Source organism: Glutamicibacter sp. BW80 (genome assembly GCF_002332385.1).
In the GTDB taxonomy this organism is placed as follows: domain Bacteria; phylum Actinomycetota; class Actinomycetes; order Actinomycetales; family Micrococcaceae; genus Glutamicibacter.
Map to the genome: position 1 here is coordinate 57,672 of NZ_NRGV01000030.1, position 56,110 is coordinate 113,781.

56 protein-coding genes (2 of these 56 only partly in view) are annotated in these 56,110 nt (G+C 64.7%); 9 read left to right on the forward strand and 47 right to left on the reverse strand.

Annotation, left to right across the window (positions count from 1 at the left end; genetic code table 11):
* From carB to CIK76_RS06975, 20 genes are all read right to left on the reverse strand, one after another.
* Positions 1-88: the 5' end (the start) of a carbamoyl-phosphate synthase large subunit gene (gene carB / locus CIK76_RS06880; protein ID WP_096284776.1), read on the reverse strand. Its footprint begins 3,191 nt before the window's first position; 88 of the gene's 3,279 nt are visible here — the first part of the coding sequence; its start codon is at positions 86-88; its stop codon lies off the left edge, out of view.
* Positions 88-1,257, reverse strand: coding sequence for a glutamine-hydrolyzing carbamoyl-phosphate synthase small subunit (gene carA / locus CIK76_RS06885; protein WP_096284778.1), 1,170 nt, complete (start codon positions 1,255-1,257; stop codon positions 88-90). Before carA ends, carB begins: the two co-directional genes overlap by 1 nt.
* A complete protein-coding gene (locus CIK76_RS06890; RefSeq protein WP_096284780.1) occupies positions 1,258-1,767 on the reverse strand; it encodes a hypothetical protein in 510 nt (169 codons plus the stop codon). It lies immediately after the preceding gene.
* Positions 1,760-3,064, reverse strand: coding sequence for a dihydroorotase (locus tag CIK76_RS06895; RefSeq protein ID WP_096284782.1), 1,305 nt, complete (start codon positions 3,062-3,064; stop codon positions 1,760-1,762). Before CIK76_RS06895 ends, CIK76_RS06890 begins: the two co-directional genes overlap by 8 nt.
* A 10-nt stretch (positions 3,065-3,074) precedes the next feature.
* Positions 3,075-4,037 (reverse strand): aspartate carbamoyltransferase catalytic subunit, encoded by a 963-nt coding sequence (locus tag CIK76_RS06900; RefSeq protein ID WP_096284784.1) that lies wholly within the window; start codon positions 4,035-4,037, stop codon positions 3,075-3,077.
* Positions 4,034-4,603, reverse strand: a complete 570-nt coding sequence (pyrR, locus tag CIK76_RS06905) for a bifunctional pyr operon transcriptional regulator/uracil phosphoribosyltransferase PyrR (protein ID WP_096284786.1) — start codon at positions 4,601-4,603, stop codon at positions 4,034-4,036. Before pyrR ends, CIK76_RS06900 begins: the two co-directional genes overlap by 4 nt.
* A gap of 402 nt (positions 4,604-5,005) precedes the next feature.
* A complete protein-coding gene (gene nusB, locus CIK76_RS06910; RefSeq protein ID WP_096284788.1) occupies positions 5,006-5,416 on the reverse strand; it encodes a transcription antitermination factor NusB in 411 nt (136 codons plus the stop codon).
* Positions 5,416-5,976, reverse strand: a complete 561-nt coding sequence (gene efp, locus CIK76_RS06915) for an elongation factor P (protein ID WP_096284790.1) — start codon at positions 5,974-5,976, stop codon at positions 5,416-5,418. The genes nusB and efp overlap by 1 nt, the downstream gene beginning before the upstream one ends.
* Before the next feature lie 83 nt (positions 5,977-6,059).
* Entirely contained in the window at positions 6,060-6,590 is a 531-nt protein-coding gene (locus CIK76_RS06920; protein ID WP_096284792.1) for a hypothetical protein, read from the reverse strand.
* Positions 6,591-6,592: 2 nt separating this feature from the next.
* Complete coding sequence (gene aroB, locus CIK76_RS06925; protein WP_096284794.1) at positions 6,593-7,684, reverse strand: 3-dehydroquinate synthase; 1,092 nt, start codon at positions 7,682-7,684, stop codon at positions 6,593-6,595.
* A 62-nt stretch (positions 7,685-7,746) separates the two neighbouring features.
* A complete protein-coding gene (locus CIK76_RS06930) occupies positions 7,747-8,241 on the reverse strand; it encodes a shikimate kinase (RefSeq protein WP_096284796.1) in 495 nt (164 codons plus the stop codon).
* 7 nt (positions 8,242-8,248) lie between these two features.
* Positions 8,249-9,448, reverse strand: a complete 1,200-nt coding sequence (aroC, locus tag CIK76_RS06935) for a chorismate synthase (RefSeq protein ID WP_096284798.1) — start codon at positions 9,446-9,448, stop codon at positions 8,249-8,251.
* A 29-nt stretch (positions 9,449-9,477) separates the two neighbouring features.
* Positions 9,478-10,305, reverse strand: coding sequence for a shikimate dehydrogenase (locus CIK76_RS06940; protein ID WP_096284800.1), 828 nt, complete (start codon positions 10,303-10,305; stop codon positions 9,478-9,480).
* Positions 10,305-11,630 carry an endolytic transglycosylase MltG gene (gene mltG, locus CIK76_RS06945; protein ID WP_096284802.1) on the reverse strand — a complete coding sequence of 442 codons (1,326 nt, stop codon included), beginning with the start codon at positions 11,628-11,630 and terminating at the stop codon, positions 10,305-10,307. Before mltG ends, CIK76_RS06940 begins: the two co-directional genes overlap by 1 nt.
* Positions 11,631-11,662: 32 nt before the next feature.
* Positions 11,663-12,136, reverse strand: a complete 474-nt coding sequence (gene ruvX, locus CIK76_RS06950) for a Holliday junction resolvase RuvX (RefSeq protein ID WP_096284804.1) — start codon at positions 12,134-12,136, stop codon at positions 11,663-11,665.
* The gene (gene alaS / locus CIK76_RS06955; RefSeq protein ID WP_096284806.1) at positions 12,129-14,819 is read right to left on the reverse strand and encodes an alanine--tRNA ligase; all 2,691 of its coding nucleotides are present in this window, start codon (positions 14,817-14,819) and stop codon (positions 12,129-12,131) included. The genes ruvX and alaS overlap by 8 nt, the downstream gene beginning before the upstream one ends.
* A 19-nt stretch (positions 14,820-14,838) precedes the next feature.
* Positions 14,839-15,048 carry a hypothetical protein gene (locus CIK76_RS06960; RefSeq protein ID WP_096257770.1) on the reverse strand — a complete coding sequence of 70 codons (210 nt, stop codon included), beginning with the start codon at positions 15,046-15,048 and terminating at the stop codon, positions 14,839-14,841.
* An 11-nt stretch (positions 15,049-15,059) separates the two neighbouring features.
* A complete protein-coding gene (locus CIK76_RS06965) occupies positions 15,060-15,431 on the reverse strand; it encodes a DUF948 domain-containing protein (RefSeq protein WP_096284808.1) in 372 nt (123 codons plus the stop codon).
* 124 nt (positions 15,432-15,555) lie between these two features.
* Positions 15,556-16,179 (reverse strand): 30S ribosomal protein S4, encoded by a 624-nt coding sequence (rpsD, locus tag CIK76_RS06970; protein ID WP_096284810.1) that lies wholly within the window; start codon positions 16,177-16,179, stop codon positions 15,556-15,558.
* Between the two features lie 190 nt (positions 16,180-16,369).
* Positions 16,370-17,743: a replication-associated recombination protein A gene (locus tag CIK76_RS06975; protein WP_255248383.1), complete on the reverse strand. Its 1,374-nt coding sequence runs from the start codon at positions 17,741-17,743 to the stop codon at positions 16,370-16,372.
* A 45-nt stretch (positions 17,744-17,788) separates the two neighbouring features.
* On the opposite strand from CIK76_RS06975, the gene dtd reads away from it, so the two are divergent.
* A complete protein-coding gene (gene dtd, locus CIK76_RS06980; protein ID WP_096284812.1) occupies positions 17,789-18,226 on the forward strand; it encodes a D-aminoacyl-tRNA deacylase in 438 nt (145 codons plus the stop codon).
* Here dtd and CIK76_RS06985 read toward each other — a convergent pair.
* From CIK76_RS06985 to hisS, 4 genes are all read right to left on the reverse strand, one after another.
* Positions 18,223-18,546: a PadR family transcriptional regulator gene (locus tag CIK76_RS06985; protein WP_096284814.1), complete on the reverse strand. Its 324-nt coding sequence runs from the start codon at positions 18,544-18,546 to the stop codon at positions 18,223-18,225. The genes dtd and CIK76_RS06985 overlap by 4 nt on opposite strands.
* The gene (locus tag CIK76_RS06990; protein ID WP_096284816.1) at positions 18,539-19,657 is read right to left on the reverse strand and encodes a hypothetical protein; all 1,119 of its coding nucleotides are present in this window, start codon (positions 19,655-19,657) and stop codon (positions 18,539-18,541) included. The genes CIK76_RS06985 and CIK76_RS06990 overlap by 8 nt, the downstream gene beginning before the upstream one ends.
* A gap of 172 nt (positions 19,658-19,829) precedes the next feature.
* Entirely contained in the window at positions 19,830-21,626 is a 1,797-nt protein-coding gene (gene aspS, locus CIK76_RS06995; RefSeq protein WP_096284818.1) for an aspartate--tRNA ligase, read from the reverse strand.
* Positions 21,627-21,698: 72 nt separating this feature from the next.
* Positions 21,699-23,024 carry a histidine--tRNA ligase gene (hisS, locus tag CIK76_RS07000; protein ID WP_096284820.1) on the reverse strand — a complete coding sequence of 442 codons (1,326 nt, stop codon included), beginning with the start codon at positions 23,022-23,024 and terminating at the stop codon, positions 21,699-21,701.
* A 143-nt stretch (positions 23,025-23,167) separates the two neighbouring features.
* On the opposite strand from hisS, the gene CIK76_RS07005 reads away from it, so the two are divergent.
* Together CIK76_RS07005 and CIK76_RS07010 are read left to right on the forward strand one after the other, a co-directional pair.
* On the forward strand, positions 23,168-24,526 hold the full coding sequence (locus CIK76_RS07005) for a DUF349 domain-containing protein (RefSeq protein ID WP_096284822.1): 1,359 nt from the start codon (positions 23,168-23,170) through the stop codon (positions 24,524-24,526).
* A 58-nt stretch (positions 24,527-24,584) separates the two neighbouring features.
* Positions 24,585-25,190, forward strand: a complete 606-nt coding sequence (locus tag CIK76_RS07010; RefSeq protein ID WP_141393500.1) for a hypothetical protein — start codon at positions 24,585-24,587, stop codon at positions 25,188-25,190.
* 58 nt (positions 25,191-25,248) lie between these two features.
* Here the strand turns inward: CIK76_RS07010 and CIK76_RS07015 are convergent, their stop codons facing one another.
* The 9 genes from CIK76_RS07015 to pdxT form a co-directional block, all read right to left on the reverse strand.
* The gene (locus CIK76_RS07015) at positions 25,249-27,516 is read right to left on the reverse strand and encodes a bifunctional (p)ppGpp synthetase/guanosine-3',5'-bis(diphosphate) 3'-pyrophosphohydrolase (RefSeq protein ID WP_096285285.1); all 2,268 of its coding nucleotides are present in this window, start codon (positions 27,514-27,516) and stop codon (positions 25,249-25,251) included.
* A 222-nt stretch (positions 27,517-27,738) separates the two neighbouring features.
* Positions 27,739-28,713, reverse strand: a complete 975-nt coding sequence (secF, locus tag CIK76_RS07020) for a protein translocase subunit SecF (RefSeq protein WP_096284826.1) — start codon at positions 28,711-28,713, stop codon at positions 27,739-27,741.
* Positions 28,706-30,403, reverse strand: a complete 1,698-nt coding sequence (gene secD, locus CIK76_RS07025) for a protein translocase subunit SecD (RefSeq protein WP_096284828.1) — start codon at positions 30,401-30,403, stop codon at positions 28,706-28,708. The genes secF and secD overlap by 8 nt, the downstream gene beginning before the upstream one ends.
* 57 nt (positions 30,404-30,460) lie before the next feature.
* A complete protein-coding gene (gene yajC, locus CIK76_RS07030; protein ID WP_096284830.1) occupies positions 30,461-30,868 on the reverse strand; it encodes a preprotein translocase subunit YajC in 408 nt (135 codons plus the stop codon).
* A 140-nt stretch (positions 30,869-31,008) separates the two neighbouring features.
* Positions 31,009-32,058, reverse strand: a complete 1,050-nt coding sequence (gene ruvB / locus CIK76_RS07035; protein WP_096284832.1) for a Holliday junction branch migration DNA helicase RuvB — start codon at positions 32,056-32,058, stop codon at positions 31,009-31,011.
* A 9-nt stretch (positions 32,059-32,067) separates the two neighbouring features.
* The gene (gene ruvA / locus CIK76_RS07040) at positions 32,068-32,685 is read right to left on the reverse strand and encodes a Holliday junction branch migration protein RuvA (RefSeq protein WP_096284834.1); all 618 of its coding nucleotides are present in this window, start codon (positions 32,683-32,685) and stop codon (positions 32,068-32,070) included.
* A gap of 61 nt (positions 32,686-32,746) precedes the next feature.
* Positions 32,747-33,355 (reverse strand): crossover junction endodeoxyribonuclease RuvC, encoded by a 609-nt coding sequence (locus CIK76_RS07045; RefSeq protein ID WP_096284836.1) that lies wholly within the window; start codon positions 33,353-33,355, stop codon positions 32,747-32,749.
* A gap of 8 nt (positions 33,356-33,363) precedes the next feature.
* Complete coding sequence (locus tag CIK76_RS07050) at positions 33,364-34,122, reverse strand: YebC/PmpR family DNA-binding transcriptional regulator (RefSeq protein WP_096284838.1); 759 nt, start codon at positions 34,120-34,122, stop codon at positions 33,364-33,366.
* A gap of 3 nt (positions 34,123-34,125) precedes the next feature.
* Positions 34,126-34,737, reverse strand: coding sequence for a pyridoxal 5'-phosphate synthase glutaminase subunit PdxT (gene pdxT / locus CIK76_RS07055; protein WP_096284840.1), 612 nt, complete (start codon positions 34,735-34,737; stop codon positions 34,126-34,128).
* Positions 34,738-34,948: 211 nt separating this feature from the next.
* Between pdxT and CIK76_RS07060 the strand changes: the two genes are divergently transcribed.
* Positions 34,949-35,779 carry an aldo/keto reductase gene (locus CIK76_RS07060; protein ID WP_096284842.1) on the forward strand — a complete coding sequence of 277 codons (831 nt, stop codon included), beginning with the start codon at positions 34,949-34,951 and terminating at the stop codon, positions 35,777-35,779.
* Between the two features lie 101 nt (positions 35,780-35,880).
* Here CIK76_RS07060 and CIK76_RS07065 read toward each other — a convergent pair whose 3' ends face one another.
* Together CIK76_RS07065 and CIK76_RS07070 are read right to left on the reverse strand one after the other, a co-directional pair.
* Complete coding sequence (locus CIK76_RS07065) at positions 35,881-36,291, reverse strand: hypothetical protein (protein ID WP_096284844.1); 411 nt, start codon at positions 36,289-36,291, stop codon at positions 35,881-35,883.
* Positions 36,292-36,431: 140 nt separating this feature from the next.
* Positions 36,432-37,571, reverse strand: a complete 1,140-nt coding sequence (locus CIK76_RS07070) for a CapA family protein (protein WP_096284846.1) — start codon at positions 37,569-37,571, stop codon at positions 36,432-36,434.
* A 72-nt stretch (positions 37,572-37,643) separates the two neighbouring features.
* On the opposite strand from CIK76_RS07070, the gene CIK76_RS07075 reads away from it, so the two are divergent.
* Together CIK76_RS07075 and CIK76_RS07080 are read left to right on the forward strand one after the other, a co-directional pair.
* Complete coding sequence (locus CIK76_RS07075; protein ID WP_096284848.1) at positions 37,644-39,656, forward strand: M3 family metallopeptidase; 2,013 nt, start codon at positions 37,644-37,646, stop codon at positions 39,654-39,656.
* Positions 39,656-40,420, forward strand: coding sequence for a GNAT family N-acetyltransferase (locus CIK76_RS07080; RefSeq protein WP_096284850.1), 765 nt, complete (start codon positions 39,656-39,658; stop codon positions 40,418-40,420). Before CIK76_RS07075 ends, CIK76_RS07080 begins: the two co-directional genes overlap by 1 nt.
* A 73-nt stretch (positions 40,421-40,493) precedes the next feature.
* Here the strand turns inward: CIK76_RS07080 and CIK76_RS07085 are convergent, their stop codons facing one another.
* Positions 40,494-41,054 carry a dihydrofolate reductase family protein gene (locus CIK76_RS07085; protein WP_096284852.1) on the reverse strand — a complete coding sequence of 187 codons (561 nt, stop codon included), beginning with the start codon at positions 41,052-41,054 and terminating at the stop codon, positions 40,494-40,496.
* 381 nt (positions 41,055-41,435) lie between these two features.
* Between CIK76_RS07085 and CIK76_RS07090 the strand changes: the two genes are divergently transcribed.
* Positions 41,436-41,630, forward strand: coding sequence for a hypothetical protein (locus tag CIK76_RS07090; protein WP_141393501.1), 195 nt, complete (start codon positions 41,436-41,438; stop codon positions 41,628-41,630).
* A gap of 234 nt (positions 41,631-41,864) precedes the next feature.
* Here the strand turns inward: CIK76_RS07090 and pdxS are convergent, their stop codons facing one another.
* The 5 genes from pdxS to CIK76_RS07115 all read right to left on the reverse strand — a co-directional run bounded on the left by pdxS (position 41,865) and on the right by CIK76_RS07115 (position 47,257).
* A complete protein-coding gene (pdxS, locus tag CIK76_RS07095; RefSeq protein WP_096284856.1) occupies positions 41,865-42,773 on the reverse strand; it encodes a pyridoxal 5'-phosphate synthase lyase subunit PdxS in 909 nt (302 codons plus the stop codon).
* Positions 42,774-42,938: 165 nt separating this feature from the next.
* A complete protein-coding gene (locus tag CIK76_RS07100; protein WP_096284858.1) occupies positions 42,939-43,535 on the reverse strand; it encodes a hypothetical protein in 597 nt (198 codons plus the stop codon).
* A gap of 360 nt (positions 43,536-43,895) precedes the next feature.
* Positions 43,896-44,462 (reverse strand): HIT domain-containing protein, encoded by a 567-nt coding sequence (locus CIK76_RS07105; RefSeq protein ID WP_176484120.1) that lies wholly within the window; start codon positions 44,460-44,462, stop codon positions 43,896-43,898.
* Between the two features lie 23 nt (positions 44,463-44,485).
* Complete coding sequence (thrS, locus tag CIK76_RS07110; protein ID WP_096284862.1) at positions 44,486-46,501, reverse strand: threonine--tRNA ligase; 2,016 nt, start codon at positions 46,499-46,501, stop codon at positions 44,486-44,488.
* Between the two features lie 120 nt (positions 46,502-46,621).
* Complete coding sequence (locus tag CIK76_RS07115; protein ID WP_217990353.1) at positions 46,622-47,257, reverse strand: helix-turn-helix domain-containing protein; 636 nt, start codon at positions 47,255-47,257, stop codon at positions 46,622-46,624.
* A 72-nt stretch (positions 47,258-47,329) separates the two neighbouring features.
* On the opposite strand from CIK76_RS07115, the gene CIK76_RS07120 reads away from it, so the two are divergent.
* Positions 47,330-48,832: an MFS transporter gene (locus CIK76_RS07120; RefSeq protein WP_141393502.1), complete on the forward strand. Its 1,503-nt coding sequence runs from the start codon at positions 47,330-47,332 to the stop codon at positions 48,830-48,832.
* 354 nt (positions 48,833-49,186) lie between these two features.
* Here CIK76_RS07120 and CIK76_RS07125 read toward each other — a convergent pair whose 3' ends face one another.
* Both CIK76_RS07125 and CIK76_RS07130 read right to left on the reverse strand, forming a co-directional pair.
* A complete protein-coding gene (locus CIK76_RS07125) occupies positions 49,187-49,414 on the reverse strand; it encodes a hypothetical protein (protein ID WP_096284868.1) in 228 nt (75 codons plus the stop codon).
* A gap of 65 nt (positions 49,415-49,479) precedes the next feature.
* Positions 49,480-50,031 carry a hypothetical protein gene (locus CIK76_RS07130; RefSeq protein WP_096284870.1) on the reverse strand — a complete coding sequence of 184 codons (552 nt, stop codon included), beginning with the start codon at positions 50,029-50,031 and terminating at the stop codon, positions 49,480-49,482.
* 174 nt (positions 50,032-50,205) lie between these two features.
* Between CIK76_RS07130 and CIK76_RS07135 the strand changes: the two genes are divergently transcribed.
* A complete protein-coding gene (locus CIK76_RS07135; protein ID WP_096284872.1) occupies positions 50,206-50,646 on the forward strand; it encodes a VOC family protein in 441 nt (146 codons plus the stop codon).
* 31 nt (positions 50,647-50,677) lie between these two features.
* Here CIK76_RS07135 and CIK76_RS07140 read toward each other — a convergent pair whose 3' ends face one another.
* The 4 genes from CIK76_RS07140 to CIK76_RS07155 all read right to left on the reverse strand — a co-directional run.
* Entirely contained in the window at positions 50,678-51,286 is a 609-nt protein-coding gene (locus tag CIK76_RS07140) for a GrpB family protein (protein WP_096284874.1), read from the reverse strand.
* A gap of 9 nt (positions 51,287-51,295) precedes the next feature.
* Positions 51,296-54,751, reverse strand: a complete 3,456-nt coding sequence (gene dnaE, locus CIK76_RS07145) for a DNA polymerase III subunit alpha (RefSeq protein WP_096284876.1) — start codon at positions 54,749-54,751, stop codon at positions 51,296-51,298.
* A 71-nt stretch (positions 54,752-54,822) separates the two neighbouring features.
* Entirely contained in the window at positions 54,823-55,137 is a 315-nt protein-coding gene (locus CIK76_RS07150; protein WP_096284878.1) for a DUF6504 family protein, read from the reverse strand.
* Between the two features lie 355 nt (positions 55,138-55,492).
* Positions 55,493-56,110, reverse strand: the 3' portion of a protein-coding gene (locus CIK76_RS07155; protein ID WP_176484121.1) for an AraC family transcriptional regulator. 309 nt of this gene lie beyond the right edge of the window; 618 of the gene's 927 nt are visible here — the last part of the coding sequence; its start codon lies off the right edge, out of view; the stop codon is at positions 55,493-55,495.

Here is a 56,110-nt window from a genome sequence, read left to right on the forward strand (position 1 = left end):
CGGAGTAGTCGAATTCGGCCGCCTGGCCGATGACGATCGGACCCGAACCGATGACGAGTACTGAGTTGAGATCGGTGCGCTTAGGCATTACTTGCTGTCCTTATCTGCGGCGGAATTCATCGCGGAAACGAAACGGTCGAATAGGTAGGCGGCATCGTGGGGGCCGGATGCTGCCTCCGGGTGGTACTGCACGGAGAACGCCGGGATGTCCAGGCAGGACAGGCCCTCGACCACGCGGTCGTTCAGCGAGAAGTGCGAGACCTCCACCTGGCCGAAGCGGGCCACCGGTGCGGTGACGGCTCCCTCCAGCGGCGCGTCGACGGCGAAGCCGTGGTTCTGGCTGGTGATCTCCACCCGCCCGGTGGACTTGTCCATCACCGGCTGGTTGATCCCGCGGTGCCCGAAGCGCAGCTTGTAGGTGTCGAAGCCCAGCGCGCGGCCCAGGATCTGGTTGCCGAAGCAGATGCCGAAGTACGGCATGCCGGCATCCAGCACGGAGCGGACCAATTCCACCTGCCGGGTGGCGGTGGCCGGGTCGCCGGGGCCGTTGGAGAAGAACACGCCGGTGGCGCCGGTGGCCTTGATATCCTCCAGGGTTGCATCGTGCGGCAGCACGTGCACGCGCAGTCCGCGCTCGGCCAGGCGGCGCGGGGTCATCGACTTCATGCCCAGGTCCACGGCGGCGACGGTGTGCAGCGGTTCGCCGGTGTAGCCGTGCTCGGCCGGTTCAACGGTGTAGGCCTTGTCCACGGAGACCTCGGCGGAGATGTTCCGTCCGGCCATCGCGGGCTGCGCCTTGACCAGCGCGACGAGCTCCGCCTCGGAGCGGTTGGCCTCCTCGCCGGAGAAGATGCCGGACTTCATGGCGCCCGCGTCGCGCAGGTGGCGGGTCAGCGCCCGGGTGTCCACATTGCGGATGCCCACGATGCCGTAGCCGACCAGGTCCTCGTCCAGGGTGCGCTCGCTGCGCCAGTTGCTAGGACGGCGGGCCGCGTCGCGGACCACATAGCCCGAGGGCCACATGCGCTTGGACTCCGGGTCTTCGCTGTTCACGCCGGTGTTGCCTACGTGCGGGAAGGTCTGGACGACGATCTGGTGCGCGTAGGACGGGTCGGTCAGGGTTTCCTGGTACCCGGTCATACCGGTGGTGAACACTGCTTCGCCGAGGGTCGTGCCCACGGCGCCGTAGCTGCGTCCACGGAAGATGCGGCCATCTTCGAGTACCAACACTGCTGGTAGGTTGCTCAGGGAATTCACTTAGTTTGTCTCCTGCTCGGCCGCGTCGGCTTGGTGCGACGCCAGCAACTGATAAATCTTGGCGGTGTCCTCGTGGTAGCGAGGACGGAATCCGGTGTCGAAGGTGAAATCATCCTTCACCCAGGTGATCACGATCAGCCCGTCTTTTTCGACGAACTTTCCGACCATGCCCGAGGAGCGGGCCACCTTCACGTAGGCGGTCCAGGGAATGTGCACATCGCTGGTGCCCGGGCGCATCAGGTGGATGCCGGCCTCGCCGAGCTCCAGGCTGGCATTGGCCCGGACCCCGAGCTGATGCACGGCGATCCGGTCAAGCCAGTCCTCGAACCGGGTGGTGGCCACGTACATGCCCTCGAAGCTGTGCTCTCGCCGGTCCGCGAACCCGGCGTAGGGTGCCGGGATGCCGGACTGCCGGCGTTTCATATTGCGCCAGCCGATCAGGATCAGCGCACAGAACAGTACGACGATCCCGATGGTGACCAGCGCCGAGGTGAGTTCGCCGCTAGTCATTGGCTACCCGCGGGCTGGCCAGCGCGCCATCGAGCACCGTGGCGTGGCCGTGGTAGAAGGTGGCATGCACCGCTCCGGGCAGCTCCATGCCGGCGAACGGCGAGTTGCGCCCCTTGGTGGCCATGGCGGCCGGGTCGACGATCCAGCGCGCTGCCGGATCGACCAGGGTCAGGTTGGCCGGCTCCCCCACGGCGATGGGCCGGCCCTGATCGCTCAGGCTGCCGATCTCCGCCGGGGTCTGCGAGGTGATCCGGGCGACGTCGGCCCAGGAAAGCAGTCCGGTCTCCACCAAGGTGTGCTGCACGATCGACAGCGCGGTCTCCAGCCCCGTCATGCCCATCGCGGCCGCTCCCCATTCGCAGTCCTTGGCCTCGGAGGGGTGCGGTGCGTGGTCGGTGCCGATCACGTCGATGGTGCCGTCGGCGACGCCGGCGCGCAGCGCCAGCACGTCCTCTTCGCGGCGCAGCGGCGGGTTGACCTTGAACACCGGGTCGAAGGTCTTGACCAACTCATCGGTCAGCAACAGGTGGTGCGGGGTGACCTCGGCGGTGACCTGGATGCCGCGGGCCTTGGCCCAGCGGATGATCTCCACCGAGCCGGCGGTGGAGACGTGGCACACGTGCAGGCGCGCGCCGACATGCTCGGCCAGCAGCACGTCGCGGGCGATGATCGACTCTTCGGCCACCGCCGGCCAGCCGGCCATGCCGAGCACCGCGGAGACCTCTCCCTCGTTCATCTGCGCACCCTCGGTGAGCCGTGGCTCCTGGGCGTGCTGGGCGATCACCCCGTCGAAGGCCTTCACATATTCCAGCGCGCGGCGCATCAGCAGCGGGTCCGAGACGCAGATGCCGTCATCGGAGAACATGCGTACCTTGGCGCGCGAGTCGGCCATCGCGCCGATTTCGCTCAGCTGCGCGCCGCCGAGGCCCACGGTGACCGCACCCACCGGGCGGACGTCCACCCAGCCGGCCTTGCGGCCCAGTTCGTAGACCTGCTCCACGACGCCGGCGGTATCGGCCACCGGGGTGGAGTTGGCCATCGCGTGCACCGCGGTGTAGCCGCCCTTGGCGGCGGCCTTCGACCCGGTCTCCACCGTTTCGGCGTCTTCGCGGCCCGGTTCGCGCAGGTGGGTGTGCGGGTCAACGAGGCCCGGCAGCAGCACCATGCCGGCGGCCTCGATCACGGTGGCGCCCTCGGCCGCGGGGATGGTGCCGATCTCGGCGACCTTGCCGTCACTGATCAGCACGTCGGTGCGTTCGCCACCGAGCACGGAGGCCTGTCGAATCAAATACGTCATAATCAGTTCCTTAGATCAGGTCGCCGGAGAGGAGCATATACAGGCTTGCCATGCGCACCGCCACGCCGTTGGTGACCTGTTCCAGGACCATCGAGCGAGGCGAGTCGGCGGCAGCCGAAGAAATTTCCAGGCCGCGGTTCATCGGGCCCGGGTGCAGGATGAGGGTGTCGTCCCCGTTGGCTTCCAGGGCCTTCAGCCGGGTGTCGTCCAGTCCCCAGTAGCGCGAGTATTCGCGCGGGTTCGGGAAGAAGGCGGCACGCATGCGTTCGCCCTGCACGCGCAGCATCATCACCGCGTCCACCCCGGAGGCGATGACCTCGTCGAGGTTGTAGTTGATGGTGCACGGCCAGGCGCTCGCGCCCACCGGCAGCAGGGTCGGCGGGGCGACCATGGTCACCGAGGCGCCCAGGGTGTTCAGCAGCCAGAGGTTCGAGCGGGCCACGCGGCTATGCAGAATGTCTCCGACGATCGCGACCTTCAGCCCGTCCAGCCCGCGGCCGGCCGGGCTGGTTCCCTCGCGCAGGGCCAGCTGGCGGCGCAGGGTGAAGGCGTCCAGCAGCGCCTGGGTGGGGTGCTCATGGGTGCCGTCTCCGGCGTTTACGATCGGCAGCCCGATCCAGTCGGTGGCCGCCAGCCGCGCCGGCGCCCCGGAGTCCGGGTGGCGGATGACTACCGCGTCCGCGCCGATGGCCAGCAGCGTCTGGGCGGTGTCCTTCAGCGATTCGCCCTTGGAGACGCTCGAGCCCTTGGCAGAGAAGTTGATCACATCCGCGCTCAGCCGCTTGGCGGCGGCCTCGAAGGAGATGCGCGTGCGAGTGGAGTCCTCGAAGAACAGGTTCACCACGGTGCGTCCGCGCAAGGCCGGAAGCTTCTTGACCTCGCGGGTGCCGGTTTCGCGCATTTCCTCGGCGATGTCGAGGATGGCGATGGCTTCGGCGCGGCTTAGATCCGCGGTGGAGAGCAGGTGCTTCATGCGCTGGCCTCGATGATGACTTCGTTGCTTGAATCGACTTCGGCCAGGTGCACGCGCACCTTTTCGCTTTTCGCGGTGGGCAGGTTCTTGCCTACGTGGTCCGCGCGGATGGGAAGTTCGCGGTGACCGCGGTCCACCAGAACCGCCAGCCGCACGATGCGCGGGCGCCCCCAATCGGAGAGCGCATCCAAGGCGGCGCGGATGGTGCGTCCGGAGTAGAGCACGTCGTCCACCAGCACGACGACCTTGCCGTCGATGCCGCCCGCAGGCAGGCGGGTTGGCGCCGGGGTGCGGGTGGTGGTGTGCCGCAGGTCGTCGCGGTACATGGTGATATCCAGCTGTCCGACCAGCGACGCGGGGTCAAGCTGGGTCGGCGCGGAAGCGGCGATGCGCTGTGCGAGGCGTTGGGCCAGCGGATAGCCGCGGCTCGGAATGCCTAATAGCACCAGATCTTCGGTGCCCTTGTTGGCTTCGATGATCTCGAAGGCCACACGGGTCAGTACACGTTCGATATCCTCGCCGGTCAATACCGTGCGAGCCACATCGGCCTGTGAATTTTCATTCATCCTGTGCACCTCTCCCTTCTCCGCCTCACGGGACGGGATTTAAAGGAATATTGCTAGTTCAAATTATCACGATCCGGCCACCATTCCCTAGCGGAAAGCTATGCATGACACTGAATGATCGGTGATCTCTCTCACGGCGCTTTCCGGGCTCGCGCAGCCATCCCCGCTAATGGCAGGAAAGTACCGCAGCGCCCGAGGTTCGAAGGGCTTGAATTGTTGGCTTCGCCACAGCGGATCCTCGGAAATGCCGAAGAAGCAATGTTGAGTTTTTCACGCTGCTCCCCGTCGCGGCGCAGAACCTCCTAGGCCTCGGCAGGTGCTGCCTCCGGGGCCACGCGGGTTAAATACCGCAAGCCGGAACCCAGCAGGTTCCGGCTTGCGGTAGTTCAGGAGAATCGAGGATTAGTCGACCAGGGTGTCCTTGACGCTTTGAATGCGTCCGAGCACGCCGTTGACGAACTCGGGAGACTCGTCGGTGGACAGCTCGCGCACATTCACGACGGCTTCGGCCACGGCAACCGCGTCCGGAACCTCGTCGTTGTACAGCAGCTCCCATACGCCGATGCGCAGCGCCATGCGGTCCACGGCGGGCATCCGCTCGATGGTCCAGCCCTTGACGTAGCTTTCGAGCACCTCGTCGATGCGGTCCAGGTGGGCGGTGACGCCCTCGAGGATCGTCAACGAATACTCGTTGAGCACGATGTCAGAATTTTCGCGGCGCGCGATGGCTACGCTGAGCGCATCGACGTCGCGGGCCTCGGCTTCGAAAAGAAACTCAAGTGCACGACGACGCGCCTTGGCGCGGGCCCTCACTAGGAGACACGTCCCAGGTAATCGCCGGTGCGGGTATCAACCTTCACCTTGGTGTTCTGATCGACGAACAGCGGAACCTGGATTTCCTTGCCGGTTTCCAGGGTTGCCGACTTGGTGCCTGCCGAGGAGCGGTCGCCCTGAAGGCCCGGTTCGGTGTAGGTGATTTCCAGGATGACCGAGGCCGGAAGCTCCAGGTACAGTGGGCTGCCGTCATACATGGCGATGGTCAGTTCCTGATTTTCCAACAGGAAACCGGCCGAGTCGCCCACGGTCTGGCCGGGCACGGTGATCTGGTCGTAGTCTTCCAGGTTCATGAAGACGAAGTCTTCGCCGTCCTGGTAGAGGTACTGGTAGTCGCGGCGGTCAACGTTGGCCAGCTCGATCTTGGTGCCGGCATTGTAGGTCTTGTCCAGAACCTTGCCCGTGAGCACATTGCGCATCTTGGTGCGCACGAATGCGCCACCCTTGCCCGGCTTGACGTGCTGGAAGTCGATGATGGTCCACAGTTGGCCATCGATCTTAATGACCTGACCATTCTTGATGTCAGTTGTATCCGCCACGGGTCCTCAAATCCTCTATTTTCGCCAGCGTGCACTGGCATTATCAAAAATCCATTTATAACTATAGCAAACCGCGAAGAGAGCTAATTTCGCGCGCGTTCCTCGGCAAGTGCCAGGCAGGCGGCCGACGCGTTGACCAGATGCTCCGCCGAACCCATCTGCTGGCGCTGCTCCAGGGCCGCACGGAAGCGGGTAGCCGCGGCCTTGTAGTCCCCCTTTTCGAAGAAGGACATCGCCAGGTGGTGCTGCATCAGCGGCTCGTAGTAGGTGCCGGAGAATTCGTCCACCAGCTTGCGCAGGCGATTGATCGCGCGATCGAAATCACCTTGCAGGCGGGTCAATTCGGTATCCAGCACGCGCAGATGCGCGTTGGTCGGGTCACTGAACCGCGACTCGGCGATCAGGTTGCCGGCCTGGGCCAGTTCCCCGCGGGCCATATGGATGACCACCTGGTCGGTCGGGGTGCCAGAGCGCATCGAACGGTCCGCGGCTTGTTCATCGGTGATGAATGGCCGCAGGTTGCTCGGGTCGATCAATACTCCGTCGATGGAGGTGCCCACGCCTTCGTGGTTCACCGATGCGACGTCGATGGCGTATGCGGTGAATTCGCTCATGCTTACTCTCCGATCTCTTGGTAGGCGGCGAATAACAGCGAGTTATCCGGCACCTCGTAGATGCGCGGCTTGCCGATGGCTTCGAGTACCACGAAGCGCAGCTGGTCGCCGCGGGTTTTCTTATCGCGCTTCATGCCGTCCAGCAGCGCCATCCACTTGTCGTTGCGGTAGCTGGTGGGCAGGCCCAGGGACTTCAGGATGCTGAAGTGGCGATCGGTCACCGCATCGGAGGTGTAGCCCACCGAACGGCCTAGTTCCGCGGCAAAGCACAGCCCGATGGAGACCGCGGCCCCGTGGCGCATTGCATAGCGCTCGGAGAGCTCGATGGCGTGGCCCAGGGTGTGGCCGTAGTTCAAGAATTCGCGCGGACCGGATTCCTTCAGGTCCTTGGAGACCACCTCGACCTTCACCGCGATGGTGCGTTCGATGATTTCGCGCAGTCGCGCGCTGTCCGGGCGGATGGCGTCTTCTGGATCCTCTTCGATCAGCTCCAGAATGCGCTCGTCGGCGATGAACCCGCACTTGACTGCTTCGGCCAGCCCGGTGACCAGTTCGTTCTTCGGCAGCGTTGCCAAAGCGTCGAGATCCGCGAGCACGCCGGCCGGTGGGTGGAAGGCGCCGACCAGGTTCTTGCCCTCGGCGGTGTTGATGCCGGTCTTGCCGCCCACGGCCGCGTCGACCATGCCCAGCAGCGAGGTGGGAATGTGGATGACCTTGACCCCGCGCAGCCAGGTGGCCGCCACGAAGCCCGCCACGTCGGTGACCGCTCCGCCGCCCACGGCAACCACGGCGTCGGTGCGGGTGAAGTCGTTCTTGCCCAGGACTTCCCAGCAGAACCCGGCAACCTGGATGTGCTTGCCCTCTTCGGCATCCGGGATTTCCGCGGTCAGCGAGGTGAAACCGGCCTTTTCCAGATCGTCGCGGACCACGTCGCCGGTGGCGCGCAAGGCCCGCGGGTGGATCACCAGGACCTTCTTAACCGCCGAGCCCAGAAGTTCGGGCAGGTGTCCCAATAGTCCGTTGCCGACCAGAACCGGGTACGACTCCGCGGGGGTGGTTCCGGTGACTTGAAGTGTGGTGGGTGCTAGTGGCATCCGAGAAGATCCTCCTGATGGTGCTGATCTGTAAAGCCTACGCGGGAGCGTACTGGGATTCGCTATCTCGTGCTGTGAATCACATGGCTCTCGATGGCTTCGACAAGCTGGGCAACGCTCAGATTGTCTACCTGTAAGGTCAGATCAGCAAGGGTTTCATAGATATCGTGGCGGGCTTCGTAGAGCCTGGTCCAGGTGGTGAGGCTTTGGTCACCGGCCAGCAGCGGGCGGTTCGTATCCCCGGCCAGCCGGCGTTTGGCCGTGGCGAGGGTCATCGCCAAGTAGATCACGGTCCCGCCGCGCAGCACCGCCTGGTTTTCTTCGCGCAGCACGGCCCCGCCGCCGGTGGCGATCACCCCGGCCCGCAGTTCGGCCAGTGCGGCGACCTCCAGATCACGGAAGTAGGCTTCGTCGTGTTCGGCAAAGATCTGCGGAATCGAACCATGGGCGGCGACGATGTGCGCGTCGGAATCGGCGAAATCGGTGCCCAGCGCCTTGGCCAGCGCCTTGCCCACAGTTGACTTGCCGCTGGCCATCGGCCCAATGAGGTAAATCATCTGCCGGTTAGACTCCGGTCGACCCTAGATTGGCGGGAATGCTGGCCAGGTAGCTTTGGATATTGCGCTTGGTTTCGGTGACCGAGTCTCCGCCGAACTTCTCCAGCAGCGACTGGGCCAGGACCAGCGCGACCATCGCCTCGGCGACAACGCCGGCGGCGGGCACCGCGCACACATCCGAACGCTGGTGGTGGGCGGTGGTTTCCTCGCCGGTGGCCGTGTCGATGGTGGCCAGGGCGCGCGGCACGGTGGCGATCGGTTTCATCGCCGCACGCACGCGCAGCACCTCGCCGATGCTCATGCCGCCCTCGATGCCGCCGGCTCGATTGGTTTCGCGCTTGATTCCGCCCGCGGTGGCCGGCACGATCGCGTCGTGGGCGGCCGAACCGCGTCGGGCGGCGGTGAGGAAGCCGTCGCCGACCTCAACACCCTTGATGGCCTGAATGCCCATCAGCGCGCCGGCCAGCCGGGAGTCCAGCCGGCGGTCCCAATGCACGTAGGAGCCGATGCCCGGAGGCAGGTTGTAGGCCAGCACCTCCACGACGCCGCCCAGGGTCTCCCCCGCCTTGTGCGCGTCATCGACCTCGGCGACCATGGCGGCCGAGGTTTCCCCGTGGAAGCAGCGCAATGGATCCGCGTCCAACGCCGCAACGTCCCCCAGGGTGGGCAGCGGTGCGTCGAGGGGCGCCGCGACGGCGCCGATGGCGGTGGTGTGCGAGACGAGTTCGATGCCCAGATCGGCCAGAAAGGCCTGGGCTACCGAGCCGAGGGCCACGCGGGCCGCGGTTTCGCGGGCGCTGGCGCGCTCGAGCACCGGACGGGCATCGTCGAAACCGTACTTCTGCATGCCGGTGAAGTCCGCGTGCCCCGGACGCGGGCGGGTCAGCGGCGCGTTGCGCGCCATCGAGGCCAGTTCGTCCAGGTCAACCGGGTCCGAGTTCATCACGCGTTCCCATTTGGGCCATTCGGTGTTCCCGATTTCGATGGCTACCGGTCCGCCCTGGGTCTTTCCGTGGCGCACGCCACCGAGGAAGGTGACCTGGTCCTTTTCAAACTTCATGCGCGCGCCTCGGCCGTAGCCCAGGCGCCGCCGAGCCAGTGCATCGCGCACCGCTTCGCTGTCCACCGAGACTCCGGCGGGTAGGCCTTCAAGAATTCCAACTAGTGCCGGGCCGTGTGATTCGCCCGCCGTCAACCAACGCAACATGGATTCTATTTTGCCATGACATGGCCTCATTAACCGCGTCGATGAAGCCCCAGTGAGCGATACATCGCATTTGTGACGTTTTCGCGGGTGTGCGTGTCGAAGTCTGCGGCGCTGAAATAACGGGCTTGCTCCACCGCCTGGTGCACCAGCATATGAAGCCCGGAGATCACCGTGCCGGCCCAGGACTCGGCCAGTTTGCTCGGCCACGGGTCATAGGCGACATCCAGCAGCAGCCCCTGGCCGCGGCCCAGATGCGGCACCCAGCTGTCGGCGGCGCGCGGCGGCAGCGTGCTGATCACCAGGTGGTCAGCGGCGATGCCGCCGGCACCCAGATCCTGCACCTGCACCAGCTGCACGCGCAGGCCCAGCTGGCCGGCCAGTGCGGTGGCCCGCTGCGCACGGGTGGCGTCGCGCACCACCAGCTTGAGTTCCTTGACGCCAAGTTCCGCGGCCGCTTCGATGGCCGCCAAGGCCGTATTGCCGGCGCCCAGCACGGTGCCCCTCGATGCTTGGCGCAGCCGCGCGTCGGCCAGCGCCAGCACGATCCCGTCCACGTCGGTATTCTGCCCATAGAGGGCGCCGTCGGGGCGCACCACGATGGTGTTCAGCGCGCCCAGGCGCGCCACGCGCGGTGAAACCTCATCCATCAGCGGAACGAAGACATCCTTCAACGGCATGGTCACCGAACATCCGGCCCACCCGCCGGCACGCATTTTGGCCGCCTGCTCCGGGGCCTGGGACGGGTCCAGCTCGATGGCCCGATAGTCGATGTCGGCGCCGAGCAGCTCATAGGCCGCTCGATGCAGCACCGGGGATTTGGAATGCTTGATGGGTTGGCCCAAGACGGCGGCGCGCATTACTTGCAGACCTCCGCATTCGCCGCGCACCAGGCGCGGAATTCGTTCTGGTTCACCTGGTGCTCGGCATAGTTCGAGGCGAATTTCGTCTCGCCGCTCTGCGTATTGACCGTCACCCAGTAGTAGAAGCCGTTATCCGCCGGGTTGACCGCCGCATCGATCGCGGAGGTTGCCGGGGAGCCGATCGGGGTCGGCGGCAGCCCGGTGTGCACATAGGTGTTGTACTGGTTGCCTGCGTCCCTTTTCTCGGTCGCGGTGAACTGCAAGGAGTACCGGTCAAGCCCGTAGATCACCGTGGAGTCGGTCTGCAGCAGGCCATGGGTCTCCACGTTGTTCGGGTTCAACCGGTTTTCGATGGCTCCGGCCACCGTGGCATAGTCCTTCGGGGTGGCTTCGGCCTGCAGAATCGAGGCGACCTTCAACGCCCGGTAGCCTTCGCCCAGGTCATTGACTCCGGCATCTTGCAAGGCGGTCTTGGTCGAATCCACCAATTCGGTGAGCACCTTCTCGGCGCTGGTATCCAGGGCAAAACGGTATTCGCCCGGGTGCAGCCAGCCTTCGAGGTTCTTCACCGACTCGGGCAGCCCGAACTTCTCGGGCTGGTTCGCCAGCTCGCCCAATTTCTTCTCGTCGAGCCCGGAGCCCTTGGCGATTTCGGCCAGCGAGGCCTGCAGCCGCAGATTCGCCTTCAACCCGATGTAGAAGACCTTGTCCGGACGATTATCGACCAGCACCTCGGTCGCGTCCGCGGCGGGCATCTGCAGCTTCAGCGGATAGGTTCCGGGGTGAATGACCACATTGTCCGCCTTCGAGTCCTCCAGCGCGTCCATGAACAGCTTGTCGCTGGCCACCACGTCGAGTTCCTCGAGCTTGCGCGAGATCAGCGCCGGACCCCAGCCGTCCTCCACGGTGAATTCGACCGCTTGGCCGCCCGGGCCCGGGTAGTCATCCGGGTTGAACTGCTTGACCAGCGAACGGATGAAATAGAAGGACCCGGCGACCACGACGGCGAAGATCAAGAAGGTTGCGAGCATCACCAGGTTGCGGCGGCGTTTGCTGCGCTTCTTGCGCGCCTTCGCCGCGCCGCTGGCGGGCACCGTGCCGAGCAAGGATTCGGGCGCCGGCTGCGGCTCGGCGTCTGCCATGGCCGGTTCCGGCTCGCGGTGCAGCTCGGCCGCGGCCGAATCTGCACCGCCGTAGAGCTGCTCACCGGTCAGTTCCGGGGTAGTTGGTGTTGCGAGGCCTTGCGGCTCGCCAGCTGCAAAACGCGCGTAAAGCTCGGAAAAGGTTTCACGCTGCCGTTCGCGGCGGGCTTCTTCTCGCATCAATTCTCCCTGTGGATTCTCGCGGCGCGCGGTTACTTCAGCACGATGCGGCTGGCTTGAACGCGCACACCATTACGTCGCATTTCAAGCACCTGTTGCAGGATTTCAATGGCGGCCGCCTGGTCAACGACCTGGCGATGGTCTTGCATGCGGCGCCCCGAGGCGTGCAACGAGCGGTGCGCGCTGACCGTGCTCAACCGTTCGTCAACCAAGAAAATCTCAACCTCGATGCTAGCCGCATTTGCCTCCTCGGCCAAGGCGATCGCGTAGTCACGAGCCATTTTCGTGGATTCCGTGGAATTCCCGGCCAGTGATTTCGGTTCCCCGATGAACACCTCGGAGACCTCACGGTCAACGATCATGCGCAAGAGCAGGCGGCGATCGGAGTTCTTCTTCGCATCGCGGCGCAGGGTCATCACCGGGGTCGCGAGGATTCCCGACGGATCGGAGACGGCGACGCCGACGCGGGCCAGGCCCACGTCGACGCCGAACGCTAGCTTAGCCATTGGCAAGGGCCGCCCGGATCGCCGCGAGCGCGTCGTCGATCTTCGATTCGTCCGCTCCGCCGCCTTGGGCCATATCGTCCTTGCCGCCGCCGCCGCCGCCGAGTACCCCGGTTGCGGTGCGCACCAGCGCGCCTGCCTTGAAGCCGTTGGCGCGCGCCTCGTCGTTGGTCACCGCGAGCACCAGCGGACGGGAGTTCGACACGCCGATCAGCACGATCACCGCGGCCTGCGCGCCGAGCTTGCCGCGCAGGTCAAGGGCCATGGTGCGCAGCGCGTCGGCCGAATCGATCTGTCCGGCGTTGTGCGCCAGCAGCCGGGTGTTCCCGATGCTCTGCACCTGCTCCAGCAGGCTGGCCGACTGGGCGAGCATCGCGGCGCTCTTGAGCTCCGCGATCTGCTTTTCGGCGGCCTTCAGCTTCGCCACCGTGTCGTTCACGCGCTCGGACACCTGGTTGGAGGGCACGCGGAACAGGCCCGACAGCTCGGAAACCAGCGCACGCTCGGCGGCTCCGTGGCGGAACGCCTCCATGCCCACCAGCGCTTCGACGCGGCGGTTGCCCGAACCCACCGATGCCTCGGAGAGCAGGGTCAGCTGCCCGATGCGGGAGGTGGACGGCACGTGGGTGCCACCGCACAGCTCGCGCGACCAGGCCCCGTTCATCTCCACCACGCGCACGGCGTTGCCGTACTTTTCGCCGAAGAGGCTCATCGCGCCCAGCTTCTGCGCCTCGGCCATGGCCATCTCGTTGGTGATCACCTGGTGGTTCGAGGCGATCGCCAGGTTCACCACCTCTTCGACCTCGGTGCGGGCCGCCGCGGAAAGCGCCTCGGCCCAGGAGAAGTCAAAGCGCAGGTATCCGGCCTTGTTGAAGGAACCGGCCTGGGTGGCGGTGTCCCCGAGCAGCTCGCGCAGGGCCGCGTGCACCAGGTGCGTGGCCGAGTGGGCCTGCTCCCCGGAGTGGCGGCGCGCCGCGTCCACCTCGGTGCGCACCAGCGCCTCGGCAGGCAGTTCACCCTCGCGCACGATCACCTTGTGCACGTTCAGCCCCTTGATCGGGGCCTGCACGTCGGTGACCTCCAGGACGAAGCCGTCGCCGGTGATCAGGCCGATGTCGCCGGCCTGGCCGCCGGCCTCGGCGTAGAACGGGGTCTCGTCGAGCACCAGCTCGATTTCCTGGCCCTGTTCGGCGAAGTTCACCACCTGGCCGCCGGAGACGATGCCGCGGATCTTCGATTCGCCCACCAGCGTGTCGTAGCCGGTGAACTCCACCTTGCCCGCCTCGGCGAGCTTGGTGAATACCGACAGGTCCGCGTGCCCGGCCTTCTTGGACTTCGCGTCCTTCTGCGCCCGGGTGCGCTGTTCGGTCATCAGTTCGCGGAAGCGCTTCTCGTCCACCGCCAGGCCCGCCTCGGCGGCGATCTCCAGGGTCAGGTCGATCGGGAAGCCGAAGGTGTCGTGCAGCGCGAAGGCGTCGTCGCCGGTCAGCTCGCGGCCCGCGGTTTTTGCCTGCTTCAGCGCGTCGTCCAGCCGGGTGGTGCCCGAGGCGATGGTGCGGCGGAAGGCGCGCTCCTCGGCGTAGGCGATGCGTCCGATGCGGGCGAAGTCTTCTTCGACGATCGGGTAGACGCCCTTCATCGCGTCACGCGAGACCGGCAGCAGCTCCGGGAGCACCTCGGAGTCCACGCCCATCAGGCGCATGGCGCGCACCGCGCGGCGGATCAGCCGGCGCAGCACGTAGCCGCGGCCCTCGTTGCCGGGGGTGACGCCATCGGAGATGAGCATCAGCGAGGAGCGGATGTGGTCCGCGATCATGCGCAGGCGCACGTCGTTGGCGTGGTTCGGATCTTCCGGGTCCTCGGTGGAGGTGTAGCTGACCGCGGACAGCTCGGCGGCCTTGTCGAGCACCGGCCGCAGCTGGTCGGTCTCGTACATGTTCTCCACGCCCTGCAGGATCATCGCCAGGCGTTCGAGTCCCAGGCCGGTGTCGATATTGCGCTTGGGCAGTTCGCCGGCGACGTCGAAGTCGGTTTTGGAACGCACCGCGGAGAGCCGGTACTGCATGAAGACCAGGTTCCAGATTTCGATGAAACGGGTTTCGTCGACCGCCGGTCCCCCGTCCAGGCCGTACTCGGCGCCGCGGTCGTAGTAGATCTCCGAGCAGGGACCGCCGGGGCCGGGCTGGCCGGTGTTCCAGTAGTTGTCTTCCTTGCCGGTGCCCACCACGCGTTCGCGCGGGATGCCGATCTGCTCTTCCCAGATGCGCCGGGCTTCCTCGTCCTTCTCCGCGCCGTCTTCGTAGACGGTGACCCAGAGGCGCTCGGGATCCAGGCCGTAGCCGCCGTCCGCGAGCGAACCGGTCAGCAGCTCCCAGGCGAAGTGGATCGCTTCCTTCTTGAAGTAATCGCCGAAGGAGAAGTTGCCGCACATCTGGAAGAACGTGCCGTGGCGTACGGTCTTGCCGACCTCTTCGATGTCTCCGGTGCGGATGCACTTCTGCACCGAGGTGGCGCGCGCGTACGGCGCCTCCTCCTGGGCGGTCAGGTAAGGGATGAATGGGACCATGCCGGCCACCGTGAACAACAGCGACGGGTCAGATGAGACCAGCGAGGCGCTGGGTACCGCTGTGTGCCCCTTCGCGACGAAGAAGTCGACCCAGCGGCGTGCAATTTCCTGCGTTTTCATCGTGTTACGGATGATCCCTTCACTTAGCGGTGTCCACGCCCAAGGCGGAACGTAATTCTACTTCGCGGGAGTTCATTCCTTCGCGGAATGCCCCCACTACCTCCGAGATGCGGTCGGCGTACTTGCCGACCTGACGGTTCAGGGCCGCCCCGGAGGATACTTCGGTGTATTTCTTGGTGGCGAGGACTCCGACGCCCACGCCGATAACAACCCACAAAAGCTTTTTCATTCTAGTCTCCCCTAACGGCTGCGGCGGCCCTTGCCGCTGGTGTTCGCATTGATCGCTGCCTGCACACCCGAGGTGAATGCGGCGATCTTGATCAGTGGCTTGCCCACGGTGGCTGCCACCAAGGAGGACAGCGCGGAGACGTTGGCGCTCGCATCGGAGACGTTCGAGGTGATCGCGTCGACCTTCTTGAGCTGGTCGTTGGTCGTGGCGACGGTATTGGCAACTTCGCCAATCAGCGGGGTCGTCCCGTCCGAGAGGTCCTTGATCGAGTTGCGAAGCTCATCAAACACCCTGCCCAACTTGATGATCGGCACCGCCAACAATGCCACCAGAATGGCAAAGACGCCGGCTGCGATGAGCCCTGCAATATCCGAACCCGACATGTGCTTCCTCTTCTGCTTTGGGTGTTTGCTGCCAGTCCAGCTTAGCGAACCGCGAGCTGATATAGGTAGTTAAGCCAATGGCCCGCAACCGAGTCGGTTGCGGGCCATTGAACACGCGCTAGATTTAGCGTGCGTAGTACTCGACCACGAGGTTCTCTTCGCAGGTCACTGGGATCTCTGCACGCTCAGGAGCGCGCAGGTAGGTAGCCTGCAAGGCTTCCAGCTTCACGTCCAGGTAGGCAGGAGCTGCTGGCAGCACCTGTGAGTGCTCACCTGCTGCTGCCATCTGGAATGGAACCATCTTCTCGCTGCGTTCGTGCACGTGGATCAGCTGACCCGGCTGCACCTTGAACGATGGGCGGTCCACGCGCTGGCCGTTAACCAGGATGTGGCGGTGCACAACCAGCTGACGGGCCTGCTGGATGGTGCGGGCGAAGCCTGCACGCAGCACCAGGGCATCCAGGCGGGACTCGAGCAGTGCCAACAGGTTGTCACCGGTCTGGCCGCCGAGGCGCTTGGCTTCCTTGAATGCGTTCAGCATCTGAACTTCGCGGATGCCGTACTGGGCACGCAAACGCTGCTTTTCGCGCAGACGAACCGCGTAATCGCTGTCCTGCTTCTTGCGGGCACGGCCATGCTGGCCGGGACCGTAGGGACGACGCTCCATGTACTTTTCAGCTTTTGGAGTCAGGGCAAGGCCGAGTGCGCGCGAGAGGCGCACGGTACGGCGGGCACGGGCGTTAGCCATATGTGTGTCCTTTTCGTTTTAGCGACGGGATCTACTGGCCTCCGGGACGGAGAGTGTTGGGGCGTCGCGGCCCTCGACCACTGCAACCTTGCCTCCCGAACGATGACTCGCGCGGGTGGCATGGCTTGCCAGCCAAGGATCAAGTCTACACGATGCACCCCGGCCAGCAGGTGAGCTGTAACGAAGCTCGCTAACGTTTCTTCTTGTCCTTGCGCCGAATGATCTCGCGCAGCCGCGCCAGCCGATCGCCCAGCGAGCGTTCGGTCCCGTTGGCGTTGGGGCGGTAGTAGTCGGTGCCGATCAGGTCATCGGGCAGGTACTGCTGGCTGGCGATCGAATGCGGGGCATCGTGGGAGTAGATGTAGCCCACCCCGTGGCCCAGCGCCTTGGCCCCCGGGTAGTGCGCGTCGCGCAGATGGTCCGGGACCAGCGCGCCCTTGCCGGCGGCCACGTCGGCCAGCGCCTCGTTGATCGCGTTGTAGGCGGCGTTGGACTTCGGCGCGGTGGCCAGGTGCACGGTGGCGTGCCCGAGCATGATCCGGGCCTCCGGCATCCCGGTCAGCGCCACCGACTGCGCGGCGGCCACCGCCAGCGGCAGGGCGGCGGGATCGGCCATGCCGATATCCTCCGAGGCGCTGATCATCAGCCGGCGGGCGATGAACCGCGGGTCCTCCCCGGCCGAAAGCATGCGCGCCAGATAGTGCAGGGCCGCATCCACATCCGAGCCGCGGATCGACTTGATGAACGCGGAGATGATGTCGTAGTGCTGGTCCCCGTCCTTGTCGTAGCGCTGCACCGCCTGGTCCATGGCCAGCTGCACATGCTCGTCGCCGATCTCGATCGGCGGCTGCCCCGCGGTTCCGGCGGCATTCCAGGCCACCGCGCCGGCGGCTTCCAGCACGGTGAGCGAACGGCGGGCATCGCCCTGGGCCAGGCGCACGATCGCGTCGCGCTGCTCGGCCGGCAGGATCACCTGCGCATCGAAGCCGCGCTCATCGTCAACCGCCCGCTCCAGCAGCGCGGCCACATCCGCGTCGGTCAGCGGGCGCAGGGTCAGCAGCAGCGAGCGCGAGAGCAGCGGCGAGATCACCGAGAAGGACGGGTTTTCGGTGGTGGCCGCGACGAGCACCACCACCCGGTTCTCCACCCCGGGCAGCAGCGCATCCTGCTGGGCCTTGTTGAAGCGGTGGATCTCGTCGAGGAACAGCACCGTGGTCATCCCGCGCAGGTCGCGGTCGTCCTTGGCCTGGTCGATCACCCGGCGCACATCCTTCACCCCGGCGGTGATCGCCGAGAGCTCGACGAACTTGCGGTCCGTGGCGCGGGCGATCACATGCGCGATGGTGGTCTTGCCGATGCCCGGCGGGCCGTAGAGAATCACGCTGGCCGGGCCGGCCAACCCGGTTTCCGGGTGCTCGGCGAGCTGGCGCAGCGGGGAACCGGGGCCCAGCAGGTGCTGCTGGCCGACCAGCTCATCGAGCGTCTTGGGGCGCATGCGCACCGCCAGCGGCGGGCGCGGGCGCTTGATCGAACCGTCGTCCAGGGCATCCAGCAAATCGTTCACTCCCCCAGCCTACCGATACTCTGGTAGCTGCGAAGAAAGGATCACATGCGCGCAGTATTACAACGAGCCAGCCGGGCCAGCGTCGAAGTCGAGGGTTCGATCGTCGGGCAGCTACCGGGCCCGGGGCTCGTGGTGCTTCTAGGCATCACGCACGAGGATGACGAGGCTACCGCCCGCAAGGTGGCGCAGAAGATCTACGGGCTGCGCATCTTGGAGGATGAGGCAAGCTGCGAATCGCTTGGCGCGCCGCTGCTGGTGGTCAGCCAATTCACGCTCTACGCCGCGGTGCGCAAGGGCCGGCGCCCCTCCTGGTCGGCGGCGGCGCCCGGCGCGCACAGCGAACCGCTCTACGAATACTTCGTGGACTACCTGCGCGACCTCGGCGCCAGCGTGGAGACCGGGGTGTTCGGCGCGATGATGGAGGTCAACCTCACAAATTCCGGCCCATTCACGGTAATCGTGGATTCCGCAGAGCTGGCCTAGCGGCCCGTGGCCCGGACCAGGTGCACGAGCCGGTCGAAGCTGGCGCGCTGCGCCTGCAGTTCGGAGCGGCCGGCGGCGGAGAGCTCGTAGACTTTTCGCCCCGGTCCGCCTTGGCCTTCCTCCCACCGTGTTCCGAGCAGTCCGGAAGCTTCCAGCTTGGCCAGTGCGGGATAGAGCGTCGCGCCCTTGATCGGCCCGAATCCGCGTTCCTGCAAGGATTTGGACAGCGCATAGCCATGGGCTTGACCGCCGGACAGCTCGGCAAGCAATAGCATCGGCAGCATCGCGCGCTGCCAGGAGCCGGGAAATTCGCTACTCATCGCGGCCTTCCTGCACCGCCTGGGCATGCGCCCGGCGTTCGGCAAGCTTGGCTTGGACGTAGTCCGCCCGATCGGCGCGGCGCAGCTGGTAGAGCGAGATGCCGATGAACACCATGAATGCTATCGCGATGAAAATCTTCCAACCGCTGATCCCTGGTTCCAGCAGCTCCGGAATGAGGCTCATGCCATAGACGCATGCGACGGCCAGCGGCAGCAGGCGACGGAGCAGCCAGCGCCGCTTGAGCGCACTTTCGGTATTCACCGCCAGCCCGATGGCAAAGGTGCTGGGTGACCCGAATTCCTCGAGCATGTCCACGCTGCTGCCTGCCGCACCGAGATCGGAACCATGCTGGCGTGCCGCAGCCAGTGCCTCCCGGGCTTCCTTCGCGTTCATTCCGTAGCGGCCACGCAGCAATCGCGCTACCTCGTCGAACCAGCCGCTCGGATCAAGGGCTGCCGCCGTGCTGGCTGAGGGTTTTTCCTCGGCCCTGGTGAAGGGCAGGAACCAGGAGCCGAGCGCTGCCGCCGCCCCAAGGAGCGGCGCCAGCCAATTTGGCACCGGCAGGTGGCCTTCGCCGCCAAGGACGGCGATCCCAATAGCCGCGGCGATGCTTGCCAGGCACCCGGAAATACCGATCAGCCAGGAAGCTTCGAAACGCCCCTTCAAGCGGTAGAACCACCAAAGGTGGGCCGAAGCGGCAATGCCAACCCCTCCGGCCAGGGCCGCCAGCTGCCAGTAGTGCCATGAATAATTCGCCCATCCGTCGCGGAAGCCAATCCATAGGCCGAAGCCCACGCAGATCAGCCCGGCCAGCATGCCAACGACGGCGAGCAGCGCGGTACCGGTCTGCACCGTGAGCTCTGCGTTGGCCCGCTGCTGGGGCGTAAGCGTTGCTTGGGCACGTTGCACGCCGTATTTCCACGGATCGCCAAACAGTTCGTCGGCACCGGTACCGCTATCGTGCACGGCAGCAAGCTGATTGCGCAGCTCGTTGCGGCATTGCTCGTTGGAGAGGTCGTTCCAAGCGATGGAAACCAGGAAAGTTTGGGCCCATGCGCGGTCTGCTTCTGGGTACTCTTCGATGATTCCGCTGGGAGATTCCGGGGACATTGGCTGCTCCGAACTGCCTTCAGATAACTAGGTCAAAATTCAACCTAGTTCAAAAATTATCCCGTGTCCAACGACACCGCAGCTGTTCGAAAACAAGAAAGGAGCAGGTTGAAACGAATAATCGTTTCAACCTGCTCCTTGCGGCTGTAGTCCGCGAAGCTGAACTATGAACCTACTTGGCGGCTTCGGCCACCGGGGCCTCGGCCTTCTTCTTCTCGGGCTTGAAATCGATGCCCGCTTCCTTGCGCTGCGCCGGGGTGATCGGCGCAGGAGCGGCAGTCAGCGGATCGAATCCGCCACCGGTCTTCGGGAAGGCGATGACGTCGCGGATCGACTCGGAACCGGTGAGCAGCTGCAGCACGCGGTCCCAGCCCAGGGCGATGCCGCCATGCGGCGGAGCGCCGAATTTGAAGCCCTCCAGCAGGAAGCCGAACTGGGTCTGCGCCTGCTCGTCGGACACGCCCATCAGCTTGAAGACACGTTCCTGCACGTCGCGCTGGTGGATACGGATCGAACCGCCACCGATTTCGTTGCCGTTGCAGACGATGTCGTAGGCGTAGGACAGGGCCGAGCCCGGATCCGTGTCGAAGGTGTCCATGAACTCTGGCTTCGGGCTGGTGAAGGCGTGGTGCACTGCGGTCCAGGCGCCGGCGCCCACCGCCACGTCGCCGGAAGCGACGGCCGCGGAGGCTGGCTCGAACATCGGCGCATCAACGATCCACACGAACGCCCAGTCGCCGTCCTTGATCAACCCGGTGCGGTGCCCGATCTCCACGCGCACCGCACCGAGCAATGCCCGGGATTCGGCCTTGTCGCCGGCGGAGAAGAAGATGCAGTCACCGGGCTTCGCGCCGGTGGCCTGCGCCAACCCGGCCTTCTCCTCATCGGAGAGGTTCTTCGCCACCGGGCCGGCCAGCTCGCCGTCTTCCTTCAGCAGCACGTAGGCAAGTCCCTTCGCGCCGCGCTGCTTGGCGAATTCCTGCCAGGCATCCAGGGTGCGGCGCGGCTGCGCGGCGCCACCTGGCATGACCACGGAGCCGACATAGGCGGACTGGAAGACCTTGAAGGAAGTGTTCGCGAAGTACTCGGTCATCTCGGTCAGTTCCAGGCCGAAGCGCAGATCCGGCTTGTCCGAACCGTAGCTGGACATCGCGTCGGCGTAGGTCATGCGGCGGATCGGGGTCGGGATCTCAACGTCGATCAACGACCAGATTTCCTTGACCAGCTTCTCGCCGAGCTCGATGATGTCATCTTCCTCGACGAAGGAAGCTTCGATATCCAGCTGGGTGAATTCCGGCTGGCGGTCCGCACGGAAGTCCTCATCGCGGTAGCAGCGCGCGATCTGGTAGTACTTCTCGAAGCCGCCGACCTGCAAGAGCTGCTTGAACAGCTGCGGGGACTGCGGCAGCGCGTACCAGGCGCCCGGGCTCAGTCGGGCGGGCACGACGAAGTCGCGGGCGCCTTCCGGAGTGGAACGGGTCAGCGTCGGGGTTTCGATCTCGACGAAGCCCTCGTCGTGCAGCAGGTTGCGCGCGGCACGGTTGACCTCGGAGCGCAGACGCAGGTTGCGGGCCGGGGTCGGCCGGCGCAAATCCAGGTAGCGGTGGCGCAGCCGCGCCTCCTCGCCGACCTCGACGTGCTCATCGATCTGGAAAGGCAGCGCCGCGGCGGTGTTCAGCACGATCACCTCATCGGCGATCACCTCGATCTCACCGGTTGGCAGGTTCGGGTTCTCGTTGCCTTCCGGGCGACGCTCAACGGTGCCCTTGATCTGCAGCACGAATTCATTGCGCAGCGGGTGGAAGTCCTCTTCGTCGCGCACCACAATCTGGGCGAAGCCGGAGGCGTCGCGCAAATCGAGGAACGCCACACCACCGTGGTCGCGTCGACGCGCGACCCAACCGGTGAGGGTGACCTGCTGTCCAATGTGCTCGGCGCGGAGTTCGCCCAGCTGATGAGTGCGTAGCACTACGATCCTTTCGGTCGGTTGAGACGTGAAATCTCTTCAGTTCTTCTCGATGACGAGTTTAGTGCACCGCAGCTAGTTGACGGTGTTGTGCAGATCTTCGGCCGGCGGCTTCCAGCTGGCGGCATCCGCGGCCAGCTGCTCGCCGGAGCGGATGTCCTTCACCTCGTGAGTGCCGTCCTCCTGGGTGAACCAGACGAACGGAATCCCGCGGCGGTCAGCGTACTTGATCTGCTTGCCGAACTTCTCGGCGCTCGAGGCCACCTCGCAGGCGATGCCGCGGGCACGCAGCGCGGAGGCGACGTCTTGGGCCTGGTGCCAGGAATCGGCGTTGGCCAAGGTGACATATACCACCGAGGGCACGGCGCGCGCGGCGCTGGCCAGCTCCTCGGCGAGGATGCGCGAGATCAGCCGGGTGACACCGATGGACAGGCCCACCCCCGGGTAGTTCTTCTTGCCCTTCGAGGCCAGCGATTCGTAGCGTCCGCCGGAGCAGATCGAACCGAGGGACTCGTGTCCGACGAGCACCGTCTCATAGACGGTGCCGGTGTAGTAATCCAGCCCGCGGGCGATGGACAGATCCGCCATCACCTTGCCCGGGGCACGCTTCGAGGCGGCGTCGATGACCTGGGCGAGCTCGTCGAGCCCGGTGTCCAGCAATTCGTGCTCCACGCCCAGGGCGCGCACCTGGGCGACGAAACCGGTGTCCAGGGTGCGGATCGCCGCGAGCGCCAGCGCGGCACGGGCCTGCTCTTCGCTGGCCCCGAGCTCGGTGACCAGGATCTTGGCGACGCCGTCTTCGCCGATCTTCTCCAGCTTGTCGATGGCGCGCAGCACCGCGTCCGGGTCTTCCAGGCCCAGCCCGCGGTAGAAGCCCTCGGCCAGCTTGCGGTTGTTCACGCGCAGCCGGAAGTCGCCGATGGGCAGGGCGGAGAGCGCATCCGCGATGGTCAGCGCGAGCTCCACGTCGTAGCTGAAGGGCAAGCTGCCCTCGCCGACGACGTCGATATCCGCCTGGGTGAATTCGCGGAAGCGCCCGTCCTGCGGGCGCTCGCCACGCCAGACCTTCTGCATCTGGTAGCGGCGGAACGGGAAGGCCAGGTGTCCGGCGTTTTCCACCACGTAGCGGGCGAAGGGCACGGTCAGATCGAAGTGCAGCGCCAGCGCGTTGGGGTCGTTCTTGTCCTCAGCTTCGGCGGCCAGCCGGGAGAGCCCGTAGACTTCCTTGTCGATTTCGCCCTTGCGCAGCAGCTGCCCGCGGGTTTCCACCGCGCGCGTTTCGATATTGGCGAAGCCATGGAGTTCGAAGGTGCGACGCAAGGTGTCCAGCACATGCTGTTCGACGGCCCGCTCGGCCGGAAGCCATTCGGGGAAACCTGATAGTGAGGCCTTGCGTGCCATGAAACTCCTTAGTACAAATTGGTTGCCCATCTATCCTACGACGCAACACATTGGATTACTGTGCACGTCGGCTTACTAAGAAACGGAGGTCACAGGTAGAGTTACCTCTAGCAAGCGAACAGTAAAGCGAAAGAGTTTCAGCGGTGACCACCAGTCAGAAATCCGACGACAGCCCGAACATCCCCTTGCCACAGGCCCATAAGCCAGTGGCGAAGCCGGTAGTGGCTCAGCCCGTCGACCACAGCACTCCCCTCGAAGAAGCGGCCAAATTTGCCCGTGTGACCGACGATGGGCACGTGTTTGTCATCATCGACGGCACCGAGCATCCGGTCGGGCAGTACCCGGACGCCAGCGAAGAAGAGGCCCTGGCCTACTTCGTGCGCAAGTACGATGACGTCGTCTCGCAGCTGATGCTGCTCGAACAGCGGGTCGCGGCCAAGGCGCCCAGCGGCGACATGCCCAAAACCCTCGACACCCTCGCAGCGACCGTGGCCGAACGCCACCTGGTCGGCGACATCCGCGCCATCGAGGCCCGCATCGAGTCCTTGCGCGGCGCGGTGAGCACCCTGTCCGCCGCACAGCGCCAGGCGAATGAGGCCGCTCGCGCCGAGCAGCTCAAGGTCCGCGAAGGACTGGTCGAGCAGGCGGAGGCACTGGCCGGGAAGCGTCCCGAGCAGATCCAGTGGAAGACCGCGTCCTCTGAGATGAACGAGCTGTTCGACACGTGGAAGGAAACCCAGCGTTCCTCCGTGCGGTTGCCACGTGCCACCGAAGATGCCCTGTGGAAGCGCTTCCGCGCCGCCCGCACCACCTTCGACCGGCACCGCCGCGCCTACTTCTCCCAGCTGGACGCGACCAACGCGCAGGCCAAAACGGTCAAGGAAGAGCTGATCGCGCGCGCCGAGGCGCTGGCGAGCTCCACCGACTGGGCGGGGACCGCCGCCGAGTACCGCAAGCTGATGGACGAGTGGAAGAAGTCCCGCCGCGCCTCGCGCAAGGACGACGACGCGCTCTGGGGCCGTTTCCGCGCGGCACAAGATGTGTTCTTCCAGGCCCGCGCCGCCGAAAACGCGAAGGTCGATGCCGAATACGCGCAGAACCTCGTGGTGAAGGAGGCCCTGCTCGAAGAGGCCCGCGCGCTGCTGCCGGTGAAGGATCTGACCATCACCAAGCAGAAGCTCGATGTCATCCGCGGCCGCTGGGAAGAGGCAGGCAAGGTTCCGCGCGCGGACCTGCAGCGTGTCGAATCGGCGCTGCGCCAGGTCGAAGAGGGTGTCAAGGGCGCCGAAGACGAGCAGTGGCGCCGTTCCAACCCGGAGACCAAGGCCCGCTCGAATTCGATGCTCACCCAGCTGCAGGAGACCATCGCGGCTCTCGAAGCGGATCTTGACGCGGCGAAGAAGCAGGGCAACGCCAAGCGGATCGCCAAGGCCCAGGAGGCCTTGGACGCCCGTCAGATGTGGTTGAACACCCTGGAAAAGTCGGCAGCCGACCTGGAGTAGAATCCACAGTTCGGCAGAACACCCCCTACGCGGCGGCGCTTGCTGGTTCAGTAGCTTCATGGAGAAAGTTACAAGACAGCGCGTCGCCGCGTTGCGTATCCCCGAAGACCTGTTCCTCGTCGGCGAACCCTTCACCCGCAATGAGCTCGGAGCCATGGAAACCCATGGGCTGCTGCGCGAATCCATTGGCGGGTGCTTTGTGGAGACCAGGTTCCGTTATGACTCGAGCGCCCGCGCCGGCATCGCCGCGTTCCTCGCCGGGCGCCAGCTGGGCAGAAACGACGTGTTCTGCCAGCAAACCGCGGCCTGGATCCACGGATTGCTGCCCCATGTGAATACGATCTGCATCTCTTCGAATGCCTACCATCGGCCCTACCGCCCCGGAAATTCGCTGAGCTTCGAATTTGTGCAGTTGCCGATCGAGGAGGCGGATCTGGTGAACCGCAAGCGGGTGAAGCTCACCGGATTGCTGCGCACCGTGTGCGATGTGGCCTGCTTCGACCCGTTGCCGATCGCGACGAGCGTGCTCAACCAGATCCAGCGGCTCCAGGATCCGTTCCTGAACCTGGCCGCCGTGGGCGAACGGCTCGCGGGACTCGATTCCGCTCCCCCGGTGGAACGCGCGCTGCGGCTGGTGCAGTCCTACCAGGCGCGCGCGGCATAAAGCGAACCCCGCCACCGCTGACCTCGGGTCGCGGTGGCGGGGTTCGGCTCAATGCTGCCTACCGGCGGCTGCCGGCGGTGGTGCGGTAGACGTCGTACACGCCATCGATGCGGCGGACCTGGTTGAGCACGTGGCTCAGGAACTTCGGATCGCCCATCTCGAAGGAGAAGCGCGAGATCGCCACGCGTTCGCGGCTGGTCTGCACGCTGGCCGAGAGGATGTTCAGGTGGCTTTCGGACAGGATCCGGGTGACATCTGACAGCAGCTGCTTGCGGTCCAGCGCCTCCACCTGGATTTCGACCACGAACACCCCGTGGTGCTTCTCCGCCCAGGCGACCGAGACCAGCCGGTCCGGCTGCTGGGCCAGCTGAGCCAGGTTCAGGCAGTCGGTGCGGTGCACCGAGACGCCGGCACCTCGGGTGACGAAGCCTTCGATGTCATCCGGGGGCACCGGGGTGCAGCAGCGGGCCAGCTTGACCAGCACATCGCCCACGCCCTGGACGATGACGCCCGCGTCGTTGCCCGTGGTGGGCTTGGCGAGGCTCGGAGTGACCGTGGCTTCCTCGTCGACCTGTTCGCCCGCTGGCGGGCCGGTGAGCGCCACCAGATGCTCGATGACGTTCTGCGCACTGGTATGCCCGTCGCCCACGGACTGGTAAAGCGCCGAAATGTCCACGTGGTGCAGGTTCGTGGCCACCGTGGTCAGCAGCTCGTGGGTCATCAGCCGCTGCAGCGGCAGCTGATTGCGGCGCAGCTCCTTGGTGAGCAGCTCCTTGCCCTTTTCGATCGCTTCTTCGCGGCGCTCCTTGCTGAAGTAGGCGCGGATCTTCGCCTTGGCGCGCGGGGATTTGACGAAGTTCTGCCAGTCCTGTGAAGGACCGGCATCCTCGGCCTTGGAGGTGAAGACCTCCACCACGTCGCCCTGCTTCAATTCGGTGTGCAGCGGAACGAGCTTGCCATTGACCCGTGAGCCGATGGTGCGGTGGCCTACATCGGTGTGGATGGAGTAGGCGAAGTCGATCGGCGTGGCCCCGACCGGCAGCGACATGATGTCGCCCTTCGGGGTGAACACGTACACCTCGGCGGAGTTGATGGTGTAGCGCAACCCGTCGAGGAATTCCTCGGAGTCGGTGGTGTCTTCCTGCCACTCCATCAACGAGCGCAGCCATTCCATGTTCTTCTCCGCGGAGAGCATCGAATCGCCGCGTTCGCCGTGCTTGTACTGGAAGTGCGCGGCCACCCCGTTCTCGGCGTGCAGATGCATCTCGTGGGTGCGGATCTGGATCTCCACCGGCTTGCCTTCGGGACCCATCACCGTGGTGTGCAGCGACTGGTAGAGGTTCAGCTTCGGCAGCGCGATGTAGTCCTTGAACCGTCCGGGCAGCGGATTCCATTCGGCGTGCACCACGCCCAGCGCGCCGTAGCAGTCCTTCACCGAGTCGACGGTGATGCGCACGCCCATCAGGTCGTGGATGTCGTCGAAATCCTTGCCGCGCACGATCATCTTCTGGTAGATCGAGTAGTAGTGCTTCGGGCGCCCGGTCACCGCGGCGTGCACGTTCAGCTCGCCGAGTTTGCTGTTCAGCCGTTCGCGGAGGCTGGCCAGGTATTTTTCGCGTTCCGGGGTGCGGTCCCCCACCATGCGCACGATCTCCTGGTACACCTTGGGGTGTAAGGCGGCGAAGGAGAGGTCTTCCAGCTCCCATTTGACCGCGTTCATGCCCAACCGATGGGCCAGCGGCGCGAAGATCTCCAGGGTTTCCTTCGCCTTGCGGGAGCTGGACTCCGGGGACACGTAGCGCCAGGTGCGCGCGTTGTGCAGCCGGTCGGCGAGCTTGATCAGCAGCACGCGGATGTCGCGGGACATCGCGACCACCATTTTGCGGACGGTTTCGGCCGGGGCCGCGTCCCCGTAGGTGACCTTGTCGAGCTTGGTGACGCCGTCCACGAGCATCGCGATCTCTTCGGAGAATTCCTTGGTGACCGATTCCAGCGAATAGTCGGTGTCTTCCACGGTGTCGTGCAGCAGCGCGGCGGCGAGGATCGAACCGGTCATCCCCATTTCGGCGAGGATCGTCGCTACGGCCACCGGGTGGGTGATGTAGGGGTCCCCGCTCTTGCGCTTTTGCCCCTCGTGGTGCTTCTCGGCCACTTCGTAGGCGTGGATCAGCAGGTCCAGGTCCGCCTTGGGATGCTTGGACTTCACCGTGCGCAGCAGCGGCTCCAAGGTCGGCGAGGTGCTCGGTGTGCTTCCTCGGCCCGCAAAACGTACTAGGCGTGAGATCGAGCGCCGCTTCGAATTGTTCAGGTTCGGCGTGTTTGCCATGCCTCGCTCCTTCCCACCGTCGCCGGTCATAACGGTGCTAGGTGCCAAGCTCGTGAGGCCGGCTCCATGCATTGTTTTAGTTCATTCGTTATAGCACGTTCGCGCGGTGACAACTAATTACGCGAACTTTTCCGAGACGAGAAAGTGCCTCGGATCGGTGGATCCGAGGCACTAGTCGTTCAGCTTCTCCGCACGGAATCTGCGGTGGAAGCGACCGGATGCCTAGGCGTCGAGCGCTTCGAGCTTCTGGGTGTGCTTGCGCACGTCCTCGTCGCGGTGGCGCAGCCAGCTGTACAGCGGCGCCTGCACGAACAACGTGGACAGGTTGGAGATGATGATGCCGATGAACAGCGCCAAGGACAGGTCCTTGAGCGTACCGGCGCCCAACAGGTAGGAGCCGATGAACAGAATCGACGCGACCGGCAGCACCGCCACCACCGAGGTGTTGATCGAACGCACCAGCGTCTGGTTCACCGCGAGGTTCACCAGCTGCTGGAAGGTGCGCTTCTGCTGCTGTTCATAGTCCTTGGTGTTCTCGCGGACCTTGTCGAACACCACCACGGTGTCGTAGAGCGAATAGCTCAGAATCGTCAAGAAGCCGATGATCGCACTCGGGGTGATCTCAAAACCGGAGAGCGAATAGATTCCGGCGGTGATGATGATGACCACGAACAGGCCCCCGATGGCGGCGACCGACATCTTCCAGGTGCGGAAGTACGCGGCCATCAGCAACCCGACGAGCACCACGAAAGCCAGCAGGCCCAGCATCGCCTGGCGTGAGACGTCCTGTCCCCAGGTCGGGCCGATGAAGTTGCTGGTCACCTCGCTGGAGTCCACCCCATAGGTTTCGGCCAGCTCGCCGGCCACCGTGATGGTCTGGTCGTCGCTGAGCCGTTCGGTCTGCACGCGCATGGTGCCCGGGGCGATATTCGTGACGGTGGCTTCGGCGCCGGAGGCGGCGGTTTTCACCACGTCCTCGCCGAGGCTGATGTCGGTATTCTGCACTCCGGAAACCATGAATTCCGAGCCACCGCGGAAATCGATGCCCAGGTTGAAGCCGCCCTTGACCACCGGGACCAGGATCGAGGCGATCACCAGGATCGCTGCGATCAGGAACCACAGGCGGTGCTTCTGCGTGAACGGGTAGGACGTTTTCCCGGTGTAGAGCTGGTTGCCCCACTCTGCGAGCTTATTCATTGTTCTCCTCCCGGTTTGCTTCGGCGCGGCGGCGTTCGGCGATGGTCATGCGCTTGGCAGCCTCGCCGCTCGCCTTGGAGTTCTTCTTGCCCCGGTTCGTCTCAACGTTCTCGTTGAAGCGGCGGACCTGGCCCGCGCCGCGGTACAGCGGCACCACGCCGAGCAAGGATGGATCCAGCCCGGAGAGGCGGTGTCCATCGGCGAAGAACTTCGTGCGCGCCAGCAGCATCAGCGTCGGGTGGGTCAAACCGTAAACGACGACGAGGTCGATGATTGCGGTCAGGCCCAGGGTGAAGGCGAAGCCTCGCACGTTGCCCACCGCCACCACGTAGAGCACGACGGCGGCCAGCACGTTGACCGCCTTGGAGGCCAGGATGGTCTGCTTGGCGCGGGACCAGCCCACGTCCACGGCGCTGGCCAGCGAACGGCCATCGCGCAACTCATCACGCACGCGTTCGAAGTACACGATGAAGGAGTCCGCGATCAAGCCGATCGCGACGATCAGACCCGCCACACCGGCCAGCGACAGGCGATAATTCATCGCCCAGCCAAGCAGCACGATCGCCAGATAGGTGAGCACGCCGGAAACCAGCAGCGACAAGATCGTCACCAGGCCCAGTGCGCGGTATTGGAAGAGCGAGTAGATGAACACCAGGACCAGGCCGATGACGCCGGCGATGAGGCCGGCCTTGAGCTGGTCGCTACCGAGGGTGGCGGAAACCTGCTGCTCGGACTGGATCTCGAAGCTGATCGGCAGTGCGCCGTACTTCAGCTGCTGGGCCAGCGCCTGGGAGGATTCTTCGGTGAAGCCGCCGGAAATCTGCGGGCGGCCATCGGAGATCACCGCGTTGGTGGTCGGAGCGGAGATCACCGTTCCATCGAGCACGATCGCGAACTGGTTCTGCGAACCCTGCAAGGCAATCAGGCGCTGGGTGGTTTCCGCGAAGGTTTCGGCACCCTGCTTGTTGAACTCGATGACCACGACCCATTCGCCGGTGACCGCACCCTGCACGCCGCGCGCCAGATTGGCGTAGGCATCGGAAATCTGGTCACCCGGAATTTCCTGCGGGCCGAGGATGTACTTCACACCCTGGCGCGGGTCGCAGGAGATCGTGGGCTTAGTAGGATCCTGCTCGGTGGTTTCACGCTCCGCGAGCACCGTGGGGCAGTCATAGGCTTCGAACTCTTGGTAGATCTCTTTGCTGATCCAGTTGGTGTCCGAAGGGTTCTCCGGCTCGCCATTTGGTTCTGGCACGTCCGCCTCGGCGGTGCGCTGCTCCTCGGGCGTAGCCTCGAAGGAACCGGTGATCAACACCGGGCGGAATTCCATATTGGCCGAAGCCTGGATCAGCTCGCGGGTTTCGGCGTCCGGGGTACCGGGCATCGAAACGACGACGTTGCGCCCGGACTGGGTGGTGATTTCCGTTTCGGAGACACCCGAGCCGGCTACACGCTGGCGGATGATCTCCACCGCCTGGTCCAGCTGCTCCTGGCCGATGCTTTCATCCCCCTTGACCCGCGGGGCCAGGATCATCTGGGTGCCGCCTTCAAGGTCTAGCGCAAGCTTCGGGGCGGCGCTGGTCTGGCCCGTCGATACACCAGCAACTAGGACTCCGGTTGCGATGATGAAGACGACCAGTAACCACAGCAACGCCTTGCGTGCCTGTTTTACAGGTCCAATTGATGACATCTATTGTGCTTTCTTGAACTGGTGGCGTGATGGTTTACCACCGCGATGGTGCCTGCCTTAGGCGTTGCGGTCGTCCTTGCCTTCGCCGTTCAAACGACGCAGGCTTTCCTCTGGGGATTCGGCGACGGCAGGAGCCTGCTCGGCGTCTTCGGCCGGGGCGGCGGGCGCATCGGCGTCCAGGAAGGTGGAGATGGCCTGGCGGTGCAAGGTGAGCACGACGCCGTTGGCGACCTCGACGAGCACGCGATCCTGCTCATCGATGCTGATGATGGTGCCGAAGATCCCCGAGTTGGTCATCACCTTGGCGCCCGGAACCGACTTGGTCTTCAGGGCTTCCTGCTGCTTGGAGACCTTCTTGCGGCCGCGGATCATCATGATGATCAGCACTGCGAACAGCGCCACCATCAGGATTATGGATGGGTTGAAGCCGCCACCGGCTGCCTGGGCAAGGACGAGGGAATTCACGTGTAATACCTGCTAACGATTCGTTAAAAGAATTAAGACGCCCGGGCATGCCAAAATCGGGGCATGTGTCGGGCGTCTCCAGTCTAATGGCTGAAAGCAAATCGCCTAGCCATTTACGCGGGCAGAGTAGAGTTATTCACCTAATCCACATCGGTTTCATAGTTTTGGGCTCCGGCAAAAATCGCGTCCTTGGGCATCACTAGGCCCAGATGCTCCCACGCCGCGGGCATCGCGATACGGCCACGCGGGGTGCGCCCCATCAAGCCTTCGCGGACCAGGAAGGGCTCGGCGACGGTTTCCACCGTCTCGCTTTCTTCTCCGACGGCGATCGCCAAGGTGGATAGCCCCACCGGGCCGCCGCCGAACTTCTTGCACAGCGCTTCGAGCACCGAACGGTCCAGCCGGTCCAGCCCCCTCGGGTCGACCTCATACATTTCAAGGGCAGCGGCTGCGGCGCTGGCATCGATCTGCTCGAGCTTGTTGACCAGCGCCCAGTCGCGCACGCGGCGCAGCAGGCGGTTGGCAATACGCGGGGTGCCTCGCGAACGGCTAGCGATCTCGCTGAATGCGGAGGAGGTCACGCGCAGGTCGAGCATCATCGCCGAGCGGCGCAGCACCAGTTCCAATTCTTCGACCGCATAGAATTCCAGATGCCCGGTGAAGCCGAAGCGGTCACGCAACGGCCCGGGCAGCAGCCCGGCGCGCGTGGTCGCACCCACGAGGGTGAACGGTGGAATTTCCAGCGGGATCGCGGTGGCTCCGGCCCCCTTGCCGACAATGATGTCCACACGGAAATCTTCCATCGCCATGTAGAGCATCTCTTCGGCCGGACGGGACATGCGGTGGATTTCATCCAGGAAGAGCACCTCCCCCTCGGTGAGCGAGGAGAGGATCGCGGCGAGGTCGCCGGCGTGCTGGATGGCAGGGCCGGAGGAAATGCGCAGCGGGGCGTTCATTTCGGCGGCGATGATCATCGACAGCGTGGTCTTGCCCAGCCCCGGAGGTCCGGAGAGCAGCACGTGGTCGGCGGTTCGCTCGCGGATTTTTGCCGCTTCCAACACCAGCGAAAGCTGCTGGCGCACCCGCCCCTGGCCGACGAAGTCATCCAGGTTCCGCGGGCGCAGGGCGGCCTCGATCACCCGTTCTTCCGGTTCGCTTCCGGCGTTTGTCAGCTGCGTGGACTCATTCACGGGGTCATCCTATCGGGCGCGGGCGCCGGTGGACATGCTGCGCAGGGCCGCACGCAGTATTTCGGAGACGTTGCCGGTTTCGACAACCTCTGGATTCGCCTTGCCCAGCGCCGTGAGCGTGGACTGGGCATCCTTTTCGGTCCAGCCCAAGCCGGTGAGTGCCTCGATAACCTGCGGCTCCCACACCGAGGCGGTGCCCGGGCGGCCTGTTGCGGTATCCACTCCGGTAGGTACGAGTTTTCCGTTCAGCTCCAGCACGATGCGGCTGGCGCCCTTCGGTCCGATGCCGGAGACCTTGGTGAAGGCGGCGGTGTCCTTGGTGTTCGCCGCGATGCGGACCTCTTCGGGGGTGTGCACCGCCAGGATCGCCAATCCGGTGCGCGGGCCAATGCCCGAGATGCCGATGAGCACCTCGAAGACCTCGCGTTCATCGGGCGTGGCAAAACCGAAAAGGGTCATCGAGTCTTCGCGCACCACCATCGAGGTGTGCACGGTGGCCTCGCGGCCCAGGTGCAGGGTGGACAGCGTGGCGGGGGTGGCGTGCACGAGCATGCCGAAGCCGTTGACGTTGATAACCGCGGAATTCAGGGTTGCCGCCTGGACCGTGCCGGTCAGTGAGCTGATCATGCCACTCCTCAAAAATATGTTCGAACGATCCCAGCTTATCGAAGATACCTACGAATGGCGATTAGCGGCGGGTTGCCCGGCGCTTCGACGAGGCTTCGGCGGCGATCCACGCCTGCTGGGCGGCGGTGAGCTGGTTCGAACCGACCCGCCCGGCGGTGGCCGAGGCCGAGGCCGAGGCGTTGGACCCGACCGCCGCACCGCGCCACCCGTGGGCGATGGCCAGGGCCACCGCATCGGCGGCATCGGCGGGCTTGGGCGGCTCGTCGAGCCGGCAGATCTTTGCGACCATCTTGCCGATGGCAACCTTGGTGGCCTGGCCGCTGCCGGTGACCGCGGCCTTCACCTCGGTCGGAGTGTGCAGAGCCACGGGAATGCCGCGGCGAGCCGCGGCGAGAATCACGATGCCGGTCACCTGGGCGGTGCCTATCACCGTGGACACGTTCGCCGAAGCGAAGACGCGTTCCAAGGCGAGCACGTCGGGCTGGTGCAGTTCGAGCCAGGCGTCGATCGCCTCGGCGATGGCCAGCAGGCGCGCGTCCAGCGGAGTGCCCGTCGGGGTGCCGGCCACGGTGAAGCCAACCAGTTCAACCTGCCGATTGGCGGCGACGTCGACCGCGGCCAGCCCGCAACGGGTCAGGCCGGGGTCGACGCCTACGATGCGCAGGGCCAAGCCGGTGCTTAGTTCTCTTCGTCGAGGGCCGCGCGGACCTCGTCGGAGAGGTCGGCGTTGGTGTAGACGCTCTGCACGTCATCGAGTTCTTCCAGCGCGTCGTACAGGTGCAGGAACTTGCGCGCCCCTTCGACGTCCAGGTCCACCTTCATCGACGGGATGAATTCCATCTCGTCGGTTTCGTAGGCGATCTCGGCTTCGTCCAAAGCCGCGGCCACGGCACGCAGATCCGAGGGATCGCAGACGATGGCGAAGTTCTCCTCTTCGTCCAGGATCTCGTCGGCGCCGGCATCGAGCACCACCATCAGCAGGTCATCCTCGGTCAGCTCGCCCTTGGGCAGGCGGACGACGCCCTTGCGGGCGAACAGGTAGGAAACCGAGCCGGGGTCGGCCACGGAGCCGCCGTTGCGGTTGATGCCCACGCGGACCTCGGAGGCCGCACGGTTCTTGTTGTCGGTCAGGCACTCGATCAGCAGCGCCGAGCCCTGCGGGCCGCGTGCCTCATAGATGATCTCGGTGTAGTCGACGACCTCGCCGGTCAGCCCGGCGCCGCGCTTGACGGCACGGTCGATGTTGTTGATCGGGACCGAATTCTTCTTCGCCTTGCTGACCGCAAGTTCCAGGGCCGGGTTGCCGGCCATATCGGCGCCGCCGACACGAGCGGCGACTTCGATGCCCTTGATGTACTTAGCGAAGGCCTTGGCGCGCTTGGCGTCGATCGCGGCCTTCTTATGCTTAGTGGTTGCCCATTTGGAGTGGCCTGACATGCTTTAAGCGTCTCCTCGCGTGATATTAATGAAAAATTCGTGGATAGCGCGGCTACCGGTAACTTCCGGATGGAAGCTGGTGGCCAACAAATTCCCCTGGCGTACTGCAACGATTCTACCTTGTGCGCGGCTTTCGGGGGCCGGAACCGTGCTGAGCACCTGCACGTCGGGCCCGACTTCGAGGGCTTCGGGTGCGCGGATGAACACCGCCTCGAGGCTATGCCCGGCGAATTCCAGCGGGTATTCGAAGGAGTCGACCTGCCGGCCGAAGGCGTTGCGGCGCACCAGCATGTCGATCCCGCCCAGGGTCTGCTGCTGCAAGCCGATGCTTGAAACCGCCGGGTTGTCCAGCCGGTCCGCGAGCATGATCATGCCCGCGCAAGAGCCATAGGCCGGCATTCCGGCGGCCAGGCGCGCCTTGATCGGTTCGGCCAGCCCGTAGCTGCGCGTCAGCCGGTCGATCACCGAGGATTCACCGCCCGGGATGATCAGCGCATCGACCGCCGCCAGCTCCTCGACGGTACGCACCGCGCTGGCCTTGACCCCGAGCCCGGACAGGGCGTTGAGATGTTCGCGGAAGTCGCCTTGGAGCGCGAGCACGCCGATAACCGTCATGAATCTACCTTCGAATATTGCTGGGCTGAAGTGGCGCCGGAAATTCAGCGACGGATCAACGGTAGTGCCTGGTGGCACGTGACGCGGCGCATGTTTCCCGGTGTGTCGTGGACACGTTGGCCGCCGGCGGGCAATGTTGGTAGCTTGCTTTTGAGGTCCGGCGCGAAATCCGCTGGCCGTTAACGCACCCGATTCGCCAAGGAGATACCCGATGGACGACCGGTACCAAACCCTGGAACTGCCAGGCGGAGTGGATATGCCCGCGCTGGCCCTAGGCACCTGGCCGATGCGCGGGAACGAAGCGCGGGACGCCGTCGCCAGCGCCCTGCGCCTGGGCTACAGGCATGTAGACACCGCCGAAAACTATGAGAATGAAGAGGCGGTGGGCGCCGGGCTGCGCGCCAGCGGGCTGCCGCGCGATCAGGTGTTCTTGACCAGCAAATTCAACAAGCGCTGGCATTCGTTCTCCGGGGTGGGCCAGGCGTTCGAGAATTCCGCGCAGCGCCTGGGTGTGGACTACCTGGACCTGTTTCTGATCCACTGGCCGAACCCGGACCAGGGCACCTTCACCGACGCGCTGGCCGGGCTCATCGAATTGCGCGAACAGGGAAAGATCCGCGCGGCCGGCGTCTCGAACTTCAAGCCGGCGCATCTGCAGGCGGTACGCGAGGCCGGGCTGCTGCCGGCGGTGAACCAGATCATGATCGACCCCGAGCACCTGAACGCCGAGACGCTGGCTGCCAATGACGCGCACGGGGTGCGCACGGTGGCCTATACCCCGCTGGGCCGGATGGGTGCATTCCTGCAGGCCGAGGCGATTAGCGCCCCGGCGGCGCACTACGGGAAAACCCCGGCGCAGATCACCTTGCGCTGGCATGTGCAGTCCGGTCGCGGGGCCGCGCCGAAGTCGGCGGATCCGCGGCGGCAGGCGGAGAATCTGGACATCTTCGATTTCGAGCTGACGGATGCGCAAATGCGCGCGATTGATGCGCTGGATTCCGGGGACGGCCCGAAGATGGACTCGGACAGCTTCGGGCACTAGTCCCGCATCAAAAGGCGGTGGACTTCATTAAAAGACGGTCTTCGACTGCGGATTGCGACCCAGGGACTCCTGGATAAGCAGGGTTGGCCCATCGCCTTCAATCAGCGCAGTCCCAAGCCCAGGCGCCTGTACGCCTCGGCTCCGAAGCCGCTGGCCTGATGCGCTTTGAACACGTTGAAGGCCTGCTCCTGGTTTCCGACGAGCCGGGCAACCAGCCGGATCGCTTCGGCCAAGTCAATGCTCCCGGGCTCCTGGGCTTCGGCGAGAACAGGGAACGGCTCCAGCATCGATGGCTGGCTGACCTGCCGCGGTGCTTCTCCTAGCGCGCGACTCTGGATGGAGCCCAACACCAGAATCAAGGCGGCTCGTGTTTGCCCGGCGACTTGGTTATAGGCAAGCGCGGCCTCGAATGCCATATCTTCCCGGTACTGCACGCTGAGCGTGAGAGAAGTCAGCAGATCTCGCAGTTCCGAGATTTCTTCTTCCAATTTCGCGATGCGGTCTTCGGCCATGATTTGATCCTATAAGTTGAGGCTGCCAAAAAATTGCAAGAGTAACCGCAGTACGCCTCGGACAGCTGTTGCGATGACCTGGGCGCCTCCAAGGCCCACGGCCTTGGAGGCCACCGTAGATCTGGGCGCGGGGCAACTGGCTAGTCGACTTCCCATGGCACCAGTCCGTCGTCGAATGCATCAAAGGCGTTCACGGTTTGTGTGGTGCGCGCAAGCGAAGCCTTGGCGTCGGCGGCCGGCAGGCAGTCATCGGCGGTGGCGACCTGGCACCAGCGCACCGGGGACTCGCTCAATTGATGCGGGACCCAGGCCAGCTCACTGAGCCCCCAGTCCTCCTTCGGGTCGCGGGTGAAGGTGGCCTTGATGCTGATCCCCTCGCGGTTCAGGATCGTGGGGGTGGCATGCTTGGCCACCGAGTTGCCCAGGCCGTAGACGATCCACGTCCCGGCGTGCTTCTCGATGGGCAGCACCGAATGGGTGTGGTGCATGTAGATGAAGTCGAAGGCGCCGGATTCGGCCAGGGCGCGCCCGAGCCGGCGTTGCGCCTCGGTGGGTTTGCTGCTGTATTCGGCGCCGTCGTGGATCGCGGCGACAACGATTTCGGCCCCATCTTTGGCCGCTTGCTTGGCCCGCTGGATGAGTTTGGCCGCGCCCACCCCGGTATCCACTTGCCAGTCGGCGTCCGCGCGCATCCCGTTCAGCGAATAGGTGCTGGCGATGATCCCGAACTTCACCCCATCCACCGTCATGATCGGCGGCTCCGCGGCCTCCTTGGCGGTGCGGTAGGAGCCGGTGGCGAACAGGTCCTGTTGCTCCAGGGTGTCCAGGGTGCGGTTGACCCCGGCGGTGCCCTTGTCCACGGTGTGGTTGGTGGCGGTGGTGCAGCCGTCGTAGCCGAGCTTGGCCAGGTCCGTGACGATCTGCGCCGGGACGCTGAACATCGGGTAGCCGGAGTACGGCGCGGTGCCGATCGGCGTCTCCAGGTTGCACAAGGCTACGTCCGCGTCCTGCACATAGGGCTCCAGCCCGGCCAGCAGCGGAGCGAAATCATGGCCATCGCCCGTTTCCGCCTCGGCAAGCAGCTGCGGGTGCAGCAGCACATCCCCGGTGGCCATCAGCGAGAGCTCCTGCGGTTCGGGAGGAGGGCTGGGGGTGCTTGGGACGGGCGCTGGCTTGCTTTGCGGTGCGTTGGCCGTCGGCGTCGGCTCACCGGAGGTGTTCGCAGAACAGCTCGTGAGCAGGAGGAATGCGAGGAACACCGGGAGCGCGCGTTGCTTCATGGGCTCCAGCCTAGCGGCTGGGCGACCGTGTTAATGCAAGCTAAATCACGTGTCCTGTGGTTATCTGGCACTATGCCAAACCCGCTTCTGAACCCCAGCCAGCTGCCCTACCAGTGGCCAGATTTCGCGAATATCACTGCCGAAGATTACCTGCAGGCCGCCCATGCCGGTGCCGAGGAGCACCTTGGACAGATAGCGGCCATCGTGGCCGACTCTGCCCCGGCGAGCTTCGAGAACACCTTCCTCGCGCTGGAACGCAGCGGGCAGTTGCTGCGCCGCACGCTCATGGCCTATTTCAGCGTGCTTTCGGCGCACGGCACCGAAGAGCTGCGCGAGATCCAGTCCGAACTCAACGGCATCCTGACCGCACAGCGCGACGAGATCCAGCTGAACCCGGATCTCTATGCGCGGCTGCGCGGTGTAGACCTGGAAACACTGCAGGGCGAAGATGCCCGGCTGGCCGGAGAGACGCTCAAATCTTTCGAGCTTGCTGGCGCCCGATTGGACGCGCAAGCCAAGGAAGAGCTCAAGTCGCTGAATGCGCGGCTTTCCCAACTGTCCACCGAGTTCTCCAGCAAGGCGCTGGAAAACCAGAACGCCCACGCGGTCTACTTTGCCGATGCCCAAGAGCTTGAAGGCCTGGAACCGGCCCAGCTGGACTCCGCCCGCGCCGCGGCCGCAGCCGCCGGGCACGAGTCCGGATGCCTCTTGCCGCTGGTTTCCCCCACCGGGCAGCCAGTGCTGGCATCCTTGGCTCGGTCGGAGTCCCGGCGCAAGGTATTCGAAGCGTCGCTCAGCCGCGGCTTGAGCGAAAATTCAACGCTGCCACTGGCCGCGGAGATGGCCGCGCTGCGGGCCGATCGGGCGGCACTGCTTGGCTATGCCAACCATGCCGAAACCGTGCTGGCCGACGCGACGGCACCCTCCACGCAGGCGGTGGCCACGCGCCTGAAGGAGCTGACCCTGGCCGCGGTGCGGAACGCGGATGCAGAAGCGGAAACGCTGCGCGAATTGGCCGGCGGTCAGCTGAACGCCTGGGACTGGTCCTACTATTCCAATCAGGTGTTGCGCGAGCGCTATGCGGTGGATTCGGCGGCCCTGCGCCCCTACTTCGAGCTGGACTCGGTGCTGCACCAGGGCGTGTTCGCCACCGCCGGAAAACTCTATGGGCTCAGCTTCAGCGAACGCTTCGATTTGCCGACCTACCATCCGCAGGTGCGGGTGTGGGAGGTATTCGATGCCGACGGGAGCCCGCTGGGCCTGTACAGCGGAGACTTCTTGGCACGCGAAACGAAGAAGGGCGGGGCCTGGATGACCTCGATCCGCGACGCCGCCGCGGATCTTCACGAACGCCCTATCGTCACCAATACGCTCAATATCCCGGCCCCGGGGCCCGGGCAGCCGATCCTGCTGACCCTGGATGAGACCAATACGCTCTTCCACGAGTTCGGCCATGCCCTGCACGGTCTGCTTTCCGACGGGAAGTATGCGACGCTCTCGGGGACCTCGGTGCCGCGGGACTTCGTCGAATTCCCCTCGCAGGTCAACGAGATGTGGGTGCTGCATCCCGAGGTAGTCGGCGGCTATGCGCGGCACCATGAGAGCGGCGAGGCGCTGGCGGATGAGCTGATTGAGAAGATCCGCGCGGCCGAGCTGTGGGGCCAGGGGTTCGCGACCACCGAATACCTGGCGGCCAGCGTGCTCGACTGGGCCTGGCATACCTTGGAGCCCGGCACGCGCATCACCGACCCGGAAGAATTCGAGCGTGAGACATTAACCAACTTCGGGTTCACCCCAGAACTGATCCCGCCACGCTATCGGACCGCGTATTTCCAGCATATATTCGCCAACGGCTACTCGGCCGGGTACTACTCCTACATCTGGTCCGAAGTACTGGATGCCGACACTGTGCAGTGGTTCGAGGAAAACGGGGGCTTAATGCGCGAAAATGGAATGCGGTTCCGTGAGGAATTGCTCGCGCGTGGAAATACGCGCGATCCACTTGAGTCTTACGAAATGTTCCGCGGCCGCAGCGCACGGGTCGAACCGCTGTTGCGCCGTCGAGGATTGGTGAACGCAGAATAATGACGACAATTGCCTCCGCGCAGGAAGCTCTCAGCCATTGGCAGCAGGCCCTCGCGGTAGCCACCGGCGGCAAGATCTTTACCACCCACGGCTGTTCTTGGGCCTGGCAGCCGGTGCGCAAGCGCCTGGTGCTGCTCTTCCCCGAGCAGGCCGAGCCCGCGGGCCTGCGTCCGGCGCTGGCCGAGGGAATGCGGCTGGGTGCCCAACGGGTGGAGGCCTGGGTGAACTCCGGGTCCGATGCCAAGGGGCTGAAGGAAGCCGGCTTCACCGACAGCGCGCAGATCGCTTGGCATGCCGGACGGCTGGCGATCCCGATGAATCGCTGGGAGGGAAAAATCCGTTTGGGCAACAACGTTCCCGAGGCCACCGGCCCGGATGCCGCCGAGCTGAAGGTGACGAATCTGTGGCGCGAGACCTCCACACAGCTCTCCAGCGGCCACCCGGCGCTGCGCCGCGTGGAGCACGCGGTGGCGCGCACCGAGGAGGGGGATATCGTCGGACGCGGATTCGTGCAGCAGGGTCTGGGCGGGCAGCTGATGGTGCATTCCCTGGCGGTGGGCACCGGCTATCGGCGCCAGGGCGTGGGGACCGCGCTCTTGCACGGGCTGTCGCGTTCGCTGATCAACCCGCTGGATCCGCCCGATGAGGAAAAAACCCAGGAGCTGCTGGCCGCGTGCACCCCGGGCAGTGCCGAATTCTTCAGCTCCAATGGGTTGCGTCTGCTCGGCCGCGGAAGGCATATGATTCTGCGTTCCTGGAACTAGATTGCGGCTTGCGGCTGTGGCGGGACACCGGTTTTCACCGGGTCCCGCCACAGCCGTTTAACTCCTGTTTGCCCTAGGCCAGGGTTTTGACCCGGTAGACCAGCCGGGCAAAGGGGCCAGCCTGGCGCGCCTCGGCCAGCTCCAGCCGCTCGCTGCCGATGCTGCGCGGCAGCAGGGCCGCTCCCCCGGCCACCGTCGCCGGAGCAATGGTCAGCGCGAGTCGATCGAGCGCATCGATATCGAGGAACTGGCCGAGCAGTTCCCCTCCGCCGAGCACCCAGATATCAGCTTCGCCCGCCGCGCGGCGGAGCTCCGGCAGCTGCTCGGAGGCCGAGCCGCTGACTAGTTTCACGTTCGCCCCCTCGGGGATCGGCAGCTGCCGATGGGTGAAGACGTAGGTGGGCTTGTCCCCGTAGAGCTTTTGCCACTTGGCCGGTTCGGCCAGCAGATTTTCGTGTTCCAGCACCCATAGGTAGGTGTTGGCGCCCTCCACGTGCACGCCCACGTTCTGCGGCAGCAGTCCCGGATCGGGTTCGCCGGCACCGGGCACGTCGAAGAGCCATTGCAGGCTGTGGTTCTCATCGGCCAAGAAGCCATTCAGGGTGACGGCCGCGTCGAAAATGATCTGTGTCATGGGCTCAGTCTGCCATTTTTCGGAGCTACTGCAAGCTCGGCACCGGCGCCTGCACGGAACTCTTCGCGAAGGCCGAAAACCCTCGGCGGTTGCCGGCTGTCGACTGGCAAGAACTGATCGTCGTTCGCATTGGCAACGGCGCATTCGCCTCCAGAAGAGGCAGGTGCTCAAGCTCATTGCGCTAGACTTCTAGTCATCATGATCAGCCCGTTGCCGCAAGGCGCGGGCTGATTTTCTTTGTTGGCAGGCCCATGGCGGTGTACATGAAGCCGTGGCTATCCGTCGAGGAACAGATTGATCGACTCATTGGGCACTACGGGAATCCGCAGAACGCACCGGGCCAGCGCAACGTCGGGTTAGTCCTCGCGCTCGACCACTCGCGTGACGAAAATGCCTTGGCGGTTGAACTATGGGCTCAAGGACGAGCTCGGCATGATCTCCCGCGGGGAGACGTCGCACGAGCGGTGGCAACATAAGCGGACAGCGAAGGGCGCGGCCCGCATCTGGTTCTATGTCCACGAGCGCACGGTCTTCCTGGAACAGGTTGACACGAGCCACCCGAATGAAACGAAGTAGCCCCTTTTTTCGAATGAACTACGTGGACTCGCCACTGTGCGGGCGGGTCGTGCCAAGCTGTGCCCGCCTCCAGTGCAGATTCATATTGCGTCTCGTGCTCGTCGGAAGTTCACCATCTGCCAACCGCAATTATCCGTTGATCGACGCATCTCCCTGCAGCGACGGGCATAACGAACCGGGGCCACGCCACCAATTACAGGCAGCGTGACCCCGGAGAGTGTCAGTTGGCAGCTATTACCAGCCGCGCTCGGAGAGGCGGTGCGGCTCTGGCAGCTCGTTGACGTTGATGCCGACCATCGCTTCGCCCAGACCGCGGGAGATCTTGGCCAGCTCATCCGGGTTGTCGTAGAAGGTGGTGGCCTTCACGACGGCAGCGGCGCGCTGCTCCGGGTTGCCTGACTTGAAGATGCCCGAGCCGACGAATACGCCGTCGGCGCCCAGCTGCATCATCATCGCAGCGTCGGCCGGGGTGGCGATGCCACCGGCGGTGAACAGCACCACGGGAAGCTTGCCGGTGTGCGCGATTTCCTTGACCAATTCGTACGGGGCCTGCAGTTCCTTGGCCGCCACGTAGAGCTCGTCCTCGGGCAGGGCCGCCAGCTTGGCGATTTCGGCGCGGATCTTGCGCATGTGCCCGGTGGCGTTCGAAACGTCGCCGGTGCCTGCTTCGCCCTTGGAACGGATCATTGCCGCACCCTCGTTGATGCGGCGCAGGGCCTCGCCCAAGTTGGTGGCGCCGCAGACGAACGGCACGGTGAATGGCCACTTGTCGATGTGGTGCTCGAAGTCCGCCGGGGAAAGGACCTCGGACTCATCGATGTAGTCCACGCCGAGGGACTGCAGGATCTGCGCCTCGACGAAGTGGCCGATGCGGGCCTTGGCCATCACCGGGATGGAGACCTCGGCGATGATCGAGTCGATCATGTCCGGGTCGCTCATCCGCGAGACGCCGCCCTGGGCGCGAATGTCGGCAGGAACGCGTTCAAGTGCCATCACTGCCACCGCACCGGCATCTTCGGCGATGCGTGCTTGTTCCGGGGTGACAACGTCCATGATGACGCCGCCCTTAAGCATTTCGGCCATGCCGCGCTTGACGCGCTGGGAGCCGACGACGGTATCGCGACGCTGATCTGCTGATGACATTTTCGGGAAATTCCTTTCGAACACGTGATTGCACAATGGTGCTATGCCAGTAATCGTAGGAGCGCTTTGCTTTATTACCTCCCGTGTTGCGTCACAAACGACTACAGGTAGATTCATCCCCTAATTATCGGTTAGTGCGTAACATTGAGATTCCACGTTTAAGCACTAGTCAACACGTTTTTTGAATGGGACTTTAGGCTCGGCGTCCAGGGCGTCCGCAACCCGGTATTTTTCCGGCTGTCCGCTCCCTTCAGGATTTGCCCGCTCCAGGCGCGCCACCTCAGCGGAGATATGTCGCAGCAGCGGCGCATCGTTGCCAATATCCGCTGCCACCGAACGCAGTTGCCCTGCGTAGGCCAGAAGGCGCGAGGTGTAGCGCTTGGTGAAAGAGGGATCCGGATCGCTGGCGCGGCGATGGGTCGATTCGAAGTTTTCGGCCAGCTCCTCGACGGCTGGCTCCACTGAGTCCAGTACCTGCAGCAGTGCGCGATCCGCCGCCTGCGGGATCGCGCACAGACCCAGCTGGTAGAAGTGCCGGGTGCGCACCGCGGCCGCTAGGCGCTCCAGCGGGCTGAGTGTTTCCAGCCAGCCGCGCAGGAACTTGTCGCACGCCTCGTCGTAGTCAAATTGCAGCTCTTCGAGCAACTCGATCAGGGTGCCGATGGAATACCGCGCGGCGCCTTGGACCGCGAAACGCATTTCATGCTCTGTCCCGCCGATGATCCAGGCACGCAGCTCCTCAAGGGTTCCGGTCGGTGTCATGGCGCGCACCCGGGCGGGAAGTCGCCACGATGCTTGGCGGATCCGGCGTTATCGCCCCAGGACAGGGCCGCGAGGTTTGCCACTTCGTGCTTGACCATTCTTGGCCCGCAGGACGCCTCCGGCATTTCGCGTGGCTCTGCGGCACTTGGCAGCGGCTGGGACGCAGCGCCGGCACTAGGGTTCATGGATTGCCTCCGGCGCTGCGGGTGGATCTTGAGCGGACAGCCTCAGTCTAGCTACGTAGCTGCGGATTTGATCCAGCAAATCACCAGATAAGGCGGGGCAGAACGGCATTAAAAGACTCGGGGCGGCAAGAACGATTCAACGTTCTTGCCGCCCCGGCTCAAGCAGTGGCGAATCCTAGGCTGGATTTTCACTTTCCCATGCGCCGGCAATGGCCTCGCGGACCTCGGAGAGGGTCTGCGGGATGGCCTTGGTCTGCGCGATGATCGGGAAGAAATTTCCGTCCCCGCTCCAGCGCGGCACGATGTGCTGGTGCAGGTGCGCGGCGATCCCCGCGCCTCCGGCTTCGCCCTGGTTCATGCCCAGGTTGAAGCCGGCTGGGTTGGAGACCTGGCGCAGCACGCGCATCGACTGCTGGGCCAGGGCCGCCATCTCCGCGGTCTCCGCCAGCGTGATGTCCGTATAGTTCGGCACGTGGCGGTAGGGGCAGACCAGCAGGTGCCCCGGGTTGTACGGGAACAGGTTCAGGATCACGTAGCAGGTTTTCCCGCGGTGCACGATCAGCGCTTCTTCATCGGTGCGCTTCGGACCGGCGCAGAACGGGCAGCTGGCCTCGTCCTTGACCTGGTCCTGCCCGCCCTTGATGTAGGCCATGCGGTAGGGAGTCCACAGGCGCTGGAACGAATCCGGCACGCCGGCGAGTTCAAAATCGTCGGTGACGGACCGATCTGCGTGGTGTTGCATACCCATGGACTCCCTTGCCCGTACTAGTTGCTGTTGTCGCGGCTCTTGATGGCCTCGACGATGCGGGCTACCGCGTCATCGACCGGAACCTGATTCTCCTGGCTGCCATCGCGGAAGCGGAAGGAGACCGCATTCGCGTCGGCATCCTCTCCACCGGCGATGAGCACAAACGGGATCTTGTCCTTGGAAGCGTTGCGGATCTTCTTCGGGAAGCGATCCGAGGAGTCATCAAGCTCCACGCGCACGCCCTGGGCCTTCAGCTTCGCAACAACCTCGCCGAGGTAGTCGTTGAAGGCCTCAGCCACCGGAATGGCGCGAACCTGGACCGGGGAGAGCCAGGCCGGGAAGGCACCGGCGTAGTGCTCGGTGAGCACGCCCAGGAAGCGTTCGATGGAGCCGAACTTCGCCGCGTGGATCATCACCGGCTCCTGGCGGGAACCGTCGGCCGCCTGGTACTCCAGGCCGAAGCGGGCCGGCTGGTTGAAGTCGTACTGCACGGTGCCCATCTGCCAGGTGCGGCCGATGGCGTCCTTGGCCTGCACCGAGATCTTCGGGCCGTAGAAGGCCGCGCCGCCCGGATCGGCGACGAGCTCGACGCCGGATTCGGTGGCCACGCGCTCCAGCACCTCGGTGGCTTCCTCCCACTGCTCTGCGGTGCCGATGAACTTATCGGATTCCGGATCGCGGGTGGATAGCTCCAGGTAGAAGTCGTCCATGCCGAAGTCGCGCAGCAGCGAGAGCATGAAGTTCAGCAGGTGCTCAACCTCGGCCGGCGCCTGCTCCTTGGTGACATAGGAGTGGCTGTCATCCTGGGAGAAGCCGCGCACACGGGTCAGTCCGTGGACCACGCCGGACTTCTCGTAGCGGTACACATGCCCGAATTCGAACAGGCGCAGCGGCAGTTCGCGGTAGGAGCGGCCACGGCCGCGGAAGATCAGGTTGTGCATCGGGCAGTTCATTGCCTTCAGCCGGTACTCCTGGCCCTGCTTGGTGATGTTGCCGTCCTCGTCGCGTTCCTCATCGATGTGCAGCGCCGGGAACATGGTGTCCGCGTAATACGGCAGGTGGCCCGAGGTGTGGAAGAGCCCGTCCTTGGAGATGTGCGGGGTGCCCACGTACTGGAAACCCTCTTCGACGTGGCGATCGCGCACGTAGTCTTCCATCTCGCGCTTGATGATGCCGCCCTTGGGGTGGAACACCGGCAGACCCGAACCCAGCTCATCCGGGAAGGAGAACAGGTCAAGTTCCGCGCCGAGCTTGCGGTGGTCGCGGCGTTCGGCCTCGGCCAGGCGCTCCTGGTAGGCCTTGAGGTCTTCCTTGGTTGGCCAGGCGGTGCCGTAGATGCGCTGCAGCTGCTTGTTCTTCTCGCTGCCCAGCCAGTAGGCGGCGGCCGAACGGGTCAGCGCGAAAGCGTTCTTGATCAGCTTGGTGTTCGGCAGGTGCGGGCCGCGGCACAGGTCCTTCCAGACGGTCTCCCCGCTCTTGCGGTCGACATTGTCATAGATGGTGGTTTCGCCGGCGCCGACCTCGACGTTGACGCCCTCGCCGGAGGTGTCATCGGAGTCCGCCTTGGCCAGCAGCTCGCACTTGTAGGGCTCGTCGGCCATTTCGGCCTTGGCCTCATCGGGGGTGACCTCGCGGCGGGCGAAGAGCTGGTTCTGGTTGATGATCTTCTGCATCATCTTTTCCAGCTGCTTCAAATCTTCCGGGGTGAACGGCTCTTCGACATCGAAGTCGAAGTAGAAGCCGTCGGTGATGTAGGGGCCGATGCCGAGCTTGGAGTCCGGGCGCAGCTGCTGCACGGCCTGGGCCATGACGTGAGCGGTCGAGTGGCGCAGCACCTCCAACCCTTCCGGATCGCTGATGGTGACACGGGTGACGGTGGTGCCTGCTTCAAGCTCGCGGGCCAGGTCGCGCAATACGCCGTCGACGTGCATGACAACCACGTCTTTATCCTTGGCATAGAACTGCAAACCGGTTGTTCCCGCGTCCACCTGGACCTGCTCGCCATCGATGGTGAGAGTGCGCTGCTCGCTCATGAGATCGGGTTCTGCCTTTCAATCTGTGATGGCTTCATAGCTTGTGGCATACCTTGGCCACAGCCAGCCATCATCCAGTTTAGTTCAGGTCGCCGACATAGCGTGCTTTCACTACAGGTTTTACGGCGTTTGATCCTCGCCATATGACTCATTCAACAAGGACTCCTCGGTGAACAGGCTCATGACATGCCACACCTGGCGTGATTCCACCGGCTGGGCGCTGGCGATCTTGCCGCTCTTCAAGTCCTCGCGGAAGGCCGGGACCACCTCTTCCATCCGGCGGATGAGCTCTTGCATTTCATCCTGGGTGAGCATGAGGTTGCTCGTTTGCATCTGCGCCTTGACCGGCCCGGGCTCCTGCCCCCGATAGTGCTGTTCGGCATGGCGCAAGGCAGCCTGGAGGCGCCGCTGCTCATCGTGGATGACCTGCCCCAGATATGCATCCATGGCGGTTCCGGTTTGATCTTCCGGCCGCTCCCCTACCTCGCCGGTGGTGTACCCGCGCGCCGCGGGCTTCCACACGCGATCGCGCTTGTCGCGAGCCAGCTCGGGGACTTCGACGATCATCTCGGCTTTGGCCAGCTCGCGCAGGTGGAAGCTGACCTTATTTGCCGGAATCCCCAGGGTGAGCGCCAGATCTGCCGCACGAGCCGTTTCCATGGCAGAAAGCGTGTCAAGAATCTGCCGCCGCAGGGGGTTGGCGATGGCTTTGAGCATGGGTGTAGTGAATGTGACCGGCGGCTCGTTGTGGCTCATGAGCACAGCATAGCAATTCCCCAATTTAAATTGCGCAAGTTCTATTGCGCAATATTATTTGCGGACTTATGGTTGATTCACGACGCTCACCCCAGCTCCGGATCTACCCGCCGTTGCACCCGAGGCCACTCGGCTTCCCCGGCTTTCCTCCCAACCTGCCTACCGGCGCTGGTGGGCCGCGGACACCTCGGCCCTGCTGGCCGGCGGCATCTACCAATTCGCCCTCCCCTGCTGCTGCTCGCGGCCACCGGCTCCCCCGCCCAAGCCGGCGCATTGGCGGCGCTGGGGCTGCTCGCCCGCACGAGCCTGACCATGGCCGGCGGAGCGATGGCGGACCGGGCCGAGCGGACGCGGATGATCGTGCTCGGCGGATTGACCGGCGCGGCGCTCTCCGGGGCGTTAGCGGTGGCGGCCTGGACCGGAACTCTCGGAGCATCGCTCCTCTGCGTGGCTCATGTACTGATGGAGCTGCGCTCGGGATACTTCTCGAGCGCCAGCAACGCCGCGTTGAAGGATGCGGTGCACCCCGGGCAATTAGGCCGCGCAATGGCGGCAAACCAGGGCCGCGATGCGACGCTGGCCCTGGCCTCGGCGCCGCTGGCCGGGATGCTGCTGAGCTTCGGCGCGGGCCTCACCTTGCTTCTGGTCAGCGTCCTGCAGCTCATCTCGGCGGTGGCCGGGCGGATGCTCGCCGTCCCGCTGCGCAGCGCCCGCAGCAGGCCCGGTGCCTCGAAGCAGCCCGCCGAGCGCATCGCCGGCGGAGTGCTGCCGGGGATGCGCTGGTGCTTCGCCCGGCCCCAGCTGCGGACTCTGCTCATCTTGATTGTCGTGGTCAACCTGGGCACCAACGGCGTTGCCACCACGCTGATTTATGGCTTGCAGCAGCGCGGCGAGGCTCCGTGGGTGATTGGGCTGGTCGCCACGTGCATGGGCGTGGGCATGCTGCTCGGCTCGCTGCTAGCCACCGAGCTGATCGACCGTTTCCGCACCGGCCCCTTGACCTGCTTCTGCCTCACAACGCTAGGGCTGGGCAGCCTGCTCATGGGGTTCGGCTCCAGCCTGTGGTGGATGGGAGCGATGCTGGCGCTGTCCTTCCTCAGCGTGCCGGCGCTGAATGCCGGATCCGGAGGGTACTTCATGGCGGTGATCCCGGCAGAGATGGCCGGTCGGGCCAGCGCGCTGGTGACCTTCATGGCACTCTCGGCCCTGCCGCTGGCGCCATTGTGCGCCGGTATCGGCATCCAGTGGCTGGGCATGGGACCCACGCTGATCTTCTTCGGCACGCTGGTGATGCTCGCCGCACTGGGCGCGTGGTGCTCCCCGCTGATTCGCGGTATCCCCGGCACTGGGCAGTGGAATGAAGCCCAGCTGGCAACCACCCCGGATAAGCGGCAGCGCAGCGCCGAGGCGCCGGCGGACGCCAACGCCGGCGACGGGTCCCACCGCACCGGTGCATCGCGTGGCGGCAAAGCACTGGCCCGCACACACCATGGACGTTTCCCCGATCCCTACGGCCAGCAGCCGCACACCACCCATCGCCCGCTGCCGCCGACCGAGCAGTGGAATTACCTGTAGAGAAGCTCGCGCAATTTATCCCACGCCGCCCGGCCGTTCCGTTGAGAGCCGGGAAAATTCGGGTACGGCGATGTAAAGCGGTCCCGCGCCAGCACGCTCTGGGATCCCAGGAGGAGGCAACGGTGTTCAAACCCGCATATGGGCGAGGTGCGCCGGTGGTCAATAGCCGTCTTCTCGGCGCGAACAATATTCAAATGCACCACAGCATAGTTCTCGGGCTAGCGGATTCAGGAAAGCATGGGCTTATTAACTCATTCGCTTTCCAGCAGGCGCCCTCGGTAGACAGCGAAGAGCTGGCACTTAGCCGAAGCGATATGCGATCCGTCGCGGCTTGTGCCGCTGGAGCCTCCGCTGCTAACTGGCTTTGCCGGAAGACACCACTTTGTAGTTGAGTAAGGCAGCGGTTCGCTCATTGTTTCCATCGCCCAGGGATTCATTCAGAGTTGCAATATCGCGTGCGCGATCAGCGAGGATATGGAAGCGGTTTTCCGGAAGCGGACGACTCAATACCTTGCCCTGTGCATTTTTGAGGACATAGAGGCCCTCGCCGACGGGAACCAGCGATGCCTCATTCTCAGCCATTGCCTCGGCACGTTCGCTTCTTGAGCCCCTGACCCGAAATCGTCGTGCGTCGTTGGCCGGTACCTTCATCTGGTCTCGTCCCCTTCCACAAAATTCATACTGTCAGTTGAACTGATTGTACTCGGCGGGCCTGTATTTTCATCGGGCGAATCCTCGATGTGGATCTCCATTTCGAGGTCCAGGAATCTTTCCATCAACCGTCGAACATATTTCTTCTCCTTGGACGGAACCTTCCAGAACCCTCGGGCTTTGACCCAATGAACAATCACCTCCCCTGGCCCACCTGCCACCCCGGGAGATTCTGGTGCCACTTGCAACTGAAGTAGCGCATGGGCTTCCCCGGCCAGCGGGGCATCCCGTTTATTTGCAAGGTTCACTGCATACTCGACCCGTTTCCACCATTGGTCCGAGTGATCGACGCGTAGCCGTAGCCACAAGGTCCCGAAGGCAGCTACTGCCACGAGCGCTGCGATCACTAGTGTGGCCGCTGGAGCTATGACTACTAGGAGCTTGGCCCAATTTGGCAGGGAGCTGGCAAATTCGTCCATACGCGTATCGTACGACCAAAATAGCGCAATGAACTCGTTTATCCACAGCACCAATAAGCCACGGTTCATGCCGTTCTCCAAGTGGTGACTTTGCGACTCAGGCTCCTATAGTGTGAAGGCCGATTCGCGATGCACTATCGCAACTCTGAAGTCACGCACGGACATGGGCATCGAAGCCACAAGGGCTTGGTGGAGAGGTTCCCAACTCTTCCGAAAGCCGGACGCGAGTCCTAGGCTTGAGCCATGAACAAGTCGGCCCCACCGACCATCAGCGCAATCACCCTCGGCGTGCGCGATGTCGGTGCTTCAACAAGGTTCTATACCGAGGGACTGGGGTTCGAGCTGGTCCAGCCGGCCCACCCGGAGATCGCGTTCGTCCGCGCCGGACACGGACTGATGCTCGCGCTGTGGGATGTCTCGCAGATGCCCAGCGAATACGGCAACATCGGCCACGGCGAGAAGGCTCCCCCGGTGTCCCTGGGCCACAATGTGCGCTCCGATACCGAGGTCGAACATCACTACCGGCGAGCGCTGGATGCCGGGGCTAGCTCGGTGTCCGAGCCGACGGTGCAGCCATGGGGCGGGATGAGTGCCTGCGTAGCCGATCCGGACGGGTTCCGCTGGGATTTTGTGCATAATCCGTCGTTCGTCATTGGTGCAGACGGGCATGTGACGTCGGTATAGCGGCTGCGGCTTGCTTGGTGGCCAGTCTTCTTCAGTGCGAGCGCCGCGCATGGATGAACTCCGCTTTGCCGGCGAGGTAGCCGATGCGGTCCCCGGGGTTCTGCAACGCCACGCGCCGCTTGAGCGCGCCATAGGCTTCGCGTTCGGTTGCGTGCGTTCGCAGGTAGTTCCGAAAGGCCAGGTAGCTACTCCACTCCGCCGCCCCGTGCTCGATGACGTGGGCGTTGACCAGCCGGATTCCCGGTTCGATTTCGAATCCATACATCAAATCCGGGCGGGAGGCGTCCTTTTCACCGAGGCAGAGAAAGCCCAGGCTCAGCAACCACGGATGAATGCGGTCCAGATTTGCCTCCGCCTCGAACCCGATGGCGAGGTCGAGGATCGGCTTGGCGGCGAGCCCGGGAACGGCGGTCGAGCCGATATGCTCGATGGCCCCGATACCTGTGGGTCGGGCCGCGTTCAAGACGTTCGCCACACCGGCGAAGACCTCGGCCCAGCGCGGCGACGGCGCAGCCAGGGCAACGGCTCCGCGGCGCAGCCCGAGGTCCGCCGCGCTCAGGCTTGCCACCAGGGCCGGATCCAGCGGTTTGGGAATTTCCGTTCGCAGGCGCCGCGGCCGGTTGTCTGGACTGGTGCTCATGCAATGATCCTAAGCCCCGCGCTGGTCCAGCCCCTCGGCGTTCATGCGCTTGGCCAGTTCGCCCACGCCCTGCCCTCCCGTGGCGCCTTGGCCGAGCTTGGGCCGGTAGCTGGGTTTCGGGCGGGCCGCCGAGTCAAGGTACCCGGCGCCCGGCAGCGTGTCCGGGGCGTGCAGGTCCCAGGCGTTCAGCGCCTGCAGGGAGATGCCACGCGGGCCGGTGCGCCGGGTGATGCCGTGGATCAGCAGCATGCGCGTGGAGAAGAGCAGCGGGCCGGTGCGCTGCTGGGTGTCATCGAAGAAGGTGGCGTCCACGCAGCCGGTCCCGTCATCCACGGATATGAACACCACCCGCTTGCCTCCGCGCATCGGCGGGGTCTGCGTGGCGATACGCACCCCGGCGACCAGCACTTCGGCGCCGTTGCGCAGGTGCAGCAGTTCCACCGCCTGGGTGATGGGCAGGTGGGCCAGGCGCGTGCGGTAAGAGGTGATCAGGTGTTCGCTCACGTCCAGGTGCAGCAGGTCCAGTTCGGTGCGCACTACCTCTTCGGTGCTCAGCTGCTTGCCGGTGGCCTTGATGTGCTCAATGGCGCCCAGCGGCAGGGCGAGCTGCCCGGGGCCGGGCCGGTATTTGGCCGGGATGCTGGCGTGCGCCATGGATTGGGTGTGGGCGATGGTGTCCGCCCTGCTGGTGCCGGCAAGGAGCGAGTCGAAGACGCCGAGCACCGCAAGGTTCTGGTAGCTGCGCCGGGACAGGCCGGCGCGTTGGCGGACGTCCGCGAGGCTGTCATAGGGTTGCCCGGCGACCAGCCGGGTGACCTCGCGTTCGCTCAGCTGGTGGATGTCGCGGAAGGCCAGGCGGATGCCGTATTGGCCGGGGCGGATGGTTCCGGCGGCGCGCGGGACGATCGGGGTGCCGTGCACGGCATGTTCGAAGACGCGTTCGACTCGGTAATGGCCGGTGGAGCGGTTGACGTCCAGCGGGAGGATGGGAATGTTCATCCGGCGTGCCTCGGAGACCAGCAGGCGTTTGGGGTACATGCCCGGGTCGTGCTCCCAGATGCCGGCGAGGAACGCCTCGGGGTGGTGCGCCTTCAGCCAGGCCGAATGGTAGGTGGGTACGGCGAAGGCCGCCCCGTGGGCCTTGCAGAAGCCGAAGGAGCCGAAGCCTGCGAGCACCTTCCAGACCTTGTCGATGATCTCCGGCGCGTAGCCCTTTTGCGCAGCGCTGGTGCGGAAGAATTTTTCGACCGCGGGTTCCTGGGCCGGGTTGCCCAGATGCCGGCGGTAGACGTCTGCCATCCCCAGGGTGCAGCCGGTCATCACATGGAGCATGCGCAGCACCTGTTCGTGGAAGACGGTGACCCCATGGGTTTCGGCGAGCGCGGGCTTCAGATCCGGGTGCAGGAACTGCTCGGGAGCGAAACCGTGGCGGTGCTCCAGGTAGGGCTTGACCATATTCGATTGCATGGGTCCGGGGCGGAAGAGCGAGATGTCGATGATGAGGTCGTTGAATTCGGTGGGGGCGAGCTTGCCGATCAGTTCGCGTTGGCCCGGGGATTCGATTTGGAAGCAGCCCAGGGTGTGGGTGGAGCGGATCAGCTCGTAGGTGATCGGGTCATCGAGCGGAACGCGGGCGAAGTCGATCTGCCCGTCCGCTTCGATGTACTCCGGCTGCCGGTGTCCCCCGGCGCGGGCGACCGCCTGCTTCGAGGGATGCAGGCGCTTGATCTCCTCCAGCGTGTAGGCGATCGCCGATTGCATGCGCACTCCGAGCACGTCGAGCTTGATCAGCCCCATCAGGTCCATATCGTGCTTGTCGTACTGGCTCATGGGCAGCCCCATCCCGGAGGGCTGGACCGGGGTGCGGTCCAGCAGGCTCGCGTCGGAGAGGATCACCCCGCAGGGGTGCATGGAGATATGCCGCGGCAGCCGGTCCAGGCGTTCGGTCGCGTCGATGAGGATGTCCAGTTGCCCGTCGGAGGTGATGCGCTTGGCCAAGGGGGCGAGTTCCGGCTTTTCCTCCAGCGCCTCGCGGAAGGAGGAGGCGGAGAAGCGCCAGAGCTGCTTGGCGATCTCGTCGACCTGTTCCTGCTCCAGGCCGAGGGCGGCTCCGGCGTCGCGTACGGCGCCGCGTGCCCGGTAGGCGTTCTGCATGCTCATCAGGCTCACGCGCTCCTCCCCATAGGTGTCGAAGATCTTGTGATAGATCTCGTGGCGGCGCGCGGATTCCACGTCGATGTCGATATCCGGCAAGGTGGTGCGGGTATCGGAGAGGAAGCGTTCGAAGACCAGGTCGTGCTGCAGCGGGTTGACCTGGCTGATTCCCAGCAGGTAGTTGACCAGGGAGGAGGCGCCGGAGCCGCGGGCAGCCACCCGCACGCCCATGCCGGTGATCAGGTTGACGGTTTCGGCGACGGTGAGGAAGTAGCCGGCGAAGTCCAGCCTTTCGATCACCCCCAGCTCCAGGCCCAGCTGCTTTTCGATCTCGCTGCGCTTGGTGTTCGGCAGCAGACGCGGCGCGGCGGCGAAGACTCGTTCGGTCAGTTCCTGCTGGGCCGGACGGTGCAAGCCGATGATTGTCGCTTCGGGGATCACCGGCCGCTTCCAGCCAAGATCCGTATGCGCATCCAGCGCCGCCCAGTTAGCGAGCTGCTCGGTATTGCGCAGGAGCCTATAGGCCCAGGCACGTTCGGTCACCCGGGAGAGGTCTTGGGCTAGCTGATGCATCTGGGCCGGGGTTTTCAGCCATCCCTGCCCGGTGGGCTGCAGCTCTTCCAGCGCGCTGAGCCTGCCCAGCACCCGGGCCGAGTCGAGGATGTCGGCGGTGACCGCCCCGTCGGCGTCGGCATAGCGCACCGCGTTGCTGAGCACCGGGGCGATGCCAAGCTCCGCGGCGAAGCGCAGCAGCTTGCTGGCGAAGCCCAGGCTGTAGCGCTTGCCGGGTGCGGAGAGGTGGGTGGTGATTTCTGCGCGCAGCTGCCCGCCGGCCAGCTTCTTCCAGTGGGCCATCAGCGCTCGGGCCTGAGAGTACTTGCCGCGCTCGATGGCCCGCGACACGTCGGATTCGGCACCGAGCAGCAGCATCAGTTGCCCGCCGGCCAGCCGCTGCGCCAGGTCGGCTTGGCTCAGCCCGATGATTCCGCGCGGGTTCTGGTGCGCCGCGGAGACCGCGCGGCACAGTGCGGCGTATCCGCGTCCTTGGGTGTTTCCGCGGGCGAGCAGGATAATGCGTCCGTCGGGTTTTCCCTGGCTGTCAAGTACCGCGAGGTTCACTCCGAGGATCGGGCGCAGCCCCTCGGCGAGGCAGGCTCCGACATGCTTGACCGCGCCGAAGAGCCCGTCTCGGTCGGTGAGCGCCAGCGCCTCGGCTCCCTGCGCGCGGGCGGCGGCCGCCAGCTGGGGCGGGCTGGAGACGCCATAGTGCGCGCTATAGGAGGAGGTGACGTTCAGGTGGGTGAAGCTCATGGGCGGATCCTTCGAAACAGCGTAGGAATACCATTAGAACAAAGTTTCGAAAGATGTGCATTTATGCCCGGTCAGGCGCTGATCGGCAACTCCTGATTCACCCGGATCAGCCGCCAGCGCGTGGATTGCGGATCAAAACTGACGTCAATGCTCCGCGTGGGGCCGCGGCCCGCAGCTTGGGTGATCTCCAGCCGCCAGATCTCGTAATCCGCTAGTCCAGCGCCAATTCCGCGGGGTATGCGCAGGTTTTCGTCCCACCATTTGCGGCGTTCGAACCACCGTTGCGGCTCGGCGACCAGCCGATACTCGCAACCCTGCCAGGAAACCCGCAAAGGCACCCCGCTTGGGGCGCAGGAAACCTGGATCGACTCGGTAAAAATGCCCACGTGCAACTCCTTCAACCCTACTAACTCAATCTTATTCGAATACGTGTTCGAACAACAGCTACGCTAGTCAGCTCGACGGACACTTTAGCGTCGGGGAAGTATCAAAGCCCCGTCCACGTCTAGGGCTCTGGTGCTACGCGGGTCCGCGCCCTGAAGCACGCAAGTCCAGGGCAAGGAAAGCTCTGAGACGAAGTTGGCTACCGGCCCGAAAACTTTTACGGCCGCTGGCCTATTACCTAAAGTGAGACCCGTCCGACCGGGAAGGAACTCCACGTTCGTTGGCCCGTGGTTCACGCCGCCAAGTGGCGTACCTTGACGTTGCGCAGCGTGAGGAACGGTTGAGCCGGCGGAGGGTTCAACCGTTCCTACGGAGCATCCGAATTTCAGAGGGACTTGCCGAATAGACCCGACGAATGGCAGCGCTCAGGGCAAAAGAGGAGGAATACCCGACCTCACGGGCTATCTGCCCCAATGGAGAATTGGTGTTCTGCAGGGCATCCCAGGCCAGCGCCAAACGCAACCGGGTGAGGTATCCAACCGGTGGCATTCCCATGGCTTCATGAAACGCCGCGGAAAAGGCCGAACGGGACATGGCAGCGATCCCGGCGAGCAGTGCCACACTCCAGGGCTCCGCCGGATCGGACCACATTGCCCCCACCGCGGCTGAAATCCCCGGTTTTGCACCCGGGACCATGCCGGCCCCCGGCATTTGCTGCAGCACTTGGAGCGCGAGGATATCCAAAAGCCGATCCAAGACCAGCGACTGCACAGGCCCTTGCCGCTCGGCTTCAAGGTGCAGCAGCTCAACCCAATTCCAGAGCGCTGCATCCTCTATCAGGCATAGCGCTCGCCCCTCGCAGATCAGGTCGGTAATCGCACTGGTTGTGGTGAAGGTGCAGACCAGCAATTGGTCCGCCCCGTCGCGGGCGTTACCCCACGAACGGACGCCGTGGCGCAGCGTCTCAGTGACCGG

What these genes read in the sequence shown, in the direction of transcription:
- CIK76_RS06890 (WP_096284780.1), bottom strand. Translation starts at nt 1,767, where the DNA reads ATGACTAGCGGCGAACTCACCTCGGCGCTGGTCACCATCGGGATCGTC.
- CIK76_RS06895 (WP_096284782.1), bottom strand. Translation starts at nt 3,064, where the DNA reads ATGACGTATTTGATTCGACAGGCCTCCGTGCTCGGTGGCGAACGCACC.
- CIK76_RS06900 (WP_096284784.1), bottom strand. Translation starts at nt 4,037, where the DNA reads ATGAAGCACCTGCTCTCCACCGCGGATCTAAGCCGCGCCGAAGCCATC.
- pyrR (WP_096284786.1), bottom strand. Translation starts at nt 4,603, where the DNA reads ATGAATGAAAATTCACAGGCCGATGTGGCTCGCACGGTATTGACCGGC.
- CIK76_RS06920 (WP_096284792.1), bottom strand. Translation starts at nt 6,590, where the DNA reads ATGAGCGAATTCACCGCATACGCCATCGACGTCGCATCGGTGAACCAC.
- aroB (WP_096284794.1), bottom strand. Translation starts at nt 7,684, where the DNA reads ATGCCACTAGCACCCACCACACTTCAAGTCACCGGAACCACCCCCGCG.
- CIK76_RS06930 (WP_096284796.1), bottom strand. Translation starts at nt 8,241, where the DNA reads ATGATTTACCTCATTGGGCCGATGGCCAGCGGCAAGTCAACTGTGGGC.
- aroC (WP_096284798.1), bottom strand. Translation starts at nt 9,448, where the DNA reads ATGTTGCGTTGGTTGACGGCGGGCGAATCACACGGCCCGGCACTAGTT.
- CIK76_RS06940 (WP_096284800.1), bottom strand. Translation starts at nt 10,305, where the DNA reads ATGCGCGCCGCCGTCTTGGGCCAACCCATCAAGCATTCCAAATCCCCG.
- mltG (WP_096284802.1), bottom strand. Translation starts at nt 11,630, where the DNA reads ATGCGAGAAGAAGCCCGCCGCGAACGGCAGCGTGAAACCTTTTCCGAG.
- ruvX (WP_096284804.1), bottom strand. Translation starts at nt 12,136, where the DNA reads ATGGCTAAGCTAGCGTTCGGCGTCGACGTGGGCCTGGCCCGCGTCGGC.
- alaS (WP_096284806.1), bottom strand. Translation starts at nt 14,819, where the DNA reads ATGAAAACGCAGGAAATTGCACGCCGCTGGGTCGACTTCTTCGTCGCG.
- CIK76_RS06960 (WP_096257770.1), bottom strand. Translation starts at nt 15,048, where the DNA reads ATGAAAAAGCTTTTGTGGGTTGTTATCGGCGTGGGCGTCGGAGTCCTC.
- CIK76_RS06965 (WP_096284808.1), bottom strand. Translation starts at nt 15,431, where the DNA reads ATGTCGGGTTCGGATATTGCAGGGCTCATCGCAGCCGGCGTCTTTGCC.
- rpsD (WP_096284810.1), bottom strand. Translation starts at nt 16,179, where the DNA reads ATGGCTAACGCCCGTGCCCGCCGTACCGTGCGCCTCTCGCGCGCACTC.
- dtd (WP_096284812.1), top strand. Translation starts at nt 17,789, where the DNA reads ATGCGCGCAGTATTACAACGAGCCAGCCGGGCCAGCGTCGAAGTCGAG.
- CIK76_RS06985 (WP_096284814.1), bottom strand. Translation starts at nt 18,546, where the DNA reads ATGAGTAGCGAATTTCCCGGCTCCTGGCAGCGCGCGATGCTGCCGATG.
- CIK76_RS06990 (WP_096284816.1), bottom strand. Translation starts at nt 19,657, where the DNA reads ATGTCCCCGGAATCTCCCAGCGGAATCATCGAAGAGTACCCAGAAGCA.
- hisS (WP_096284820.1), bottom strand. Translation starts at nt 23,024, where the DNA reads ATGGCACGCAAGGCCTCACTATCAGGTTTCCCCGAATGGCTTCCGGCC.
- CIK76_RS07010 (WP_141393500.1), top strand. Translation starts at nt 24,585, where the DNA reads ATGGAGAAAGTTACAAGACAGCGCGTCGCCGCGTTGCGTATCCCCGAA.
- CIK76_RS07015 (WP_096285285.1), bottom strand. Translation starts at nt 27,516, where the DNA reads ATGGCAAACACGCCGAACCTGAACAATTCGAAGCGGCGCTCGATCTCA.
- secF (WP_096284826.1), bottom strand. Translation starts at nt 28,713, where the DNA reads ATGAATAAGCTCGCAGAGTGGGGCAACCAGCTCTACACCGGGAAAACG.
- secD (WP_096284828.1), bottom strand. Translation starts at nt 30,403, where the DNA reads ATGTCATCAATTGGACCTGTAAAACAGGCACGCAAGGCGTTGCTGTGG.
- ruvA (WP_096284834.1), bottom strand. Translation starts at nt 32,685, where the DNA reads ATGATCAGCTCACTGACCGGCACGGTCCAGGCGGCAACCCTGAATTCC.
- CIK76_RS07050 (WP_096284838.1), bottom strand. Translation starts at nt 34,122, where the DNA reads ATGTCAGGCCACTCCAAATGGGCAACCACTAAGCATAAGAAGGCCGCG.
- pdxT (WP_096284840.1), bottom strand. Translation starts at nt 34,737, where the DNA reads ATGACGGTTATCGGCGTGCTCGCGCTCCAAGGCGACTTCCGCGAACAT.
- CIK76_RS07060 (WP_096284842.1), top strand. Translation starts at nt 34,949, where the DNA reads ATGGACGACCGGTACCAAACCCTGGAACTGCCAGGCGGAGTGGATATG.
- CIK76_RS07065 (WP_096284844.1), bottom strand. Translation starts at nt 36,291, where the DNA reads ATGGCCGAAGACCGCATCGCGAAATTGGAAGAAGAAATCTCGGAACTG.
- CIK76_RS07070 (WP_096284846.1), bottom strand. Translation starts at nt 37,571, where the DNA reads ATGAAGCAACGCGCGCTCCCGGTGTTCCTCGCATTCCTCCTGCTCACG.
- CIK76_RS07075 (WP_096284848.1), top strand. Translation starts at nt 37,644, where the DNA reads ATGCCAAACCCGCTTCTGAACCCCAGCCAGCTGCCCTACCAGTGGCCA.
- CIK76_RS07080 (WP_096284850.1), top strand. Translation starts at nt 39,656, where the DNA reads ATGACGACAATTGCCTCCGCGCAGGAAGCTCTCAGCCATTGGCAGCAG.
- CIK76_RS07085 (WP_096284852.1), bottom strand. Translation starts at nt 41,054, where the DNA reads ATGACACAGATCATTTTCGACGCGGCCGTCACCCTGAATGGCTTCTTG.
- pdxS (WP_096284856.1), bottom strand. Translation starts at nt 42,773, where the DNA reads ATGTCATCAGCAGATCAGCGTCGCGATACCGTCGTCGGCTCCCAGCGC.
- CIK76_RS07100 (WP_096284858.1), bottom strand. Translation starts at nt 43,535, where the DNA reads ATGACACCGACCGGAACCCTTGAGGAGCTGCGTGCCTGGATCATCGGC.
- CIK76_RS07105 (WP_176484120.1), bottom strand. Translation starts at nt 44,462, where the DNA reads ATGCAACACCACGCAGATCGGTCCGTCACCGACGATTTTGAACTCGCC.
- thrS (WP_096284862.1), bottom strand. Translation starts at nt 46,501, where the DNA reads ATGAGCGAGCAGCGCACTCTCACCATCGATGGCGAGCAGGTCCAGGTG.
- CIK76_RS07115 (WP_217990353.1), bottom strand. Translation starts at nt 47,257, where the DNA reads ATGAGCCACAACGAGCCGCCGGTCACATTCACTACACCCATGCTCAAA.
- CIK76_RS07125 (WP_096284868.1), bottom strand. Translation starts at nt 49,414, where the DNA reads ATGGCTGAGAATGAGGCATCGCTGGTTCCCGTCGGCGAGGGCCTCTAT.
- CIK76_RS07130 (WP_096284870.1), bottom strand. Translation starts at nt 50,031, where the DNA reads ATGAACCGTGGCTTATTGGTGCTGTGGATAAACGAGTTCATTGCGCTA.
- CIK76_RS07135 (WP_096284872.1), top strand. Translation starts at nt 50,206, where the DNA reads ATGAACAAGTCGGCCCCACCGACCATCAGCGCAATCACCCTCGGCGTG.
- CIK76_RS07140 (WP_096284874.1), bottom strand. Translation starts at nt 51,286, where the DNA reads ATGAGCACCAGTCCAGACAACCGGCCGCGGCGCCTGCGAACGGAAATT.
- dnaE (WP_096284876.1), bottom strand. Translation starts at nt 54,751, where the DNA reads ATGAGCTTCACCCACCTGAACGTCACCTCCTCCTATAGCGCGCACTAT.